Origin of the sequence: Enterobacter sp. RIT418 (assembly GCF_003057745.1) — a bacterium.
Taxonomy (GTDB): Bacteria; Pseudomonadota; Gammaproteobacteria; order Enterobacterales; family Enterobacteriaceae; genus Enterobacter.
The window spans coordinates 57,122-114,792 of the sequence record NZ_QBJD02000013.1 but is presented as its reverse complement, the minus strand read 5'-3'; the positions used below and the strand labels follow the sequence as shown (position 1 = coordinate 114,792).

The 57,671-nt window shown below is 59.8% G+C and carries 39 protein-coding genes (2 of these 39 running past the window's edge); 12 read left to right on the top strand and 27 right to left on the bottom strand.

Features of this window, described 5'->3' with window-relative positions; translation table 11 throughout:
• The 4 genes from yjfF to ytfQ form a co-directional block, all read right to left on the bottom strand.
• Positions 1 to 114, bottom strand: the start of a protein-coding gene (gene yjfF / locus DBY73_RS15950) for a galactofuranose ABC transporter, permease protein YjfF (RefSeq protein WP_112012047.1). The gene continues 867 nt to the left of window position 1, outside the view; only the first 114 of its 981 coding nucleotides appear in the window; its start codon is at positions 112 to 114; its stop codon lies off the left edge, out of view.
• Positions 101 to 1,126, bottom strand: a complete 1,026-nt coding sequence (gene ytfT, locus DBY73_RS15945) for a galactofuranose ABC transporter, ATP-binding protein YtfT (RefSeq protein ID WP_181573249.1) — start codon at positions 1,124 to 1,126, stop codon at positions 101 to 103. The genes yjfF and ytfT overlap by 14 nt, the downstream gene beginning before the upstream one ends.
• A gap of 10 nt (positions 1,127 to 1,136) precedes the next feature.
• Positions 1,137 to 2,639, bottom strand: coding sequence for a galactofuranose ABC transporter, ATP-binding protein YtfR (gene ytfR, locus DBY73_RS15940; RefSeq protein ID WP_112012046.1), 1,503 nt, complete (start codon positions 2,637 to 2,639; stop codon positions 1,137 to 1,139).
• A gap of 131 nt (positions 2,640 to 2,770) precedes the next feature.
• Positions 2,771 to 3,727, bottom strand: a complete 957-nt coding sequence (gene ytfQ / locus DBY73_RS15935) for a galactofuranose ABC transporter substrate-binding protein YtfQ (protein WP_112012045.1) — start codon at positions 3,725 to 3,727, stop codon at positions 2,771 to 2,773.
• Positions 3,728 to 4,036: 309 nt separating this feature from the next.
• Here ytfQ and ppa point away from each other — a divergent pair, with 309 nt between their 5' ends.
• Positions 4,037 to 4,567 (top strand): inorganic diphosphatase, encoded by a 531-nt coding sequence (gene ppa / locus DBY73_RS15930; protein ID WP_112012044.1) that lies wholly within the window; start codon positions 4,037 to 4,039, stop codon positions 4,565 to 4,567.
• Positions 4,568 to 4,696: 129 nt separating this feature from the next.
• Here the strand turns inward: ppa and DBY73_RS15925 are convergent, their stop codons facing one another.
• Genes DBY73_RS15925 through tamA form a run of 3 tightly spaced genes read right to left on the bottom strand, consistent with a single transcriptional unit; the run spans position 4,697 to position 10,550 of the window.
• Positions 4,697 to 5,041: a gamma-glutamylcyclotransferase gene (locus DBY73_RS15925; protein ID WP_112012043.1), complete on the bottom strand. Its 345-nt coding sequence runs from the start codon at positions 5,039 to 5,041 to the stop codon at positions 4,697 to 4,699.
• Between the two features lie 2 nt (positions 5,042 to 5,043).
• The gene (tamB, locus tag DBY73_RS15920; RefSeq protein ID WP_112012042.1) at positions 5,044 to 8,820 is read right to left on the bottom strand and encodes an autotransporter assembly complex protein TamB; all 3,777 of its coding nucleotides are present in this window, start codon (positions 8,818 to 8,820) and stop codon (positions 5,044 to 5,046) included.
• Entirely contained in the window at positions 8,817 to 10,550 is a 1,734-nt protein-coding gene (gene tamA / locus DBY73_RS15915; protein ID WP_112012041.1) for an autotransporter assembly complex protein TamA, read from the bottom strand. Before tamA ends, tamB begins: the two co-directional genes overlap by 4 nt.
• Before the next feature lie 224 nt (positions 10,551 to 10,774).
• Between tamA and msrA the strand changes: the two genes are divergently transcribed.
• Positions 10,775 to 11,416, top strand: a complete 642-nt coding sequence (gene msrA, locus DBY73_RS15910) for a peptide-methionine (S)-S-oxide reductase MsrA (protein ID WP_112012040.1) — start codon at positions 10,775 to 10,777, stop codon at positions 11,414 to 11,416.
• Between the two features lie 24 nt (positions 11,417 to 11,440).
• Here the strand turns inward: msrA and DBY73_RS15905 are convergent, their stop codons facing one another.
• Positions 11,441 to 12,535, bottom strand: coding sequence for an EAL domain-containing protein (locus DBY73_RS15905; RefSeq protein ID WP_181573248.1), 1,095 nt, complete (start codon positions 12,533 to 12,535; stop codon positions 11,441 to 11,443).
• Positions 12,536 to 13,385: 850 nt separating this feature from the next.
• Here DBY73_RS15905 and DBY73_RS15900 point away from each other — a divergent pair.
• The gene (locus DBY73_RS15900) at positions 13,386 to 14,270 is read left to right on the top strand and encodes a MarR family transcriptional regulator (protein WP_112012038.1); all 885 of its coding nucleotides are present in this window, start codon (positions 13,386 to 13,388) and stop codon (positions 14,268 to 14,270) included.
• A 32-nt stretch (positions 14,271 to 14,302) separates the two neighbouring features.
• Here DBY73_RS15900 and DBY73_RS15895 read toward each other — a convergent pair whose 3' ends face one another.
• The 4 genes from DBY73_RS15895 to DBY73_RS15880 form a co-directional block, all read right to left on the bottom strand.
• On the bottom strand, positions 14,303 to 15,478 hold the full coding sequence (locus tag DBY73_RS15895) for an HlyD family type I secretion periplasmic adaptor subunit (RefSeq protein WP_112012037.1): 1,176 nt from the start codon (positions 15,476 to 15,478) through the stop codon (positions 14,303 to 14,305).
• Positions 15,475 to 17,649: a type I secretion system permease/ATPase gene (locus DBY73_RS15890; protein WP_112012036.1), complete on the bottom strand. Its 2,175-nt coding sequence runs from the start codon at positions 17,647 to 17,649 to the stop codon at positions 15,475 to 15,477. Before DBY73_RS15890 ends, DBY73_RS15895 begins: the two co-directional genes overlap by 4 nt.
• A 177-nt stretch (positions 17,650 to 17,826) precedes the next feature.
• Positions 17,827 to 35,877 (bottom strand): Ig-like domain-containing protein, encoded by an 18,051-nt coding sequence (locus DBY73_RS15885; RefSeq protein ID WP_112012035.1) that lies wholly within the window; start codon positions 35,875 to 35,877, stop codon positions 17,827 to 17,829.
• Positions 35,878 to 36,000: 123 nt separating this feature from the next.
• The gene (locus DBY73_RS15880) at positions 36,001 to 37,281 is read right to left on the bottom strand and encodes a TolC family outer membrane protein (protein WP_258458743.1); all 1,281 of its coding nucleotides are present in this window, start codon (positions 37,279 to 37,281) and stop codon (positions 36,001 to 36,003) included.
• Between the two features lie 838 nt (positions 37,282 to 38,119).
• Between DBY73_RS15880 and DBY73_RS15875 the strand changes: the two genes are divergently transcribed.
• Entirely contained in the window at positions 38,120 to 39,457 is a 1,338-nt protein-coding gene (locus tag DBY73_RS15875; protein ID WP_112012033.1) for a hemolysin family protein, read from the top strand.
• A 76-nt stretch (positions 39,458 to 39,533) separates the two neighbouring features.
• On the opposite strand, the gene DBY73_RS15870 is transcribed toward DBY73_RS15875, so the two are convergent.
• Positions 39,534 to 39,740 (bottom strand): DUF1107 domain-containing protein, encoded by a 207-nt coding sequence (locus DBY73_RS15870; protein WP_003856054.1) that lies wholly within the window; start codon positions 39,738 to 39,740, stop codon positions 39,534 to 39,536.
• 323 nt (positions 39,741 to 40,063) lie between these two features.
• Here DBY73_RS15870 and DBY73_RS15865 point away from each other — a divergent pair, with 323 nt between their 5' ends.
• Positions 40,064 to 40,621: a YtfJ family protein gene (locus tag DBY73_RS15865; RefSeq protein ID WP_112012032.1), complete on the top strand. Its 558-nt coding sequence runs from the start codon at positions 40,064 to 40,066 to the stop codon at positions 40,619 to 40,621.
• On the opposite strand, the gene cysQ is transcribed toward DBY73_RS15865, so the two are convergent.
• The gene (cysQ, locus tag DBY73_RS15860) at positions 40,615 to 41,355 is read right to left on the bottom strand and encodes a 3'(2'),5'-bisphosphate nucleotidase CysQ (protein ID WP_112012031.1); all 741 of its coding nucleotides are present in this window, start codon (positions 41,353 to 41,355) and stop codon (positions 40,615 to 40,617) included. The genes DBY73_RS15865 and cysQ overlap by 7 nt on opposite strands.
• 190 nt (positions 41,356 to 41,545) lie before the next feature.
• On the opposite strand from cysQ, the gene DBY73_RS15855 reads away from it, so the two are divergent.
• Positions 41,546 to 43,489 carry a bifunctional 2',3'-cyclic-nucleotide 2'-phosphodiesterase/3'-nucleotidase gene (locus DBY73_RS15855; protein WP_112012030.1) on the top strand — a complete coding sequence of 648 codons (1,944 nt, stop codon included), beginning with the start codon at positions 41,546 to 41,548 and terminating at the stop codon, positions 43,487 to 43,489.
• Between the two features lie 116 nt (positions 43,490 to 43,605).
• Here the strand turns inward: DBY73_RS15855 and DBY73_RS15850 are convergent, their stop codons facing one another.
• Positions 43,606 to 43,992: a helix-turn-helix domain-containing protein gene (locus DBY73_RS15850; RefSeq protein ID WP_112012029.1), complete on the bottom strand. Its 387-nt coding sequence runs from the start codon at positions 43,990 to 43,992 to the stop codon at positions 43,606 to 43,608.
• Positions 43,993 to 44,076: 84 nt separating this feature from the next.
• Between DBY73_RS15850 and DBY73_RS15845 the strand changes: the two genes are divergently transcribed.
• The 3 genes from DBY73_RS15845 to DBY73_RS15835 all read left to right on the top strand — a co-directional run bounded on the left by DBY73_RS15845 (position 44,077) and on the right by DBY73_RS15835 (position 46,872).
• Positions 44,077 to 44,925 carry an SDR family oxidoreductase gene (locus DBY73_RS15845; RefSeq protein ID WP_112012028.1) on the top strand — a complete coding sequence of 283 codons (849 nt, stop codon included), beginning with the start codon at positions 44,077 to 44,079 and terminating at the stop codon, positions 44,923 to 44,925.
• Between the two features lie 81 nt (positions 44,926 to 45,006).
• Positions 45,007 to 45,831, top strand: coding sequence for an AraC family transcriptional regulator (locus DBY73_RS15840; protein ID WP_112012027.1), 825 nt, complete (start codon positions 45,007 to 45,009; stop codon positions 45,829 to 45,831).
• A 75-nt stretch (positions 45,832 to 45,906) separates the two neighbouring features.
• Positions 45,907 to 46,872: a DMT family transporter gene (locus DBY73_RS15835; RefSeq protein ID WP_112012026.1), complete on the top strand. Its 966-nt coding sequence runs from the start codon at positions 45,907 to 45,909 to the stop codon at positions 46,870 to 46,872.
• A 78-nt stretch (positions 46,873 to 46,950) separates the two neighbouring features.
• Here DBY73_RS15835 and DBY73_RS15830 read toward each other — a convergent pair whose 3' ends face one another.
• Positions 46,951 to 48,600, bottom strand: a complete 1,650-nt coding sequence (locus tag DBY73_RS15830; RefSeq protein WP_112012025.1) for a methyl-accepting chemotaxis protein — start codon at positions 48,598 to 48,600, stop codon at positions 46,951 to 46,953.
• A 247-nt stretch (positions 48,601 to 48,847) separates the two neighbouring features.
• On the opposite strand from DBY73_RS15830, the gene ytfE reads away from it, so the two are divergent.
• A complete protein-coding gene (ytfE, locus tag DBY73_RS15825) occupies positions 48,848 to 49,510 on the top strand; it encodes an iron-sulfur cluster repair protein YtfE (RefSeq protein WP_112012024.1) in 663 nt (220 codons plus the stop codon).
• A gap of 97 nt (positions 49,511 to 49,607) precedes the next feature.
• Here ytfE and cycA read toward each other — a convergent pair whose 3' ends face one another.
• The gene (gene cycA / locus DBY73_RS15820) at positions 49,608 to 51,017 is read right to left on the bottom strand and encodes a D-serine/D-alanine/glycine transporter (RefSeq protein WP_112012023.1); all 1,410 of its coding nucleotides are present in this window, start codon (positions 51,015 to 51,017) and stop codon (positions 49,608 to 49,610) included.
• Positions 51,018 to 51,324: 307 nt separating this feature from the next.
• On the bottom strand, positions 51,325 to 51,945 hold the full coding sequence (gene fklB / locus DBY73_RS15815; protein WP_181573247.1) for an FKBP-type peptidyl-prolyl cis-trans isomerase: 621 nt from the start codon (positions 51,943 to 51,945) through the stop codon (positions 51,325 to 51,327).
• Positions 51,946 to 52,178: 233 nt separating this feature from the next.
• Between fklB and DBY73_RS15810 the strand changes: the two genes are divergently transcribed.
• Positions 52,179 to 52,814 (top strand): OapA family protein, encoded by a 636-nt coding sequence (locus DBY73_RS15810; protein WP_112012021.1) that lies wholly within the window; start codon positions 52,179 to 52,181, stop codon positions 52,812 to 52,814.
• Positions 52,815 to 52,850: 36 nt separating this feature from the next.
• Here the strand turns inward: DBY73_RS15810 and DBY73_RS15805 are convergent, their stop codons facing one another.
• The 5 genes from DBY73_RS15805 to rpsF all read right to left on the bottom strand — a co-directional run bounded on the left by DBY73_RS15805 (position 52,851) and on the right by rpsF (position 54,610).
• Positions 52,851 to 53,084 carry a hypothetical protein gene (locus DBY73_RS15805; RefSeq protein WP_112012020.1) on the bottom strand — a complete coding sequence of 78 codons (234 nt, stop codon included), beginning with the start codon at positions 53,082 to 53,084 and terminating at the stop codon, positions 52,851 to 52,853.
• 86 nt (positions 53,085 to 53,170) lie between these two features.
• Complete coding sequence (rplI, locus tag DBY73_RS15800) at positions 53,171 to 53,620, bottom strand: 50S ribosomal protein L9 (RefSeq protein ID WP_112012019.1); 450 nt, start codon at positions 53,618 to 53,620, stop codon at positions 53,171 to 53,173.
• 41 nt (positions 53,621 to 53,661) lie between these two features.
• On the bottom strand, positions 53,662 to 53,889 hold the full coding sequence (gene rpsR / locus DBY73_RS15795) for a 30S ribosomal protein S18 (protein WP_000135199.1): 228 nt from the start codon (positions 53,887 to 53,889) through the stop codon (positions 53,662 to 53,664).
• Positions 53,890 to 53,893: 4 nt separating this feature from the next.
• On the bottom strand, positions 53,894 to 54,208 hold the full coding sequence (gene priB, locus DBY73_RS15790) for a primosomal replication protein N (RefSeq protein ID WP_014068638.1): 315 nt from the start codon (positions 54,206 to 54,208) through the stop codon (positions 53,894 to 53,896).
• A gap of 6 nt (positions 54,209 to 54,214) precedes the next feature.
• On the bottom strand, positions 54,215 to 54,610 hold the full coding sequence (gene rpsF, locus DBY73_RS15785; RefSeq protein ID WP_014068637.1) for a 30S ribosomal protein S6: 396 nt from the start codon (positions 54,608 to 54,610) through the stop codon (positions 54,215 to 54,217).
• 342 nt (positions 54,611 to 54,952) lie between these two features.
• Here rpsF and yjfY point away from each other — a divergent pair, with 342 nt between their 5' ends.
• Positions 54,953 to 55,228, top strand: coding sequence for a DUF1471 family protein YjfY (yjfY, locus tag DBY73_RS15780; protein ID WP_112012018.1), 276 nt, complete (start codon positions 54,953 to 54,955; stop codon positions 55,226 to 55,228).
• A gap of 140 nt (positions 55,229 to 55,368) precedes the next feature.
• On the opposite strand, the gene DBY73_RS15775 is transcribed toward yjfY, so the two are convergent.
• The 4 genes in view from DBY73_RS15775 to ulaC are tightly spaced (at most 13 nt apart) and all read right to left on the bottom strand, a layout consistent with a single transcriptional unit that may run on beyond the window.
• Complete coding sequence (locus DBY73_RS15775; RefSeq protein ID WP_112012017.1) at positions 55,369 to 56,055, bottom strand: L-ribulose-5-phosphate 4-epimerase; 687 nt, start codon at positions 56,053 to 56,055, stop codon at positions 55,369 to 55,371.
• A complete protein-coding gene (locus tag DBY73_RS15770; protein WP_112012016.1) occupies positions 56,042 to 56,908 on the bottom strand; it encodes an L-ribulose-5-phosphate 3-epimerase in 867 nt (288 codons plus the stop codon). The genes DBY73_RS15775 and DBY73_RS15770 overlap by 14 nt, the downstream gene beginning before the upstream one ends.
• A gap of 9 nt (positions 56,909 to 56,917) precedes the next feature.
• The gene (gene ulaD, locus DBY73_RS15765) at positions 56,918 to 57,568 is read right to left on the bottom strand and encodes a 3-keto-L-gulonate-6-phosphate decarboxylase UlaD (protein ID WP_017694667.1); all 651 of its coding nucleotides are present in this window, start codon (positions 57,566 to 57,568) and stop codon (positions 56,918 to 56,920) included.
• A 13-nt stretch (positions 57,569 to 57,581) separates the two neighbouring features.
• Positions 57,582 to 57,671 carry the end of a PTS ascorbate transporter subunit IIA gene (gene ulaC, locus DBY73_RS15760; protein WP_112012015.1) on the bottom strand. The gene runs 378 nt beyond the window's last position, so 90 of the gene's 468 nt are visible here — the last part of the coding sequence; its start codon lies off the right edge, out of view; it ends in the stop codon at positions 57,582 to 57,584.

The following is a 57,671-nucleotide window of genomic DNA, read 5'->3' as shown; positions in this document are numbered from 1 at the left end:
AATGTTGCAGATCACGCGCGTAGAGGCGAAGCCGGGGAAGTGGGTTAAACAGTACAGATAGCCCAGCACAAACACGCCCAGCGTGATGGTTAACGGTAAATTACGTTTTATCATGAGCGCGTATCCCCTTGATGATGCTGACAAAGCGCGGCGATTGCACGATCAGCACGCAGAGCACGACCACCGCTTTTACCACCTGATTAAGCTCCGGCTGGAAGCCGGAGAGCAAGATCCCGGTGTTCATGCCCTGGATAATCAGCGCGCCCACCACCGACAGCAGCAGGTTAAAGCGTCCGCCCATCAGCGAGCCGCCGCCGATCACCACCGCCAGAATAGCGTCCAGCTCAAGCCACAGCCCGGCGTTGTTGGCGTCCGCGCCGCGAATGTCGGCCGCCACAATCACCCCCGCGATGGCGGCGCAGACGCCGCTCAGCACGTAGGTGAGCATGACCATCAGCCGCGTGTTGACCCCGGCGTTTTTCGCCGCCCGAATGTTGATCCCCACCGCTTCGATAAACATGCCCAGCGCCGTTTTGCGGGTGAACAGCCAGAAGACCACCAGCGTGGCCAGGGCAATGATTACCGGCGTAGGGAAGAAGAACAGCCTGCCGCTGCCGATCCACGCCAGGCTCGGCGAGTTGAAGGTGACGATCTGCCCGGAGGTGATCAGCTGCGCGACGCCGCGCCCGGCGACCATTAATATCAGGGTGGCGACGAACGGCTGGATCTTAAGCACCGCCACCAGAATGCCGTTCCATAATCCGGCCAGCACGCCCGTTCCAAGCGCCGCCAGCAGCACCATCGGCAGGCTATGCCCGGCGACGGTCATCGAGGCGGCGGTCGCACCGGCAATCGCCATGATCGCCCCCACGGAGAGGTCGATCCCACCGGTGGCAATCACCAGCGTCATGCCGATCGCCAGCAGCGCGACGGGAGCCGCGCGGTTTAAGATATCGATCGGGCTGCCGAACAGACGCCCGTCCTGAACCACAATCTGGAAAAAGTGCGGCGCAACGAGGCTATCGACAAGCAGCACCAGCAGCAGCGCCGCGAGCTGCGGCGTGCCGGTTGGCCAGCGGAAGCGACGCTTTGCCTCGCCGGTTTGCGAAAGGGATCGGGGCATCACCATTAACTCCTTATGCCGCGATGGCATTCATGATCGCCGGAACCGACAGCTTATCCAGCGGGATCTCTGCCACCTGTTTGCGATCGCGCATGATGATGACGCGATCGGCATAACCCACCAGCTCCTCCAGCTCGGACGAGATCACCAGCAGCGCCAGCCCGTCCGCGCAGAGCGTTTCGATCAGGCGGATAATCTCCGCGTGCGCCCCCACGTCGATGCCGCGCGTCGGCTCGTCGAGGATCAGGAACTGCGGTTTGGTGAGCAGCCAGCGGGAAAGCAGCACCTTCTGCTGATTCCCGCCGGAGAGAAACTCAATCGGCTGCTCCGCGCTCGGCGTGCGAATGCCGAGCTGGCGGATAAAGCGCTCGGCGATGGCGTTTTGCTCGCGTCTGGGGATCGGGCGCAGCCAGCCGCGCTGGGCCTGCAGCGCCAGAATGATATTTTCCCGCACCGAGGCGGCGGCGATAATGCCGTCCGTTTTGCGATCCTCCGGGCAGAAGCCGACGCCCAGGCACGACGCCTGATGCGGCGATCGCAGGGTTTGCGGTTTGCCTTTGATCAGCGCGCTGCCGCTGTCGGCAGGCTTGATCCCGAAGATCACCTCGGCGGTTTCGGTCCGGCCCGATCCCAGCAGGCCCGCCAGGCCGACGATTTCGCCGGGGCGGACCGCCAGATCGAACGGCGCGATCGTTCCTTTTTTGCCGTAGCCGCTGAACGCGGCGACCGGCTTATCGCTCAGCAGCGTGCGGCCCGCGCGCTGGAGCGCGTTGGTTTCCAGCTCGCGGCCGAGCATCATTTTGACCAGCTCGATCTGCGGCAGCTCGCGGGTTTCGCGGCAGCCGACGAAGCAGCCGTTGCGCAGCACCGTAATGCGATCGCTCACCGCGTAGACCTGATCGAGGAAATGGGTGACGAAGATCAGGCTAACGCCCCGATCGCGCAGCCGGCGCATCAGGGTAAAGAGCATTTCCACTTCCTGGGTATCGAGGCTGGCGGTGGGTTCATCGAGGATCAGCACCTTCGCCGAGAGATCGATGGCGCGACAGATAGCGACAATCTGCTGCATCGCCACCGAAAAGCGGTTCAGCGGCTCGCGCACGTCGAGCGAGAAGCCGTAAGATTCCATCAGCGCCGTGGCGCGCGCTTCCATCTCCTTACGCCGCAGCAGGCCGAAGCGCCTTGGCTCGCGTCCGATAAACAGGTTATCCGCCACCGACATATTGGGCAGCAGGTTTACCTCCTGGTACACCGTCCCGATGCCCAGCTGCTGCGCGTGGGCGGTATTTTTTGGCGAAATGGCGTTACCTTCCAGCCAGATGGTGCCGCGATCGGCGTGGTAGACGCCGGTCAGCGCTTTAATTAGCGTCGATTTCCCCGCGCCGTTTTCCCCGAGGAGCGCCATGATCTCGCCGCGCCGCAGGCTGAAATCGACGTTATCCAGCGCCTTTACGCCGGGGAAGAATTTGCTTAAGCCCTCTGTGCGGAGGATTTCCTGGTGTTGTTCAGTGGTCATATTTTCCCCCTCACCCTGACCCTCTCCCCGGAGGGGAGAGGGAACTGTTCGTGCCAGCCTTTAATTTTCTGCCCAACTCGCCTTTCTCCCTCTCCCCTCCGGGGAGAGGGCTGGGGTGAGGGGCGCGGGTTTTAATAGCCCATATTTTTCTTCTTCTCTAACTCTTCTTTCGCCGTGTCAGGCAGGTAGAGCGTGGATTTGGTGACGGTCACTTTTTCCGGCATCGTGCCGTCTTTTTTGAATTTCTCGAGCGCGTCGAAGGCCGGACCGGCCATGTTTGGCGTCAGCTCGACGCTGGCGTTAGCCTCGCCGTCAATCATTGCCTTGTAGATATCAGGCACGCCGTCAATGGAGCCGGTGAGGATATCTTTACCCGGCTTCAGGCCCGCTTCCTTGATGGCCTGAATGGCACCAATCACCATGTCATCGTTGTGGGCGTAAACCATGCAGATGTTCTTGCCGTTGTTTTCCGCCTTGATAAAGCTTTCCATCACCTCTTTACCCTTGCTGCGGGTAAAGTCGCCGGACTGGGAGCGGATAATCTTGATGTTTGGCGCTTTGGCAATCGCCTCCGCAAAGCCTTTTTTACGGTCAATCGCCACGCTCGCGCCGACCGTGCCCTGCAGTTCAACCACGTTGCACGGCTTGCCGTCGACCTGCTTCACCAGCCAGTCGCCGATCAGCTGCCCTTCCAGCACGTTGTTGGCGGTGACGGTGGTCATATAGAGAGATTTGTCTTTTACGTCGATGGAACGATCGAGCAGGAAGACCGGAATTTCAGCGTCTTTCGCTTCCTTCAGCACCGGCTCCCAGCCCGTTGCAACCACGGGCGCAATGAAAATGGCATCCACGCCCTGGGCGATGAATGAACGTACCGCTTTGATTTGGTTCTCTTGTTTTTGCTGACCATCAGCGATTTTCAGCGTAATACCGCGCTTTTCGGCCTCGCTTTTCGCAACGCTGGTCTCTGCCGCGCGCCAGCCGGATTCCGATCCAACCTGCGAAAAACCTACGGTCAGAGGGGCGGCGATCGCCATAGACGACATGGCTGCCGAAACTGCTGTAACAAGAAGTAAGCGCTTCCACATATGAACGTCCTCGTAGGGTGAATTATTGTTGGTTAAAAGGTGTTCTGCGAAATGACTATAGCCGATGATATATGTAACGAATTGCGTTACATCACACTTCGGAAAAGTGAATAAAACGTTAATCACAAGTTTGTAATCGCTTTCATTTCCGCATGAAAAATGTGGCTGCGTTTATGGATTTTCCTGTCATGGAATCGGTCTGAAAAGTGGGCCAGACGAGGAGAGAAGGTGAAAACAGGCGAAGACTTTCAGCGCCAGTTGGCTATAATACCTGCCACTTATTTACCATCCATTTTTAAGGACACCGACATGAGCTTACTCAACGTCCCTGCGGGTAAAGAACTGCCAGAAGACATCTACGTTGTTATCGAAATCCCGGCAAACGCAGATCCTATCAAATACGAAGTGGACAAAGAGAGCGGCGCCCTGTTCGTAGACCGTTTCATGTCTACCGCGATGTTCTATCCGTGCAACTACGGCTACATCAACCACACCCTGTCTCTGGACGGTGACCCGGTTGACGTGCTGGTCCCAACGCCATACCCGCTGGAGCCAGGCTCCGTTATTCGCTGCCGCCCGGTTGGCGTGCTGAAAATGACCGACGAATCCGGTGAAGATGCGAAGCTGGTTGCCGTTCCGCACACCAAGCTGAGCAAAGAATACGATCACATCAAAGATGTGAACGACCTGCCAGAGCTGCTGAAAGCGCAGATCACTCACTTCTTCGAGCACTATAAAGACCTCGAAAAAGGCAAGTGGGTTAAAGTCGACGGCTGGGACAACGCGGAAGCAGCGAAAGCTGAGATCGTGGCGTCTTTCGAGCGCGCGGCGAAGAAGTAATTCTCACTGCTGTTATTAAGCCCCGCGAGTCGGGGCTTTTTTGTGTCTGGAGAGTATTGCCCGGCGCGCTGCGCTTACCCGACAAGAGGCGCAAAAAACAACGCCACCTTTCGGTGGCGTTGTCGTTTATCAGTACTGGTCTCTGTCCAACCAGTTACCGCTTTCTATCAGCTTCAGTCCCTCGACGGGACGCTGATAGACATACATCCAGGCACTCCCATAAGGAGTCTGGATCAACTGACGTGCGTACTCACCGCCCCTGGTGCGCAAGGCATCAAGTTCGGCAAGCGTGGCATTATCAATACGATAAACCTCACCCTGTACCGTTCCGTTTCCGGGAACCGCGCCTGGATAGTGGCCCAGACTGTACAACTGGTAGTTTTCGATATTGTAATTTCCCAGCAGCAGGGCGTTAGTCATCCAGTGACTGTTGCCCTGCCTGGTGCGTAAACTGCCGTAAACAAATATTCGCATTGCTAAAACTCAAACTGATAGAGCAGATCAAGTGCCTGATCTACGCCAGACACTGCTTCCAGATATAGCTTAGGCATCAGGCGATAGCGTAGCGTGAGTGTGGCCAGCGAGTCAAAGATCCCCACGCCGTATTTCACCTGCAGACCCGGCAGTACATAGCCGCTGACCACCACCTGCGACGAGTCACCTACGCCCTGGGTGTCCAGCGCCAGATTGCTTACGCCAAACGTCTCGCCGATTTTACCCACAACCTGACCACTTTGTGCAACCCCCAGGCCAACTAACATTGAGGTCATCGCCGCGCTGTCGCTTTGCCCGCTCTCCAGGCCCTGCCCGCGAAGCAGATAAGAGAGCGCTTCCTGCTGCGACATCGCCGGGTCGGAGAAGATCTCCGCTTTCGGTTCATCCGCCGAGCCGGTCACGCGCACCCCGGCAATCACGTCGTTCTCCGTGGCGTCTGGGTTACGGATCGCCTCGATGTTCAGCAGCGGCTGATCCGGTGGTCCGGAGAACAGCAGCTCGCCTTTACGCACAATCAAATCCTGCCCATAGGCGTGGAAGCGCCCCTGAGGAATATTGATTTGCCCGTTCAGACCAAGCCCCTGTTTATCCTGCGCAACCTTCAGGTCGCCGGTGAGTCTCGCCTTCAGCCCAAACGCATCCAACCGCACGTTGTTCCCCACGTGTACGATAAGATTACTATTGATCGGTATGCCCGCGCTCTTCTCTTCGACAGGTTTCAGATTTTCATTGAGCATAACTTCATCACTGGAGACGCCGACCGCGCTTTCCGGCACGTCGTGAACCACGATTCGCGCCCACGGCACGTCCACGCTGCCGTCCAGCGTGAAGAGGCTCGGCGTCGCTTCAAAGACCACGTCAGGCGATACGTCGAGGCGTACCATCGGCGGCACCGTAATGCGCACCCGGCTCCCCTTCGCCGCGATGCGGGCGCGCCAGTTTTCCAGCTGGCTCCAGTCGGCGTCGCCGCTGAGGTTAATTTCGCCCTGCTGCGTGCGCACCACCCCGGCAAGCGTCGAGCTTCTGCCGTTGAAGTTCATGGCGATCTGGCTCGGCTGCATATCGAACGGCATAAAGTTGCCGTCGATGTCGACGCCGTTAAGCCCCATCTGCCCGAACAGCTGCGGGTTCTGCGCATCCCCCGCCAGGCGCAGGTTAGCGTTCAGCATGCCCGCCGCTTTTTCGCCGCGCGAGAAGATCGGGTTTACCATCGCCAGGTTGAAGTTGCGAATGTTGACGTTGCCGCCCAGATTGCGCCGCCCCTGAGGATCGGTAATCTGCACTTTCCCGTCGAACTGGCCGTTGTTGGTCAGGCGGATCGTCCAGCCGAGCTCGGCGCGGTTGTTGTGCAGATCCGCATTCAGGTTGAGCGTGTCGAACGCCACCGGCAGCGAGGCGTCGTTGACCACCTGCGTCACCTTCACGTTACGCCCGGAGAGCGTCACGCTGCCCTGCGGCAGCCCCTCTTTGGTGGTGTCCCACGCCACGTCTGCCTTGCCGCTGAAGACGCCGCTCGCCTGAGTGGTGTCCGGCATAAACGGTTTCAGCATCGCCAGATCGAAGCGGTTGAGGGTGATCTGCGCGCGCCCTTCCGCACCGGCATCAATAGTCTGCGGCACGCACAGCTCGGCGTTCGGGTTGGTCCAGCAGTGCGGCCCTATGCTGATTTTCTGCTCGGCGTTGCGGTAGTCCAGCGCGATGGACCGCGACAGCGCCAGCGGCCCGACCGGCGTGCTGAAGCGAGTATTATCCAGCGTGCCCTTCCAGCGCTCTTCCTTGCGGTCAAAGCTCCCGGTCAGATGCAGCTGCCCGGAGACCGGCTCGCCCTGCACCCGCAGCTGGAGGTCGTGCTGCTTCTCGTTGCCTTTGGCGTCCAGCGTCACAAGGCCAATATTGACGTCCGGCTGGGAGATACGCTCCACGCGCAGGTTCAGGTTGCCGCCGATCTGGTCGGTGGATTTCACGTCACCTTCCACGCGAACGCGCGCGACGGAGAGCGCCTGCCAGCGCAGGTTATTGGCGGTGATATCGGCCAGCAGCTGCGGCGCATCCACCGTGCCGCGCACCTTGACCAGCCCTTTTGCCGTGCCGCCGAGGCCCGGCAGAGCGTTGTCCAGATTCGGCGCGTCGATGGTGGCGTCCAGATCAAGATCCTTCACCCCCAGCTCGCCTTTAATATCCGCGGTGTTACGCCCCAGCGCCACGTGCAGGCCGGGAATGACCCACTGCAGATAGCTGTTTCCCTTCAGGGAGCCATCGACGTTAACCTTATTCTGCTTCACGTTGCCGGAGAGCTTGATCTCCGGCACGTCCATCTGCCAGGTGCCGCCGTAGAGGCTGCCGCGGGTTTTGATCAGCCCGTCGAGTTTTGACGGCCACTCCGGGACCTCTTTCGCCGTGTTGATGCCCGTCAGCTTCAGCTCGCCGCGCCAGCTGATCGCCTGCTGCCAGTCCAGCAGCGCGGTCAGCTCGGTTTTGCCTTCCAGCGCCGCCACGGTCAGCTTGTCGAGATTGACCTGCTGCTCGTTGCCTTTTGCATCCAGGGTGATGTTTGCAGGCGGCACGCCCTGCCCCTTCACCGCGGTGCGGAAGGAGAGCGTGTAATCGGTCATCTTGCCGCTCAGCTTCAGCTTCAGGTCGTCGGCCTGGAACTGTTTTTCACCGGTAAACGGCCAGTACAGCTGCTTGCTGACAACCTCAAGGTTGATCGGCAGCCCGGCTTCCGCCAGCTGCGCTTGCGCGCGCAGGACCATATCCACCGGGCCGGAGAGATTCACGCCGACATCCAGCTTCTCGCGCAGCGCGCCGCCGACCTTCAGCTTCACCTTCTCGCCCTTCAGCGGGTCGACGTTGAGCGCGCTGTTGAGCGTGATATCCACCGGCCAGCTGTCGCGCAGGAGGGCATGCCCTGACGCGTTAACCGATCCCTGATTGGTGTCGATATCCAGCGCGTCCAGCTTCATATTGCCGTCGATGCTGCTGACTTTGAGGAGCAGGTTGTACACCGTGAGATCGGTATCGCCCGTCAGGCGCAGCTGCTCGCCCTTAAACTCTTCAATATTGAGGTTAAGCGGCAGATGGACGTCGGTCATTTCCGGCAGCACCGGTTTGGAGAAGAGGTCCTTCAGGGTTTCGCCCAGCGGCTTCTCTTCCGGCTGCGGATTCTGGATCTTCGGCTCGACGATCTCCTCCTGCGCCACGTCCGCCACTTTCGGCAGGGCAATCAGCAGCCCCTGCAGCGAGGTAGGCGTCAGGGTGAGGTTTTTCTCCTGCCAGCGCAGGCCGGAGGTGAAATCCATCACCGACACCGTGGTGTCGTCGATCTTGATATTGACGTTATCCAGCGCGACCCGATAAAGCGCAATCGGGTACGGCGTGGAGAGGTTCAGCGGGCCGCTGTCCTCCTCTTCAACCGGCGCAGACTTCGGCATTTTCTTCGAATCTATCGCCACGTTAACATCTTTTAGCGACAGATCGTTAACGCAGAGCTTGCTGTCCCGCAGGCAGCCGAGCTTCACCGCCAGATGAAACTCGCCGGCGTTAACCGCCACGCCAGGCTGCTCATAGCGCAGGTTCTTCACGCGCAGATCGCGCCAGCCGCCCGTCACCTGGCCAATTTCCAGCCCCGGCACCCAGCGGTTCGCGGCGTTAAACAGCAGATGCAGGCCGGTGGTGGTGCCCACCAGGAACGCCACCGTACCGAGCAGCAGCACGATAAAAATCAGCACCCCGAGGCTTATCTTCTTCCATAAACTCATAATTCAGGCCCCAGACCGATGTAAAACTGTAAACCGTGTTCTTCTTTGTCGCCGACCGGAACGGCGAAGTCGAGCTTGATCGGCCCGACCGGGGACTGCCAGCGCACGCCCACGCCCGCGCCGGTTTTGAAATCGCTCTGGCGGATATCGCTCACTGCCTCGCCGCCGTCGACGAACATGGCGCCCCACCATTTGCCGCTGACGTTGTACTGGTACTCCAGCGAGCCGGTCGCCAGCTTGGACGCACCGATTAGCTTGCCGTCGTCGTCTTTAGGCGCGATGGATTTGTATTTGTACCCGCGAATGCTGCGGTCGCCCCCGGCGAAGAAGCGCAGGTCCGGCGGGACTTTGTCGAAATCGCCGGTCTCGATCCAGCCGAGGTTGCCGCGCACCACGAAGCGGTGCTTGTCATACAGCGTGCGGATCCAGACGTTTTGCGCCTGAATCACCGAGAAATCCACATCGGAACCCCACATGGTATTGGAGTAATCAATGGAGTAGCGCTGGGAATCGCCCCAGGTCGGCATCAGGCCGCCGCGCGAGCGGGTCCGGCTGATCATCACGCCCGGGTAAAGCAGCATGGTGGTGTTGGTGACGTTGGCCTGGGTAAAGTGGTCGAGGCTCCAGCGCAGGTTAATGGCGCGCTGCCAGCCGCTGGACAAGTCCCAGTAGCGGGAGACCGCAAGCGTGGTGGAGTCCGCCTCGGTATCGTTGAGATCGGTACGCTTGAAGCCGCCCTGCACCAGGTAATATTGCTCGAGCGGGTTTTTCAGCAGCGGCATTTTGTAGCTGAAATCGAGCTGCTGCTCGGGCGCCGAGATGCTGGCGCTGGTCGTCAGACTGTGGCCGTAAGAGTTCATCCACGGCTTTTTCCACGTCGCCTTAACGCGCGGCCCCACGTCGGTGGAGTAGCCCACGCCGGTTTCAATCGTGTTCTCGGTGCGCGGCGATACCACGCCGTGCAGCGGCAACACCTTGGTCTTGCGGGATTTTTCAAACTCCGGCGCAACGACGACAGAGTTAAACCAGCCGGTCGCCGACAGGCGGCGGTTGAGTTCGGCCAGGTCTTTCGACTGGTAATAATCGCCTTGCTTAAACGGCACCAGGTTTTGCAAATACTCTTCGCGGATTTGCGAGCCTTCGAACGTCACCTCGCCGAAGCGGTAGCGCTCGCCGCTGTCGTAATCGATATCCCAGAACGCCTGATGGCGGTCCAGCGCAACGCCCAGCTGGCTTTTATCAAACTGGCTATCGAAATAGCCCTTGCGCAGCGAGACGCTGGTCAGTGACTTTTTAAAGTGGTCGTAATCGCCGTGGTTAAGCACGGTGCCCACCTTCGGGCGCGTGCTTAACAGGTCGAGAAAATCGCGATCGGTACGCGCGCCGCCGCGCAGGATGACGTTGGTGCCGCCTATTTTGACCGGCTCGCCCGGCGAGACGCGGGCAATCAGCACCTGCCGCCCTTTGGCCGGCGGCGGACGCAGATCGAAGTCAATCGTCGGCTCATAATAGCCCAGCGCTTTTAGCCCCTCGCGGATGGCATCATCAACGCGCGCGCGAAAGCGGCGGTCCGGGGTGACTTCGTCACTCTCAATGGTAGACAGCTGCGCGCGTACGTTTTTTTCCAGCGCCCCGGACAACCCCTCAACCTGCAAACGAACATTCGCCGCACTGGCGACTCCGCTTGTCAGCAAAAGACTGACTAAACATAACTGGCGGATTTTTGGCACGTTTTCTCCTGAATATCCTTGTGTCCACCCCTGGAAGCAAATGAAGTGCCGCTCCGCGGCCTTGACGGCTAATTAGCCCAAAACCCCATTCAAGGGTTGAAAAAGGGTATAACACCCAAATATTTCTTATGATTAAATCTAGACTCATTCAGCGCGTTTATTGTGTTCAATTAAACGCGCCGTGACAACCTTAACCGAAACATCGCTCCCCGGGAGGCCCCACCGTGAGTTTATTCAACAAACAGCATCTTGTTTCTCAGGCCGATGCATTACCGGGACGAAACACCCCTATGCCCGTAGCGACTTTACACGCTGTAAACGGTCATTCAATGACAAATGTTCCTGATGGAATGGAAATCGCATTGTTCGCTATGGGCTGCTTCTGGGGCGTTGAACGCCTGTTCTGGCAATTGCCCGGCGTCTACAGCACCGCGGCGGGCTATACCGGCGGATACACGCCGAACCCAACCTACCGTGAAGTGTGCTCCGGCGATACCGGCCATGCGGAAGCCGTGCGCGTGGTCTATGACCCGAACGTGATTCGCTACGAGCAGCTGCTGCAGGTCTTTTGGGAAAATCATGACCCGGCCCAGGGGATGCGCCAGGGCAACGACAGCGGCACGCAGTATCGCTCCGCAATCTACCCGCTCACGCCCGAGCAGGACAGCGCCGCCCGCGCCAGCCTGGAACGCTTCCAGCAAGCCATGCATGACGCAGGCGACTCGCGCCAGGTGACGACGGAGATCGCCACCGCAAAACCGTTTTACTATGCAGAAGATGATCATCAGCAGTATCTGCATAAAAACCCGTACGGCTATTGCGGCATCGGCGGGATTGGCGTCTGCCTGCCGCCGCAGCTGGCGTAAAACGGCAGGGTCAGGGATGACCCGCTAGCTCACCGCATCAGGCGTAATCGCGTTTAACCGGTATAGCGTATCGTCCAGCCCCGCTTCCTTTACCGGCGGCGAGAAAAGGAAGCCCTGAAAGCGGGGGACCCCCATTTCAGCCAGCGCGGCGAATTTTTCCTGACTATCTACGCCTTCGGCCACGCAGTCGCACCCCGTCATCTGGCTGAAATAGATAAGCGCTTTTATCAGGCTAGAGTCGGTTTCGCTCGCGGCGAAGGTGTCGATCAGATCTTTATCCAGCTTCAGGCCGTCGAAATGTATTTGTCTTACCGGGAACATCACGTGATCCCGTGAGAAGCAATCATCAAGATACAGCTTGCAGCCGGTTTCTTTCACCCTTGCCATGGTATTAACAATATCTTTGTCCTGCGTGATATCGATATTTTCCGCAAATTCAAAAACCAGCCTGTCGGCCCACGCGGGATTATGCAACAGCTCGAGCGCCTTTTTGGCCATCCCCGGCAGCGCATTGCCTGAAGCAAGCACCGCCGGAATATTAACGGCAAAGTAATATGCCCCTTTATATTTATTGACCGCGCGCACCGCGGCGTTGATGACAATAGCCGTCAGCTTCAGCCAAATATAGCGGCTGCGTAAATTGTGCAGAAAATCGCACGGCATCAGCAGCGTATTGTCACGCTGCCAGCGCAGCAAAATTTCAAATCCTACGGCGCGTATCTGGCGATCGACAATCGCCTGATAAACGGGAAAGATTTCATTTTTTTCAATCGCTTTCGCGACGTTCTCATCCGTAAAAATCAGCTCGTGATTGACGGACGTCTGCACCGCGAGCGGTGCGTTCTGCTTGCCCGGCGCGCCGTTGACGCAGTGCATGGCGGGCTGCAGCTTCTGCAGCGCCTTTTGCCTGTGAATATAGATTGTTTTGATCGAGATGCCGTCGCGCAGGGATTGCTGCTTAACGGTTAGCCCGCGGAAGAAATAGATTGCCGCATCAAGCTCTCTCTCGGTTAGCCCCTCAAAAATATATCCTTGATGCAATTCTTCCTGAATGGCCACCGGCTCAAGCAGAACGAAATCATCAGAGGAAATACTCTCTTTCCTGTTTTTACAGGGCATGACGTGAATCTGCTTTAATTTTTTCTTATCAATTACGAGAGAGGCAAACATTCTGTATAACCAGCTTGCTGACCCCTGACCGAAAGCAATAACCTCTACATTTGCTTCGCTATTATTGATAATATCAACGGTCTTTTTTAATGCTTCCAGAACATTTCCCACACCGCTGTGAAAGAAAACAAAGAGTCTGGATGCGGAAGCCGTCTGCGATAATATACACTCATCGTTACTGGCCTCTTCTACATCGTAAGACACTCTTTTGATCGCGATATTCTCTTGTTTTAGTAATCCGGCCAGACCTGCAAAAGCAAAATTGCAGCCAGAAATAACGGATACCGTATTATGCGTTGAAATCCTGTCCATAACTATTTCCTGTCATGCATGCGTACTAAAGCAATAATGTTGAATGTCATCAAACAATATAAATAATACCCATAAAGGGGTATTTCATAGATTTTTTTATAATCGGGATGTCGCGCGCTTACTCCATCCGGCTAACAAAATGGTAGCAAAACAACTACCATTGCACCATATCTCACTAAACAAAAAGCGCTAATACACAACATTTATTCTCTTCTTTATAATAAAAAGAAATATAAAACCACATAATCCGCAGGGCAAAGCCTGTACAAATTTGCGCTTATTTCCCTCTGTGGTTAACGCAATTTTATCTGGCTGTTAAGAGATGCAGGTTAAGACGAGCACAAAGGTGTAACAAAATGCGCAAATGCGGCATAAAGCTTATGTTTCGGTAAAGTCGAGCGTAAGTTTCATTTATTCCGTGTATAATATAATCTAGATTTATAAGTAGAGAAAATACACAAAACACTTCTTTTTAATAAGGCCATTTATGGATATACATGTTTCCATTGATGCACTCCTGCATCGTAGAAACTTTATAAAAAAGAACCTCCGCTTCCATGAAGCGATAAAAGAACACTATGACATCAACGATGCCATCTATAAGAAACAGCCTCTTTTTTATAAAGTCATGCTCCAGGAATCGCGTTTTAATATTGTCCTTTCAATGTGCTGTTTCGTGTTTGGTAACCAGGCGTCATCCGTGTCAGAGATCAAGACGCTGTGCTCACGCTACGGTATTGCCAGCCCTAACAGCGTTATCGCCATCATCACATTATTGAAAACGACGCACCGTATAAAAACCTGGCGCAGCGAAGACGACCGACGAAAAGTGTTAATCGAGCCCACGCAAAAGGGTCTCGATGAACTCAAGCGCTACATGGCCGGCGCGTTTTTACCCGTTAAGCATCTTTTCCCGGACAATAATATTAACGTTGACCTTCTCGATAATGACACCCTGCGGAATAATTTCTTCCGCCGCGCGGCGGAATATCTTTTCCGCGGCGTAACGTTCAAGAAGATATTCCCGGAGGTCGGGTTATTCATCGAAAAGGACGGCGGAAGAATGATTATGCTGTATCTCTATCTCCAGGCGAGACGGCATCTCAATGCGCGCGGGGCCATTATTGAGTATTCAGCAAGCGTGCTGGCAAAAGAATTTTTTGTTTCGCGCATTCACGTTCATCGCATCATTAAATCCGCAGAAGAGGCTGGCTACCTTAAAGATCGCGGTGACGGTACGCTTGACGTTCGCCAGTGCTTTATCGAGCTGGTTGAAAATTACGCGGCGCTCTATTTTGCCTACGTCACCCACTACCTCAATATTCATCCGGTAGAAAGACGACAGCCTCAGCAGGCCGTGCTTCAAAAATAACAATAGCGATCGGGAGACCGATCGCCACTGGCTTATCTTTCGCGCAGCGCTTCTTTCGCTTTGTTAAGCGGTTTCAGCAAATAGTCGAGAATCGTTTTATTACCGGTTTTGATATCCACCGTGGCAATCATCCCCGGGAAAATAGGGAACGTTTTGCCCTGCTTGTTGGTCAGGTGGTTGTCGCTGGTGCGGATATACACGCGGTAATAATAAATATCGCGCTTGACCTCGTCCTGAATCGTATCCGGCGAGATCAGGGTCACTTCGCCGTCCAGCCCGCCGTAGATGGAGTAGTCATAGGCGGTAATTTTCACCAGCGCCCGCTGGCCCGGATGGATAAAGGCGACGTCGCGCGGCGAGATTTTCGCTTCAATGACCATCTGATCGTCCAGCGGCACCAGGGTCATCAGCTTGCCGTTTGGCGGAATGACGCCGCCAACGGTGGTCACGTCGATATCCTTAACGATGCCGCGGACCGGCGCGTTGAAGGTCAGGCGGGTCAGCGAATCTTCGCGCCCCTTCATCACCGAACGCTGCGCCTCAATTTCCGCGTTGGCTTTCGCCAGCTCTTCCCGGGCGCGGACGTAGTACTGGTTTTGCATCTCGGTCATTTTGTTCTCCAGCTCGTTTTTTTGACGCTGAAGACGCAGCACCTCGACGCTGCTGGCGGCTCCCTGCTTCACCAGCGGCTGGGTCAGAGAGAGCTCGCGCTGAACCAGCGCCGCCCCCTGACGAAGCCCGGCCATCCCTTTTTCGAGGCTGTCGCGGCGAGAGTTATACAGCGCCGTTTCCTGTTTCACTAGCTCTACGTCGTCGTCCAGCTCGGCGGGAAATACCAGCGGCGTGTCGTTCACTTCGGCACTCAGCCGTGCCGCCGTGGCCATCGCCGCGTTGAGGCGCGATTCGCTCTCCAGCACGCTGGACTCCGTCTTGGTGCGATCCAGCTGGGCCAGCTGCTGCCCGCGCTCGACGATATCCCCTTCGTGGACCAGCAGCTTGTGGATGATGCCGCCCTCAAGAGACTGGATCACCTGCTCGTGCGAGGAGGGCACCACCTTGCCGCTGCCGGTGGTCACTTCGTCCAGGTGGAACAGGCTCGCCCAGGCGATAAAGACCGCCAGCAGGGCAAACAGGCTCCACGCCACCAGCGTCGAACGCGGCAGCTTAGGCTCCTGAAGGCGGCTGTTGTAGCGGGTTAAGTCGCTCATGCCGTGGCCTCCTGTTTTGGCTTCATGGTCACCGTGCGCTGCGGCGCGGCCTTCATCGGCGCCATGCCGTGGTCGCGAAGAATGACGTCGCGCGGGCCGTCCATCACGATTTTGCCGTTATCCAGCACGATGATGCGGTCCACCAGCTCAAGGATCGGCAGGCGATGGGTTGCCACCACCAGCGTGCGGTTTTTGCCGAGCCAGCCCTTCATCTGCTGGATAAACTGCTTCTCGCTCACCTCGTCGAGCCACGCCGTCGGCTCATCCAGCAGCAGGATGTTAGGCGAGGTCATCAGCGCGCGCGCCAGCAGCAGCGCCTGACGCTGCCCGCCGGACAGCCCGGCGCCGCCTTCGCTGATCGTATAGTTGAGGCCCATCTTCTGCTTGCGCACAAAGTCCAGCGCACCGCTCACCGTCAGCGCCTGGTGGATCTCCTCATCGGTCGCCAGCGGGTTGCCCATCACGATATTGTCGCGCACCGAGCCAAAGAAGAGCCGCGCCTGCTGGCTCAGGAGCTGCATATCGCGGCGCAGATCGGCCGGGTCAAGATGGTTCAGGGCGATATCGTCGAGCAGGATCGATCCCTGCTGCGGCTCCTGCATGCCGGCCAACAGCTGCAGCAGGGTGCTTTTGCCGGAGCCGTTACGCCCCAGCACCGCGATGCGCTCCCCGGCTTTGATATTCAGGCGGGCAATATTGAGCACGTTCAGCTTCTCTTCGTCATCGTAGTAAAACCCGACGTCCTCCAGCGCGTAGCGGCCGTACAGGTGCGATTTATGCACCTTTTTGCCGTGCTGCGGGTCGTCAATCGGGCGCTGCATCAGATCGTCCAGCCCCTTGCGCGCCACCTTCGCCGACTGCCAGCGCGACAGCACGCCGGAGATTTGCGCCAGCGGCGCGATGGTGCGCGAGGCCAGAATCGAGGTTCCCACCAGCGCGCCGGTGGTCATGTCGCCGCTGATGACCAGATAGCAGCCGACCAGCAGCACCACCGCGTAGACGATGGACTGCACTTCCTGGGTCCAGGTCAGCAGCATGCCGGTCAGCCAGCGCTGCTTCATCCCCACGCTTGCCGCCACGTCGTTGGTGTTGTTCCACTGGTTCTGAAAACGCTGCTCCGCGCGCATCAGCTTGATGTCCTCGATGCCCTGCACCGCTTCCACCAGCGTGGCGTTGCGGATGGCGGACTCGCGCATCCCTTCGCTGGAGAGCCGTCCGAGCGGGCGCTGCACCAGCAGGCCGGGGATCAGCAGCAGCGGCACCGCCAGCAGCACTACCAGCACCAGCGGGCCGCCGATCATCCACAGGATAAAGACGAACAGCAGGAAGAACGGCACGTCGGAAATCGCCGCGATGGTGGTGGAGGTGATCAGCTCGCGCACCGACTCCAGCTCGCGGATCTGGGCGATAAACGACCCGGTCGACTTCGAGCGCGCGCCGTTTTTAATGCGTAACGCGTGGGCAAACACGCGCTCGGAGATGCGCAGGTCGGCGCGCTTGCCGATGACGTCGGAGATGTGTACCCGCAGCATGCGCATGATGAACTCAAACAGGATCGCCACCATTACGCCGCCGAACAGCACCCACAGCGTCGCCTCGGACTGCGAGGGCACCACGCGGTCATATACCTGCATGGAGAAAATCATTCCGGAAAGCGCCAGCACGTTGGCGACCAGCGCCACCAGCATGATGTCGCTATAGCGCCGCCAGTCCTTGAGCGCCAGCTGCCAGAACCAGTTTTTCTCGTAAGGTTTGATGTAATCGTCCACGCGCGCGTCCGGCGTGGACTCCAGCGGACGGAGCACCAGCAGCGCCTTCAGGCGCGTGCCCAGCTCTTCGCGCGTAAGCACCGTTTCAAGCCCGCCGTCGCCGCTGAACTGCAGGCTGACGTTGCCGTCGTTATCCATGCGGTTGATCACCGCGATTTGTCCGCCGGTAAATTCGGCCACCAGCGGCAGCCGCCACGGGTCGAGAAGCGTGGAGTCCGCCGGAGCCAGCCGCATGCCCAGCCCAAGCTGGCGCGCCATATCCTCCAGCACCTGCAGGCGCGGGGAGTGGCTTTCGTGATTGATCGTCACCCGGACGTGCTCCGTGGAGAAGTCCAGACGATAGTGCCGTGCGACGATGATCATGGCCTGAAGCCACGGCTCATAGAGCGGATGAGTTTTCATAATGCTACGTCCTGTCCAGCGCGTTATTCACGCGCTGAAATGATATCCTTTTCGAATGGTTAGAAACTGAACAGTTCCTTAACGCAACCGAAAATTTACCATATTGTTTATAGGGTTACTGTAAGTGTTGTAAAGAACGGCAAAGTGCCGCGGAGGTTGCCCTCCGCGGCCTGTGGACTAGACCACCAGCAGCTGATGGTTAGCCAGCAGCGTTGCCAGATCCGTTTGCACCCCGTTCAGCGTGACCACGGTGGTTGGGTCAAAGCTGCTGCCCGTTCCGTCGCGGTCAATCTGAATCTCGGTGTTACTGCCGTTTTGCACCACGCGGATATAGTCGCTGAGATTGCCCGCGCCGCTGTCCAGCGTAGCCACCCCGTTGACGTAGCTGGCCGACCCGTTACCGGTATAGCCGCTGCCCGTCAGCAGATCGCGCAGGTCAATGCGGTCGGTATCCGCGGTCCCTTCCCAGGTGCCGACGGTAAAGCCATTGACCACGTCGCTGCCGTTGCCGCCGGTGGCGTCGGAAGCATCGATCAGCTTGTAGAGCAGCGTGTCGTGGCCGCCGCTGCCGATGTTGAAGATGTCGTTGCCGCCGCGCCCCTCGAACTGGTTATCCCCGCTGTTGCCGGTAATTACGTCGTCGTGGTTTGAGCCTGCCACCCCTTCAATATTCACCAGCGTCGCGGTGTTGAAGCCGGTGTTTTGCGCCGTCGTCAGCCCCAGGTTCACCGTCACGCCCGTTCCGGCGTTAATGTAATCCACTACGTCCATACCGCCGGTGCTGCTCCAGGTGTCGTGCTCCGAGGTCGTCGTCCAGCCGCCGGAGCCGCTGTAGGTATAGGTGCCTGCTTCCGCGACGAAGGTGTCGTTATAGCCGGTCCCGACGATCGTCCCGCTGTGGCCGCCGGTGGCGGCTTCGGCGGTCAGCACGTAGCCTTCCTTACCGTTGCCCGCTTCCAGCCCGTCCCAGGTGACGTTGCTCGCGACGCCGTTGGTCGCGCGCACCAGCACCGCGTGGTAGGTCTCGTTGGCATCCAGGCCGTAGAAGCTGATCAGCGACGAGGAGTCGTTGATGCCCATCCCCGACTGCGCGTTAAGGATCTGGCTGGCCACCAGCTTGCCCGCGGAGTTGTACAGCTGAACGGTGTTGCCAAAGAAGGCGTTGATCCCTTCGCTGTCGACAATCTTCAGGTGCATCGCCGTACCCGGCTTAACGGTGTTGGTGTTGCGCTCCAGGATCACGCTGCCGTTCTGGCGGAAGATCAGCAGATCCTGCGCGCCGTCCCAGTCGTAGTCGAGCCGCGCCGCGCCGGACACCTGCGTGGAGGTGGCGGTGCTGAACTTCGAGGCCGTGAAGGTCGCCGAGCCCGCGATGCCATCGTTGGTGTAGAGCCAGGACTGCCCGCCGTTGGCCAGCTTGATGATGTCCATGTTGCCGTCCATGTTCCAGTCCACCGCCACGCTGACGTTGCCGACGAACTTGTCCGTGGTCGCCGTACCCACCGCGGTGCCCGCCAGCAGGTTGCCGGTGCCGTCGTTCAGCATCAGCACGCCGCCAGTGTTGGTGCCGCTGGAGGTGCGGTACATGCTCATATACAGATCCATGTAGCCGTCGCCGTTGAAGTCGCCCCAGGTCATGCTGACGGCGTTGCTCGCCGCGCCTGAGCCGGTGGCGCTGTACATGGTGTTGATGAAGTTCTGCCCCCAGGTAAACGAGCCGTCCCCCTGGTTGAACATCGTCGACAGCGCGAAGTTGTTGCCGCCGTTGGTGGTGTGCTGGGCAATATCCACCTTACCGTCGTTGTTTAAGTCGACGCCGGAGACTTCAATCAGGCTGTTGTAGTTCCCCACCTTCGAGCCGGACACAAAGGTGCCGTAGGTTCCGGCCTTCGAGCTGCCGACCAGCGTGCCGTTGTTGTTCAGCATAAAGGTGCTGGAGTCCGGGCCGCCCGCATCGCCCACCACAAAGTCCGTGTAGCCGTCACCCTGAATATCAATCGCCACCACCGCGCCGTACCAGACCAGCGCGCCAAAGCCGCTGAGCGCCGTCGAGGTATAGGTGCCGTCGCCGTTGTTAATCAGCTGCTGCATATAGTTGTAGTTGGTGCTTTCGGCCAGGATATCGTTCAGGCCGTCGCGGTTGATATCCGCGTACGTGCCGGAGGTATAGTTCCCCGTCATCGTAAAGTTGCTGCCCACCGTCCACGAGCTGCGGCTGTCGGCATTTGCCGAAGCAATCTGCTGGTTCGCCGTCACCGTCCACAGGCCGTCCGAATCCAGCATATAGCCCGCGGCGTTCGCCGTGGTCGCGCTGGTCGTTGTAAAGCCCACCGTGACCGACTCCTCGTTACCAATCACGATGCTGCCCGTGGTGGTGCCGGTCGTATTGCCGTTGCCCGCGCTGCTCTTCACCTGCGCCGTTACGTCATAGCTCTTCACGGTCAGCGCGTCGCCGTCCGGGATTTGCAGATACCAGGTGTTGTGGTCCGGGTCGACCACCACCGCGCCGCCCGCTTCGGAGGTGTAGGTTTTACCGTTAACGGTAACGACCAGATATTCCCCGTTGGTCAGCGCTGCCGACACGGTGCCGTTCAGAATTGGCGTCGTGTCCGGCGTCGTCAGGGTGGCAATGGTCGCCGTGGTGGTTGGGATGCTGGTATCGACCTTCAGAACAAAATCGTCCGAGTCGGTGTAGTTCCCCGCCACGTCGGTAATACGCAGCACGTAGGTGTGGTTACCGTCGTGCAGGCCGCTGTCCTGGAAGTACCAGCTGGTCGCGCCGTTCATGGTGACCTGGCCCAGCAGGACGCCGTCGCGATAAAGCTGCGCAATCTCACCGGTCGCCAGCCCCTGGTTCAGGGTGCCGCTGATGAGCGGCGTGGTGTCGTCCGTCGAGACGTTTTCACCAAAGACCCCGGTACGCTCGCCGTCGTTATCGGTATAGCTGACGATCGTGCCCTTCGTCACCGGCGGGGTGGTGTCTACCGTCACCACCTGCTGCGCGGTGGAGCCGACGTTGCCCGCCTGGTCGATGATGCGTACCTGATAGGTGTAATCATTGTCGGTCAGCGTGCGGGTATCGGTGTAGGTCCACTGGGTATGGTTCACCGTGACGTCAATCCACGTCGCGCCGCCGTCCAGGCTGATCTGCACCCGCTCGTCGCCCGCCAGCTCGTTACCGAGCGTGCCGCGCACGGTCAGCGAGGTATCGTTAGTAATGAAGTCGCTGCCGGACTGCCCGGTATCGTCGCTGATGGCGTCAATGGTGATGCCGTACTGCGGCGCCCTGGTGTCCACGGTGACCGTCTGCGAGGTGGTAGCCCCGACGTTGCCCGCCTGATCCACCACGCGAACCTGATAGTCGTGCTCCCCGTCGGCAAGCGTGCGCGTGTCGGTGTAGCTCCAGCTCGTGCCGTTCACCTTCGCATAAACCCAGGTCGCGCCGCCGTCGAGGCTAACCTGCACGTACTCGTTGTTGCCCAGCGCCGCGCCGAGCGTGCCGTTCAGCGTGTACGAGGTTTGGCTGGTCAGGAAGTCGTTGTCGTCAAAACCGGTATCAACGGTGATGTTATCCACGGTCACGGTGATCGCCGCGTCCGGCGCAACGGTATCCACCGTCACCTGCTGGTGAGCAGATTCGCCCACGTTGCCGGCCGCATCAATCACGCGCACCCAGTAGTCGTAGGTCTGGTTGCCCAGCGTACGACCATCGACGTAGTACCAGGTCTTGCCGACCACGATGACGTTCTGCCAGGTGCTGCCGCCGTCAAGGCTGATCTGCACGCCTTCGCCGTCGGCCAGCGTCGCGCCGAGGGAGCCGTGCAGCGTCAGCGAGGTGTCGTTGGTCACGAAGTCGCTGTTGCTCAGGCCCGTATCGTCGCTGATGCTGTCGATAGAGACGGTTTTGCTGGCGTCCGGCGCAACGGTATCGATGGTCACCACCTGATTAGCGGTGGCGCTGACGTTGCCCGCGTCGTCGATCACGCGCAGCTGGTAGTTGTAGTCGCCGTCGGCCAGCGTCCGGCCATCGACGTAGGTCCAGGTCAGCCCGCTGACGTTGACGTCAATCCAGGTCGTCCCGCCGTCAATGCTGATCTGCGCGTGATCGCCGCGCCCCAGCGCCGCGCCGAGCGTGCCGTTCAGCGTGATCTGGTTATCGCTGGTGATGAAGTCGCTGCCGGACAGCCCGGTATCCTGCGTGACGGCATCCACGGTGATGGTGGTTGCCGCAGGCGCGGTCAGATCGAGCACCACGTCCTGGCTGTCGGTCGCGCCAACGTTGCCCGCGTTATCAATCACGCGGACCTGATACTGGTACGTACCGTCGGTTAAGGTGCGGCCGTCGGCGTAACGCCAGGTGGTGCCAGTCACCGTCAGGTCAATCCAGGTCGCGCCGCCGTCGAGGCTGATCTGCGCCTTCTCGTTGTTGCCGAGCTGCGCCGTCAGCGAGCCGTTAATCACCACGTTTTTGTCGCCGGTGATGAAATCGCTCGCGCTCAGGCCGGTGTCGTTTTGCAGCGAGTCGATGCTGATGCCCATCGACGGCGGGGTCAAATCGACCGTGACCGTATGGTCCGCGCTCGCGCCGTTGCCGATCGCGTTGCTGACCTGGGCGTTAATCACGTAAGCGCCGCCGTCCGCGAGCGCCGTCACGTCCGCGCTGCCAACGGTATAGCTCCAGCTGCCGTCGCTCTGTACGGTCGTGGTGTAGGTTTTGCCGTTCAGCGTAATGGTCACCGTCTGGCCCGCTGGCGCGCTGGTCGTACCGCTGACGACCAGCGGCGTGCCGTGCTCCGCGGCATTCACGATGTCGTCCTGCGCAAAGGTATTGATAGCAATCGTCGGCACGTCGCCGCTCAGCGTGACGTCGTGCGTCGCGCTGCCCGGGTTGCCTGCCTTATCGGCCACCGATGCGGTAATCGTGTATTTACCGTCGGTCAGCCCCACCAGATCGTGCCCTTCCACGAAGACCGACCACGTGCCGTCCGCGCCAACGGTGGCCTGGTAGCTGTGGCCGTTAAAGGTCACGATCACCGTTTGCCCCTGCTCGGCGGTAGTGGTCCCGCTGACGGTTTGTCCCGCCTGCTGTTCCGCGTTGTTGACGATGTTGTCGTCCGCCACCGTATTGATGGTGACGGTTGGCGCGACGGTATCTACCGTCAGGGTGTGCGAGGCGCTGCCGCCGTTGCCCGCCCTGTCGTTAACCGAGGCGGTTACGGTGAGCGCGCCCTGGCTCAGAGAGGCGAGATCGGCCGCCGGAACGTCCAGCGTCCAGGTGCCGTCGGCCTTCACCAGCGCGGTGTAGGTTTTGCCGCCGAGGGTGACGGTGACCGTCTGCCCGGCCTCCGCGCTGCTCGAACCGTGCACGGTCAGCGGCTGCTGTGCTTCCGCCGCGTTGAGCATATCGTCGCCGGAGATCGCCGCGATGCTGACCACCGGCGGGGTGGCGTCCACGCTGACGCCGTGCGTCGCCGACGCGCTGTTGCCCGCGCTGTCCTGCGCCGACGCGGTGACCTGATAGCTTGAGCCGTCCGCCAGGGCACCCACGTCCGCTGCCGGAACCGTCGTGCTCCAGGAACCGTCGCTCTGCACCGTCGCCGTGTAGGACTTGCCGTTCAGCATCACCGTCACCTTCGTGCCGCTGGCGAACTGGGCGCTGGAACCGCTGATGACCAGCGAGCTGCCCGCTTCGGCGGCGTTAATCACGTCGTCGCCGCTAATGGTGTTAACGGTCAGCGCAACCGCGGCGGTATTGACCATCACGTCGTGGGTCTGGGTGCTGCTGTTGCCCGCGCCGTCGGTGATGGTCGCGCTGATGGTCACTTTACCGTCCGCCAGGGCCGAGATGACGCTGGCCGGAACGCCCACGCTCCAGCTGCCGCTGGCGTCAACGGTGGTGGTGTACTGCTTGCCGCCAATCGTAACGACCAGCTTATCGCCCGCGGATGCGCCGGTGGCGGTGCCGCTCACGATCTGCGCCTGCCCGTGCTCCACGCCGTTGATCACGTCGTCACCCGCCACGGCGTTGAAGCTGATGGTTGGCGGCGTGGTGTCAAGGGTAATGGCCTTACTGGCGCTGCCCGGGTTGCCCGCCGCGTCGCTGACGCTCACCTGCACGGTGTAGCCGCTGTCGGCCAGCGCCGCCAGGTCGTCCGCCGGAACGTCAACGCGCCACGCGCCGCCCTGCCCGACCTGCGCGGTGTACGATTTGCCGCCCAGGGTCACGGTGACCGTCTGGCCCACTTCCGCGGTGGTGGTACCGGCGATCGCTACGCCCGCCGCCGCTTCGTCGCGGTTGATGGTGTTGTCCGCCGCAATAGCGTCAATCGTCACCGTTGGCGCCGTCGCGTCCACGCTGTACTCGCGGCCTGCGGACGCACCGTTGCCGTTGACGTTGGTCACGCTCACCTGCACGCTGGCGTCGCCGTCCTTCAGCCCCGCCAGATCCGCCGACGGCACGGTGGCCGTCCACTTGCCGTCCGCGTCGACCTTCGCGGTGTAGGTCTTGCCGCCGAAGGTAATGGTAACGGTCTGATCCTCTTCCACGTTGGTGGTGAGACCGGACAGCACCAGATCCGCGCCTTTTTCCGCCGCGTTAATCACGTCGTCGGTGGCGATGGCGTTAATGCTGATGGCGACCGCCGCCAGATCCACCGTCACGTCGTGGCTGATGGTGACCGGGTTGCCCGCGGTGCTCTGGCCCGCCACGGTAATCGTCAGGTTGCCCGCCGCCAGCGCGCCCACGTCCGCAGACGGAACCGCCGCGCTCCAGGTGCCGTTCGCCAGCACGGTCGCCGCATAGGTTTTGCCGTTGACGGTCACGGTCAGGGCGGTGCCCGCCGTCAGGCCGTCGCTGCTGCCGGTAACGATCAGGTTCTGCCCGTGCTCGATGCTGTTGATCACGTCGTCGCCCGCAACCACGTCCACGCGCAGGCCCGGCAGGTTGGCGTCGATGGTGATGTCGCGCTCGCCGCTGCCGGTGTTGCCGTGGCCGTTAGTCACGCTCGCGGTCACGGTCAGATCGCCGTTGCCGAGCGCCTTCAGCACGTCAGCCGGAACGTTCACCGTCCAGGTCAGATCGCTCTGCACAACGGCGGTGTAGGTGTTGCCGCCGATCTTCACGGTCACGGTGTTGCCCGCTTCCGCGTGGGCAACCCTGCCGCTGATGCTTTGATCCACCGCCACCTCGGCGGCGTTGATGATGTTATCCGTGGCGATGGCATTGATCGTCACGGTCGGCAGGGCGGTATCCACCTGCAGGTTCGCGGTGCTGCTGATGCCGTTGCCCACGCCGTTAGTCGCCGCCGCGCTCAGGGTGTAGTTCGCCTCGCCCAGCGCCGCCAGATCCGCCGCCGGCACCGTCAGGCTCCAGCTGCCGTCCGCCGCCGTGGTGGCGGTGTAGTGCTTGCCGTTCAGGGTCACGGTGACGGTGGTGCCCGCGCTCAGGTTGGCGCTGGTGCCGCTCACGCTCAGATCCTGGCCTTTTTCCACCGCGTTCAGCACGTTATCGCCGGAAATCGCGTCGACGTTCAGCGACGGCAGGCCGGTCTCCACGGTCACGTCGTGGGTGCCGCTGCCGGTGTTGCCCGCCGCGTCGGTCACGCTGACGCTGACCGTCACCTTGCCGTCGGAGAGCGCGGAAATCACGCTCGCCGGCACGCCGACGCTCCAGTTCCCCGCCGCGTCCAGCACGGTGGTGTAGTCCTTGCCGCCAATGCTCACGGTGACCTTATCACCCGCCGCCGCGCCGGTCGCCGAGCCGCTGATAATCTGCGCCTGGCCGTGCTCGGTGGCGTTGATCACGTCGTCTTCCGCGATGGCGTTGATGGTCACCACCGGAACGGTCACGTCCACCGTGACGTTATGGTTAGCCGAGGCCGGGTTGCCCGCCTTGTCAGAAACGGAGGCGGTAATCGTCGCCGTGCCGTCCGCCAGCGCGCCGACGTCCGCCGCCGGAACATCCAGCGTCCAGCCGCCGTCCGCACCCACCTTCGCGGTATAGGTTTTGCCGTTCAGGCTGACGGTCACCGTCTGGCCCGCTTCGGCCGTGCTGGTGCCGCTGATGGTCAGATCCGCTTTCGCTTCCGCCGCGTTGAGCACGTCGTCTCCGGCAACGGTGTGGATTGTCACAACGGGTGCGGTCGCATCCACGCTGTACTCGCGTCCTGCGGAGGCGCCGTTGCCGTTCACGTTGGTCACGCTCACCTGCACGCTGGCGTCGCCGTCCTTCAGCCCCGCCAGATCCGCCGACGGCACGGTGACCGTCCACCTGTCGTTCGCGTCGACCTTCGCGGTATAAATCTTACCGCCCATGCTCACGGTCACGGTCTGGCCCGCCTCGACGTTAAGCGTCGTGCCGGACAGCACCAGATCCGCGCCTTTTTCCGCGGCGTTGATCGCGTCGTCGGTGGCGATGGCGTCGATGCTGATGGCGACCGTCGCCAGATCCACGGTCACGTCGTGGGTGATGGTGACAGGGTTACCCGCCGCGCTGTCGCCGGAGACGGTGATTTTTACCGTGCCTTCAGCCCACGCGCCCACGTCCGCAGACGGAACCGCCGCGCGCCAGGTGCCGTCCGCGAGGACGGTCGCCGGATAGGTTTTGCCGTTGACGGTCACGGTCAGGGCGGTGCCCGCCGTCAGGCCGTCGCTGCTGCCGGTAACGATCAGGTTCTGACCGTGCTCGATGCTGTTGATCACGTCGTCGCCCGCCACGGTGTCCACGCGCAGGCCCGGCAGGTTGGCGTCGATGGTGATGTCGCGCTCGCCGCTGCCGGTGTTGCCGTGGCCGTTGGTGACCGTCGCAACGATCGACAGGCTGCCGTTGCCCAGCGCCTTAAGATCGTCCGCGGAGACGTCAACCTTCCAGGTCAGATCGCTCTGCACGGTGGTGGTGTAGGTATTGCCGCCGATCTTCACGGTCACGGTGTTGCCCGCTTCCGCGTGGGCAACCCTGCCGCTGACGGTCTGATCCACCGCCACTTCGGCGGCGTTGATCACGTTATCGCCCGCCACGGTGCTGATGGTCACGGTCGGCAGGGCGGTATCCACCTGCAGGTTCGCGGTGCTGCTGATGCCGTTGCCGACGCCGTTGGTCGCCGCCGCGCTCAGGGTGTAGTTCGCCTCGCCCAGCGCCGCCAGATCCGCCGCCGGCACCGTCAGGCTCCAGCTGCCGTCCGCCGCCGTGGTGGCGGTGTAGTGCTTGCCGTTCAGGGTCACGGTGACGGTGGTGCCCGCGCTCAGGTTGGCGCTGGTGCCGCTCACGCTCAGATCCTGACCTTTTTCCACCGCGTTCAGCACGTTATCGCCGGAAATCGCGTCAAAGTTCAGCGACGGCAGGCCGGTCTCCACGGTCACGTCGTGGGTGCCGCTGCCGGTGTTGCCCGCCGCGTCGGTTACGCTGACGCTGACCGTCACCTTGCCGTCGGAGAGTGCGGAAATCACGCTCGCCGGCACGCCGACGCTCCAGTTACCCGCCGCGTCCAGCACGGTGGTGTAGTCCTTGCCGCCAATGCTCACGGTGACCTTATCACCCGCCGCCGCGCCGGTCGCCGAGCCGCTGATAATCTGCGCCTGGCCGTGCTCGGTGGCGTTGATCACGTCGTCTTCCGCGATGGTGTTGATGGTCACCACCGGAACGGTCACGTCCACCGTGACGTTGTGGTTAGCCGAGGCCGGGTTGCCCGCCTTGTCGCTCACGGAGGCGGTGATCGTCGCCGTGCCGTCCGCCAGCGCGCCGACGTCCGCCGCCGGTACGTCCAGCGTCCAGCCGCCGTCCGCGCCCACCTTCGCGGTGTAGGTTTTGCCGTTCAGGGTCACGGTCACCGTCTGGCCCGCTTCGGCCGTGCTGGTGCCGCTGATGGTCAGATCCGCTTTCGCTTCCGCCGCGTTGAGCACGTCGTCTCCGGCAATCGTGCCGATGGTGACGGACGGCGCGGTGGCGTCCACGCTGTATTCACGGCCTGCGGACGCACCGTTGCCGTTCACGTTGCTCACGCTGACCTGCACGCTGGCGTCGCCGTCCTTCAGCCCCGCCAGGTCCGCCGACGGCACGGTGGTGGTCCACTTGCCGTCCGCGTCGACCTTGGCGGTGTAGGTTTTGCCGCCGAAGGTAATGGTGACGGTCTGATTCTCTTCCACCTGCGCGGTGGTGCCGGAGAGGACCAGATCGGTTCCTTTCTCCGCGGCGTTGATCACGTCGTCAGAGGTGATGGCGTCGATGCTGATGGCAACCGCCGCCAGATCCACCGTCACGTCGTGGCTGATGGTGACCGGGTTGCCCGCGGTGCTCTGGCCCGCCACGGTAATCGTCACGCTGCCCGCCGCCAGCGCGCCCACGTCCGCAGACGGAACCGCCGCGCGCCAGGTACCGTCCGCCAGCACGGTCGCCGCATAGGTTTTGCCGTTGACGGTCACGGTCAGGGCGGTGCCCGCCGTCAGGCCGTCGCTGCTGCCGGTAACGATCAGGTTCTGGCCGTGCTCGATGCTGTTGATCACGTCGTCGCCCGCCACCACGTCCACGCGCAGGCCCGGCAGGTTGGCGTCAATGGTAATGTCACGATCCGCCGAGCCGGTGTTGTTCACGCCGTTGGTGACGCTCGCGGTGACGGTCAGATCGCCGTCGCCCAGCGCCTTGAGATCGTCCGCGGAGACGTCCACCTTCCAGGTCAGATCGCTCTGCACGGTGGTGGTATAGGTTTTGCCGCCCACGGTCACCGTTACGGTGTTGCCCGCTTCGGCGTTGATGACCTTGCCGCTGATGGTCTGGCCCGCGCCCACTTCGCCCGCGTTGATCACGTCGTCCGTGGCGATGGCGTTGATGGTCACGCCAGGCAGCACGGACTCCACGGTCACGGTATGCGACGCGCTGCCGCTGTTGCCCACCGCGTCGGTCGCCGTGGCGGTAATCGCGTAGAGCGCTTCGCCCAGGCCGGAAACCTGGTCGGCCGGTACGGTGGTGGTCCACTTGCCGCTGCCGTCCACCGTCGCGCTGTAGGCTTTGCCGTTCAGCATCACCGTGACGACGGCGCCCGACGCAAGGCCGGTCGCCGTGCCGCTAATGACCAGATTCTGCGTCTTCTCAACGCTGTTGATCACGTCGTCGCCGGAGACGGTGTCGATGGTCAGCACCGGGGCGGTCAGGTTCACGTTGATGTCGTGCGTTTCGCTGTCGCTGTTCCCCGCCCTGTCGGTGACGGTGGCGGTGATGGTGTAATCCCCGGCGACCAGCGCGCCAACGTCGGCAGCCGGTACCCCGATGGTCCAGTTGCCCGCCGCGTCCAGCGTCGCGGTGTAGGATTTATTGTTGAGGGTCACGGTCACCACGTCGCCCGCCTGTGCGCCGGTGGCGCTGCCGCTAACGGTCAGCGCCTGGCCGTGCTCAACGCTGTTGATCACGTCATCGTCGGAGACGCGGTTGATGGTGAGCTGCGGCACGGTAGTGTCCACCAGCACGTCGCGCGCGGTGGAGGCCGGGTTGCCCGCCTTGTCCGCCACCGATGCCCCGATGGTGTAGCTGCCGTCCGCCAGCGCGCCGACGTCCGCCGCCGGGACGTCCAGCGTCCAGCTGCCGTCCGCGCCCACGGTCGTGGTCCAGGATTTGCTGCCAAGGGTGACGGTCACCGTCTGGCCCGCTTCGGCATTGCTGGTGCCGTGAATGGTGAGATCGGACTGCGCTTCCTGCGCGTTGACAATATTGTTATCGCTGACGATATCAATCACCACGGACGGCGCGGTGGCGTCCACGCTGTACTCGCGGCCCGCCGAGGCGCTGTTGCCGTTCACGTTGCTCACGCTCACCTGCACGCTGGCGTCGCCGTCCTTCAGACCCGCCAGATCCGCCGACGGCACGGTAGTCGTCCACTTGCCTTCCGCGTCCACCTTCGCGGTGTAGGTTTTCCCGCCGAAGGTGATGGTGACGGTCTGGTTTTCTTCCACGTTGGCGGTGAGGCCCGAAAGCACCAGGTCCGCGCCTTTCTCCGCCGCGTTGATTACGTCGTCGGTTGCGATGGCGTTCACGCTGATGGCCACGTCGGCCAGATCGACGGTCACGCCGTGGCCGATAGAGACCGGATTGCCCGCGCTGCTCTGGCCTTCAACGGTAATGACCAGCTTGCCCGCCGCCAGCGCGCCCACGTCCGCAGCCGGAACCGCCGCGACCCAGGTGCCGTCCGCCAGCACCACGGCCGGGTAGGTTTTGCCGTTGACGGTGACGGTCAGCGCCGTGCCCGCCGTCAGGCCGTCGCTGCTGCCGGTGATAATCAGGTTCTGCCCGTGCTCGATGCTGTTGATCACGTCGTCGCCTGCCACGGTATCCACGCGCAGGCCCGGCAGGTTAGCGTCGATGGTGATATCGCGATCGCCGCTGCCGGCGTTGCCGTGGCCGTTGGTCACGCTCGCGGTGACGGACAGGTCGCCGTTGCCCAGCGCCTTGAGGTCGTCCGCGGAGACGTCAACCTTCCAGGTCAGATCGCTCTGCACGGTGGTGGTGTAGGTGTTGCCGCCAAGGGTGACCGTCACGGTGTTGCCCGCTTCGGCGTTTGCTACCCTGCCGCTGATGGTCTGACCCGCCGCCAGCTCCTGGGCGTTAATTACGTCGTCGGTAGCAATGGCGTTGATGGTGACGACCGGCAGGGCGCTGTCCACCTGCACATGATGCGCGGCGCTGGTGCTGTTGCCCGCCTCGTCGGTCACGGAGGCGCTCACGGTGTAGTTCGCTTCGCCAAGCCCGCCGACGGCGGAGGCCGGAACGGTCACGCTCCAGCTGCCGTCGGCCGCCGTGGTGGCGGAGTAGCTGATGCCGTTCAGGGTTACCGTCACGGTGATGCCCTGCGGCTGGTTGCTGGTGCCGGAAAGCACCAGGTCGGCCCCTTTCTCGAGGGCGTTAATCACGTCATCACCGGCGATGGTGTTGATGGCGAGCGTCGGCGCGGTCAGGGCGACGCCGAGATCGTGCTGTGCGCTGCCGCTGTTGCCCGCCCTGTCCGTCACCGTCGCGGTCAGGGTGTAGTTGGTATTGGCCAGCGCCCCGACGTCCGCGGCCGGAACGCCCACGCTCCAGCTGCCCGCCGCGTCGAGAATGGCGGTGTAGTCTTTACCGTTCAGGTTCACGGTCACCACGTCGCCCGCCTGCGCGCCCGTCACCTTCCCGGAAACGATCAGCGCCTGGCCGTGCTCGGCAAGGTTAATCACGTCGTCCGCGAGGGTGTCGAAGGTGATTTTCGGCACGGTGATGTCCACCAGCACCGAGGCATTGGCGCTGGCCGGGTTGCCCGCCTTGTCGCTCACGGAGGCGGTAATGGCCGCATTGCCGTCGGCGATGCCCGCCATATCCGCCGCCGGAACGTTCAGCGACCAGGTGCCGTCCGCCTGCACCTGCGCGGTGTACTGCTTGCCGTTGAAGGCAACGGTGACGGTTTGTCCCGCCTGCGCGCTGGAGGTGCCGCTCAGGGTCAGATCGGCCCCGGCCTCCGCGGCGTTCAGCATGTTGTCGCCGCTGACGGTATCAATGGTAACCGCTGGCGCGGTCGCGTCCACGCTGTACTCGCGGCCCGCGGATGCGCCGTTGCCGTTCACGTTGCTCACGCTCACCTGCACGCTGGCGTCGCCGTCCTTCAGCCCCGCCAGATCCGCCGACGGCACGGTAGTCGTCCACTTGCCTTCCGCGTCCACCTTCGCGGTGTAGGTTTTCCCGCCGAAGGTCACGCTTACGGTCTGCCCCGCTTCCACGTTCGCCGTGGTGCCGGACAGCACCAGATTCTGGCCTTTTTCCGCCGCGTTGATCGCGTCGTCGGTGGCGATGGCGTCAATGCTAATCGCGACCGGCGCCAGGTCGACGTCGACGATGGTACCGATGTTCACCGGGTTCTGGGCGCTGTCCTGGGCGCTGGCGGTAATCGTCAGCTTGCCGTCGGCCCACTGGCCCACGTCCGCCGCCGGAATTGCCGCCTGCCAGGTGCCGTCCGCCAGCACGGTGGCCGGGTAGCCTTTGCCGTTCACGTTGACGGTGACGATGCTGCCCGCCGCCAGATCGGTGCTGGAACCGGAGATAATCAGGTTCTGGCCGTGCTCGATGATGTTGATCACGTCATCGCCCGCCACGGTGTCGAAGCGCAGGCCCGGCAGCTGGGCGTCAATGGTGATATCCAGCGTGGAGGAACCGGTATTGCCGTGGGCGTTGGTGACGCTCGCCGTCACGGTCAGCTCGCCGTTGCCCAGCGCGGTAAGCTGTGCTTGAGTCAGCGGCAGGCTCCAGGTGAGATCGCTCTGCACCACGGCGGTGTAGGTTTTGCCGCCGAGCGTCACGGTGACCGTATCGCCCGCCGCCGCGTTGCTGACCTTCCCGGTCAGCGCCTGGCCCGCGGCCACTTCCGCCGCGTTGACGATGTTGTCGCCCGCCAGGGTGTTAATGGTCACTACCGGCAGGGAGCTGTCCACCAGCACGTCGTGGCTGGCAGAGGCGGTATTGCCGACGCTGTCCGTGACGCTGGCGGTAACGGTATAGCTCGCTTCGCCCAGCGCGCCCACGGCGGAGGCCGGCACGTTGACGCTCCAGCTGCCGTCAGCCGCCGTGGTGGCGGTGTAGTGGATGCCGTTGAGGGTGAGCGTAATGGTCGTGCCCTGCGGCTGGTTGCTGGTGCCGGAGAGGCGCAGATCGGCCCCTTTTTCGCTGGCGTTAATCACGTCATCCGCGGCCAGCGTGTCGATAGCAATGACTGGCGTAGAGGTGTTCACCACCACGTCCAGCGAGCCGCTGCCGGTGTTGCCCGATTTATCCGTCACGGTGACGCTGACCGGCCAGGTGCCGTCCGCCAGCCCCTGCACGACGGACGCAGGCAGGCCCAGGCTCCAGCGGCCCGCCGCGTCGACCACCGTGGTGTAGTCCACGTTATTGATGGTAATCGTGACGCGATCGCCCGCGTCCGCGCCGGTGACGGAGCCGCTCAGGATCTGCGCCTGCGAATGGGCGATGTGGTTGATGGTGTTGGTGCTGGTGACGAAATCATCGATCGTCACCTGCGGCACGGTGGCGTCCACCAGCCCGATGCGGTCGACGCTGCTGCCGTTGCCCGCCACGTCGCTAACGCTGGCGGTCACCGTTACCTTGCCGTCGGCCAGCGCGCCCACGTCGGCCGCCGGCACGTCCAGCTGCCAGGTTCCGCCGCTTTGCACCGTCGTCGTGTACTGCTTGCCGTTGAGGGTCACGGTGACGGTCTGGCCCACTTCGGCAGTGGTGGTTCCGCTCACCGTGAGCGGCTGCTGCGCTTCGGCGGCGTTAATGATGTTGTCGGACGTCAGGTTGTCGAGGGTGATGGCCGGCGGCTGGGTATCTACCACAACCACGCGCGAGGCGTCGGCGCTGTTGCCGCTAACGTTGGTGACGCTCACGCTAATCTGCGCGCGGCCGTCGCTCAGGCCGTCCATCGCGGCCGCGGGAACGATCAGGCTCCAGCTTCCGTCCTGCTGGACCTGCGCGGTGAAGGTCTGGTCGGCGAATTTCACCACCACGGTCTGGCCCGCCTCCACGCACTGCGTTTTGCCGGAGAGCGTCAGGTCGGCCCCCTTCTCGGCGGCGTTGATCATGTCGTCCGCGCTCACCGTGTCCACGGTCACCGCCACGGCGTTAAGATCCAGCGCGATGTGGTGGTCGGCAGAGGCTTCGTTGCCCCACGTGTCTTTGGCGTAAATTTTTACGTCAACATCGCCCGCCGCCCAGTTCTGCAGATCCGCCGCCGGAACGCCGATCTGCCAGCTGCCGCTGGCCGTAATGACCGCCGGGTAGTCAATGCCGTTGATGGTGACGGTGACCTGCGCGCCTGCGGCCAAATGGCTGCTGGTGCCGGTGACGGTTAAATCCTGCTGCTGTTCGATGGCGTTGATCACGTCATCGCCGGAAATGGTGTTCACCCGCAGGCCCGGCTGGTTGGCGTTGATGTTGATATCGCGCTCGCCGGTGCCGGTGTTGCCGTGGGCGTTAGTGACCGAGGCCGTGAAGGTGAGATCGCCGTCGCCGAACTGGGTCAGGTCCGCGGACGGAACGGTGACGCTCCAGGTCAGATCGCTGCCGACCTTCGCGGTGTAGGTTTTGCCGCCCGCGCTGATGGTGACGGTATCGCCCGCCGCCGCGCCGGTGACGCGCCCGCTCAGGACCTGGTCGACGCTCACTTCGCTGCTGTTGACCAGGTTATCGCCCGCGAAGGTGTTAATAATCACCTGCGGAAGCGCGGTATCGACCAGCAGGTTCGCTTCGGCGGAGCCGGTATTGCCGACGCTGTCGGTGCCGCTGACGCTCACGGTGTACAGCGTGTTCGCCAGGTTAATCACGTCCGTGACCGGCACGTTAACCGACCAGACGCCGTTCGTCACGGTTGCCGGATAGCCCACACCGTTCAGGGTGACGGTAATCGCGCTGCCGTCCGGCAGATTGCTGGTGCCGCTTAAGGCCAGCGGCTGCATCGCCTCCTGGGCGTTCAGCACGTTGTCCTGGCTCAGGGCGTCGATGGTGAATTCCGGCGGGTTGCCGCTCAGGGTCACGCCGTGCGTGGCGCTGCCCGTGTTGCCCGCCGCGTCGGTGACGGTCACGGAGAAGGTGTGTCCACCTTCGCCCAGGGCGCTGATGCCGGATGCCGGAACGCCAACGCTCCAGCTGCCGTCTGCCTGCACGACGCCGGTATAGGTTTTACCGCCGAGCGTCAACGTCACCACGTCGCCCGCCGCCGCGCCGCTGGCGTGGCCGGTAATGATTTGTGCGTGGCCCTGCTCGGTGGCGTTGAGGATGTCGTCGCCCGCCACGCTGTTAATGGTCACCACCGGCGCGGCGGTGTCCACGCTGAACTCCGCGGAGGTGGACGTGCCGTTCCCCGCCTTGTCGCTGACGTTCACCGTCAGGGTGTGATCGCCGTCGGCCAGCGCCTTAACGTCGCTGGCGCTCAGGGTGACGGACCATTTGCCGTCGCTGCCCACGGTGGCGGTGTGATTTTTGCCGTTGAGGGTTACGGTGACGATCTGCCCGGCTTCGGCGTTGGTTTTCCCGGCGATCGTCAGCGGCTGGCCGTGTTCGGCGGCGTTAACAATATTGTCCTGTGCGATGGCGTCGACGGAGATCGTTGGCGCGGCGGTATCGACGGTGAGCGTCTGGCTGCCGGTGACGGTGTTCCCCGCCGCGTCTTTGCCGCTCACGGTGGCGGTCCAGGTGCCGTCGCCCAGCGCGGCCGCGTCGGCGGCCGGCACCTTCACGCTCCACGCGCCGTTTGCGCCCACTTCCGCGGCGTAGGTTTTGCCGTTCAGGGTTACGGTCAGGGCGGTGCCCGCGGCCAGGTTTTTGCTCGCGCCGGACAGGGTAAAGCCCGCCGACTGCTCGCTGGAGTTAATGACGTTATCCCCTGCCGTTGTCGCCAGCGTGACGGTGGCGTCGGCGGTGGAAACGGTCACGGTAATGCTGCCCGCCTGGGTGGTTTTGCTGCCGTCGATCTGCACCACGGACCAGGTGTGCTCGCCGTCGGTCTGGGTCGGCAGTTTTACCGTCCACGCGCCGTTTGAGCCCACCATGGTGCTGGCGATGGTGCTGCCGCTGGCGTCTTTAATCTGGATGGTTGCGCCCGGCTGCCCGGTTCCGCTAAAGGTTGGGGTATTATCGTCGGTGATCTCTTTCGCCGTCAGCACGCCCTGCTTATCACCCGCTTTGTCCGTCACCAGGAAGGTTGGCTTCGCGCTTTCAACTTCCTTCGTGTTGTCGATCACTTCGGTTTTGGTGTCGCCGTCGCCGCCGTGCGCGAGAAGCGCGCCAATCGCGCCGCCGCCGAGCGCCGCACCGGCAAGCCAGCCCCACGGCGCATCGCCGAGCACGCTCTCCTGTGCGAGGAACGGCTCAATACTGCTGATTGGCGTTGCCTGCGCGGTGAGTTCGGTCATCGCCAGGCCGCTGGCTTCGCCCGTATCCGCGAAGGAGATATGCGTCAGTTCCTGCTGGTCGTTAAACACCAGTTCGGAGTGGTTTTTACCCTCAGGATCGTCAAGAATATAGTTATTGCATCGAATAACGCTGCCATCTTTCATATAAATCAGCAGGTCCTTACCCTGGCGCATATAGCGCGCCACGTCCTGGGCAGAACCGTGAATTTCAATAACGCTCGGTGAGGCCACGGATACGGAAAGATTTCCCTCTCCCGTCAGTACCGTTTTTTCAGCCGTTTTACGAATGATGACATCAACAATCTTAACGTGACTCATTTTTTAGACTCCTTGCAGGCGTACGCGTCAGGCAGATATTTCCGACCGACGGATATTGTCGTCCCTGGGAAATAATCCCATACGATACGGTTTTATTTTTTCTGCGGATGACTCCGCGTTCACCTAACTCAAACTAGGTAGTTTTGCTTCAGCGTTTTTTTCAATGCCGGTGATTGGCATTAAATTATCGATAGCGGAAGCGTAATTAATTGCTGCGCTCCAGCCGTCATATTCTGCTGAGATTTTCGACAGCGTTGACTGCCAGACGTCCTGCTCAACGCTGAGTAAATCGTTGATACTTCTTTTGCTCAGGGTGTATTCATTTTTATAAACGTCGCGCGTGCGCAGGGCATTATTCAGCTGCTGTATGCCGGCCTGCATGCGTCCGCGCGCCCCCGCCCAGTCGGCCTGGGCGACGGAGGCTTTCTGCAGCACGTCGAAACGGGCCTGATCGACCTGCGAGGCGGCCATCGCGCGTGCGCCCTGGGCCTGCTGGACGCGGGCTGAAACGGCTCCGCCCTGGTAAATTGGCGCGTTCACGTTGAGCTGGATCTGGTCGTCCCAGTAGGCGCGGTTGGTGGATTCGTAGCGCGTCCTGCCGCCCTGAAGGCTGACGGTCGGCCAGTGCTGGGCGCGGGCCTGTGAAACGCCGTGCTGTGCCGCCGTTTCCATGGTTTGCGCGGCAAGCACCGCCGGGATCAGCGAATAATCAATGCTGTCCAGCGCGCCTTCCTCCACCTCCAGCGAGGCGGGCAGCGGGGCAAGCGTTTTGGCGTTGATTCCCGTCAGCACGCTCAGGCGCGCGCGGGCGCTGTTCAGCGCGGCTTTGTACTGCTCAACCGTTGCCCGCATGCCCGCGATGCGCGTTTCTGTCTGCAGCTCGTCGGACGTAGAGCTGAGCCCGGCCTGAGAGCGAAGCGTCGCCAGCCGCTGCACGTTCTGCAGCGCAACGATGTTCTCCTGCGCCGCCTGGGTCAGCGCGGTATAGCGCAGCACTTCGACGTAGCTCAGCGCGGTCTTCTCCGCCACGTCAGACAGCGTGCCCATCAGCTGATAGCGGTAGCTATCGCGCTGGGCGGAAGCCTGGTCGATGGCGCTGTTGGTTTTACCAAAGTCGTACACCAGCTGGGTCAAGCTTAATCCATAGGCCGCAGAGTTTTTCAGCGAGCCGCTGGAGTCGGTCGTCTGGCTATGTCCCGTACTGCCCGTCAGGGAGATTTGCGGCATCCAGCCGCTGCGCGCTTCGTCGATGCGCGCCTGCCCGATACCCAGCTGTGCAGCCTGTTGGTTAATAGAGGGGTCGCGATCGAAAGCAAATAAAATGCTCTCCTTCAGCGAGGTTTTCTCTACCGTTGCCGCACCGGGTAATCCATTACTGGAAATGGCCCCTGAGGTTAAGCCCATAAATAAAATACAGGCTGTAGCCATCTGAAATATTAATAACGACCGCAATGGTTACCCTCCTTATTTATCCGGGCCTGATTTCGCGATACCTGAATTTAGGGTGTAGATAGTCGTCCCATTAAAAAAACAGGAATTAGATTAGTTAAACTTAAGATTTGTCTGAAGCATAACAAAACGCTTCAGTGAGAACTATACCCACAATGTTAACGAGGTGTTAACAATAAGACAATTCCTGTGGTTTCTAGACAAATGGAAGAAATGGCGACTTTTTTGCGCGATGTTAAGCGCATTGTTATTTAAGAAAATATTGTAATATGCGGGATGTACATTTTTGCGTTAATTTCATTAGTTATATAACACAAAGATTTTCAAAGAAGTGTCAATTTTACGGCTTCGCACGCCTTTTATTACCCTCATGCCTTACGATGCCGATAAAAATATCGGGAATTGTCCTATTTTCAGCGATGACAGAATATTAATCTACAAAATTCATGCATTATAACGACAAGCTCCATAAGTTAATAAAATATCAGATTATTAACATTTAAAGTCTCTGGCGTTAAGATTAATCTATTGAATGTTAATTTTCGGCAGACCGTCATCGGAATGCGTCGCGCGCACCGCCGTAGCTGGCAGCTTGCATCTTTCAGCAATCGCCACGCCGCAGCTGGGCAAATCGGGCGTGTCGGCTAAAACGTGACCTCTGGCAGATTTACATGTCTTTACGCTATACTACCGCTGAAATAATCGGCTCAACGCTACGAACCGGTGTTCAATGTGTTTTCACACAACTAAGATCAACTTCCCTTCCGAGGATCTGACAGAAGTCAGATAAACTATGTTAAACAGTATTTTAGTAATACTTTGCCTTATTGCCGTCAGCGCATTTTTCTCGATATCGGAGATCTCGCTGGCCGCCTCTCGTAAAATCAAACTCAAGTTGCTTGCCGATGAAGGCAACGTCAATGCCTCCCGCATTCTGAAGATGCAGGAGAACCCCGGCATGTTCTTTACCGTGGTGCAGATTGGCCTGAACGCGGTCGCCATCCTCGGCGGTATCGTCGGCGATGCGGCGTTTTCGCCGGTGTTTCACGGCCTCTTCTCACGCTACTTTTCGCCTGAACTTTCCGAGCAGCTGAGCTTTATCCTCTCCTTCTCGCTGGTGACGGGCCTGTTCATCCTCTTCGCTGACCTGACCCCGAAACGCATCGGTATGATTGCGCCAGAAGCCGTGGCTTTGCGCATCATCAACCCGATGCGCTTCTGCCTGTTCCTGTTCCGCCCGCTGGTGTGGTTCTTCAACGGCCTGGCTAACAGCATTTTCCGCCTGTTTAAAATTCCGATGGTGCGAAAAGACGACATTACCTCTGATGATATTTATGCGGTGTTCGAAGCGGGCGCCCTGGCGGGCGTGCTGCGCAAGCAGGAGCACGAGCTGATTGAGAACGTGTTTGAGCTGGAGTCCCGTACCGTACCGTCGTCCATGACCGGGCGCGAAAACGTGATTTGGTTCGATCTGCACGAAGACGAGCAGAGCCTGAAGCAGAAGGTGGCCGAGCATCCACACTCTAAGTTCCTGGTCTGTAATGAAGATATTGACCACATCATCGGCTACGTGGATTCAAAGGACCTGCTGAACCGCGTGCTGGCGAACCAGAGCCTGGCGCTGAACAGCGGCGTGCAGATCCGCAATACGCTGATTGTGCCGGATACGCTGACGCTTTCGGAAGCGCTGGAAAGCTTTAAAACCGCCGGGGAAGACTTCGCGGTGATCATGAACGAGTACGCGCTGGTGGTGGGCATTATCACCCTGAACGACGTCATGACCACCCTGATGGGCGACCTGGTCGGCCAGGGGCTGGAAGAGCAGATTGTTCAGCGTGACGATAACTCATGGCTGATTGACGGCGGTACGCCGATCGAGGACGTGATGCGCGTGCTGGATATCGACGAGTTCCCGCAGTCCGGCAATTACGAGACCATCGGCGGCTTTATGATGTTTATGCTGCGTAAAATCCCGAAACGCACCGACTCGGTGAAGTTCTCCGGCTATAAGTTCGAAGTGGTGGATATTGATAACTACCGCATTGACCAGCTGCTGGTGACGCGCATCGATAACAAGCCGACCGTGCTGGTGCCACGGATGCCTGACGCGGAAGAGAAAGTGTCGGCGTAAGGTGCCTGCCCCACAAACATCAACGGCTCCCATCGGGGAGCCGTTTTTTTTTACAACTTACTGCATAGCACGTTGGTTAAGCCATCTCAGTTTGCAGACGCATAACCTGACGGTTGACTTCGGACATCACAGACAGGTGCTGTTTGTCCTTCACTTTTGGGATAAGGATTTTGCCCTTATCGAACTCAAAAGCGCCAACATCCTTGATATACAACCGTCCTCGGAACAGGATCTTCACGTACTTCGCCACCTGAAGCGGGTTGTAGCGTTGGAAAATTTTCATTCTTGTCTCTCCTGCGAATCATACGCTCTTGCGGTGCCACAATCGGCCCGACTGTCCTGAGCGCAAATTTAATGCCCATTGACTATAGACCAGAAAACCATTGATACCCAGTATGCATAAGTTTATTTACCGTTTGATTACAATTAATCAGAATAATCTTTGCAAACAGTGAGCCGGGGCAGTATAAGCCGTCGTTTTTTCATGGATATGTGCGTTCACCCGCAAACTGGCATTGGGATTGCGGGAAAACCACATTGATCGCACTTATGATTAAAAGTGCATGACCAAGTGGTCGGATCACCTGCTAACAATAAGGAAACACCATGACCCTACGTAACATCCTGGCAGCCGCACTCCTGCTTCTGCCCCTGTGGGCTTGCGCGCACACTATTGAGAAAGGACAACGCGTGCCCCCTGTCGGTATTGCAGACCGGGGAGAATTGATTCTCGACAATGATAAGTTTAGCTACAAACCGTGGAATAGCGCGCAGCTCGCGGGGAAAGTGAGAGTTGTACAACATATTGCCGGGCGTACATCTGCAAAAGAGAAAAACGCCACGCTGGTGGAGGCGATCAAGTCCGCGAAATTCCCGCACGATCGCTACCAGACCACCACGATTGTGAATACCGATGACGCCATTCCCGGCTCCGGCATGTTTGTTCGCTCAAGCCTTGAGAGCAATAAAAAGCTCTACCCGTGGTCGCAGTTTATCGTCGACAGCAACGGCGTGACGCGCAAGGCCTGGCAGCTGGAAGAGGAAAGCTCGGCGATTGTGGTGCTTGATAAAGAGGGCCGCGTCCAGTGGGTAAAAGACGGCGCATTGACGCAGGACGAGGTGCAGCAGGTGGTTGCCCTGCTGCACAAGCTGCTGGCTCAGTAAAGAGACACGCGGAAGCCGGGGTTGAGGAATGACTCGCGCGGGGTGTAGTCCAGCGGCTTGCCCTGCCAGTCATGGACGTGCGCACCGGCTGCCGCAGCCACCGCGTGCCCTGCCGCCGTATCCCAAACGTTGGTGGGCCCAAAGCGCGGATAGAGCTGCGCCTGCCCTTCCGCCACCAGGCAGAACTTGAGCGAGGAACCGATCGAGGTTGTCTGGTGCTCACCCAGCTGCTGCAGGTACTCCTCCAGCTCGCTGTCGCTGTGGGAGCGGCTGATCACCACCAGCGGCGGACGCGCGTCGCGCACCTGAATCTGCTTGCGCACGCCGCACTCTTCCTTCCAGGCTTTGCCGTCCGCGGCGCTGTACATAACCTTCATCGCCGGGGCGTAGACCACGCCGAGCACCGCTTTTCCTTTTTCAATCAGCGCGATGTTCACGGTGAACTCGCCGTTGCGCTTGATGAACTCTTTAGTACCGTCCAGCGGGTCGACCAGCCAGTAGCGCTGCCAGTGCTGGCGCTCGTCCCAGCCCTGCGGCGCTTCTTCTGAAAGCACGGGGATGTCCGGCGTGAGCGCCTGCAGGCCCCTCAGGATCACGCCGTGCGCCGCGATATCCGCCGCCGTCACCGGCGAGTCATCCGCCTTGCTGACCACGTCCATCGGCTTCGCGCCGTCGTACACCTGCATAATGGCATCACCCGCATCCCGTGCGAGCTGACAAATTTTATCTAGCATTCTCCACCTCTTCGTTAACGCAGTGGGTATAACTCGTTGTTTTATTTATATCGTATTGTGAACAATTCCGCTATCTGTGAAGCAATTCCGGTTTACACGCTTCTTTTTCTGGCAGGATTCACACTTCTGTAAGTAACTCAATGTAGATACATATTCTTTTGTGGCCTGGATCGGAAAAAGGACTCCTCAGATGATTAAGTTTAGCGCAACGCTCCTGGCAACGCTGGTTGCGGCCAGCGTTCAGGCGGCGACGGTCGATCTCCGCATACTGGAAACGACCGATCTGCACAGCAACATGATGGACTTCGATTACTACAAAGATACCCCTACTGAAAAATTCGGACTGGTGCGCACCGCAAGTTTGATCAACGCCGCGCGCGGTGAGGTGAAAAACAGCGTGCTGGTCGACAACGGGGATTTAATTCAGGGCAGCCCGCTCGGCGACTATATGGCGGCGAAGGGGCTGAAAAAAGGCGAGATCCATCCCGTCTACAAGGCGATGAATACCCTGGACTATACCGTGGGCAACCTCGGCAACCACGAGTTTAACTACGGCCTGAAATATCTGCACGACGCGCTGGCCGGTGCGAAATTCCCGTACGTTAACGCCAATATCATCGACGTTAAGACCCAAAAGCCGCTTTTTACCCCGTACCTGATTAAAGAGACCGAGGTCGTGGATAAGGACGGTAAAAAACAGACGCTGAAAATCGGCTACATCGGCTTCGTGCCGCCGCAGATCATGACGTGGGATAAGGCAAATCTGGACGGGAAAGTGACCGTTAATGACATCACCGAAACCGCACGCAAATACGTGCCGGAGATGCGCGAAAAAGGCGCCGATCTGGTTGTCGTTGTCGCTCACTCTGGCCTGTCAGCCGATCCGTATCAGGCGATGGCGGAAAACTCGGTGTATTACCTCAGCGAAGTGCCGGGCGTGGATGCGATCCTGTTTGGCCACGCCCACGCGGTGTTCCCGGGCAAGGATTTCGCCAGCATTAAGGGCGCGGATATCGAAAAGGGGACGCTGAACGGCGTGCCGTCCGTGATGCCAGGCATGTGGGGCGATCATCTTGGCGTGGTGGATTTGGTGTTGAACAACGACAGCGGCAGCTGGAAGGTCACCCAGTCTACAGCCGAAGCGCGGCCAATCTACGACGCGGCGGCGAAAAAATCGCTGGCGGCTGAAGATAAAAAGCTGGCCGAGGTGCTGAAGCACGACCACGACGCCACGCGCGCGTTCGTCAGCAAGCCGATCGGCAAATCCGCCGACAACATGTACAGCTTCCTCGCGCTTGTCCAGGATGACCCGACCGTGCAGGTGGTCAACATGGCGCAGAAGGCCTACGCCGAGCACTTCATTCAGGGCGATCCGGACCTGGCAACGCTGCCGGTGCTTTCCGCCGCCGCGCCGTTCAAGGTGGGCGGTCGCAAGAACGATCCGGCCAGCTACGTTGAGGTTGAAAAAGGCCAGCTCACCTTCCGCAACGCCGCGGATCTGTACCTCTATCCGAACACGCTGGTGGTAGTAAAAGCGACGGGTAAAGAGGTGAAGGAGTGGCTCGAGTGCTCCGCCGGGCAGTTTAACCAGATCGATCCGAAGAGCAGTAAACCGCAGTCGCTGATCAACTGGGACGGGTTCCGCACCTACAACTTCGACGTGATCGACGGCGTGAAGTATCAGATCGACGTGACGCAGCCCGCAAAATACGACGGCGAGTGCCAGACGGTAAATCCGCAGGCGGAGCGCGTCAAAAACCTGACCTTTAACGATAAGCCGATCGATCCGAACGCCACGTTCCTGGTCGTCACCAACAATTACCGCGCCTACGGCGGCAAGTTTGCCGGAACCGGCGACGGCCACATCGCCTTTGCCTCACCGGACGAGAACCGCTCGGTGCTGGCGGCGTGGATTAGCGCGGAGTCAAAAAAGGCGGGCGAAATCCATCCGGCAGTGGATAACAACTGGCGTCTCGCGCCAATTCACAGCGATACGCCGCTGGATATCCGCTTTGAAACGTCACCGTCCGATAAGGCCGCCGCGTTCATTAAGGATAAGGCGCAGTATCCGATGAAAAAGGTGGCGACGGATGATATTGGGTTTGCCATTTATCAGGTGGATTTGAGCAGGTAGCAGCCCTATGCTCCCCCTCACCGCAGCCCTCTCCCTCAAGGGAGAGGGCGTGTTCTGTGACTGGCTGAAATGTGTGGGGAGCCCTCGGCCCACGGGGAGTGGGTTAAGGTAAGGCATCACGCCGCGCGATCGTCCCGATTCTCCATCACCTTTGGCGTATTCACCTCAATCCAGTCCGCCAGCGCGGCGACTTTCTCGCTGACCTCAACGCCCATCGGCGTCAGGCTATATTCCACGTGCGGCGGCACGACCGGATACGACACGCGATCGACAAACCCGTCCTGCTCCAGCGCCTGTAAAGACTGGGACAGCATCTTCTCGCTGACGCCACCCATCCTGCGGCGCAAATCGCTGAAGCGGTGCGTACCTTCGCGCAGCGCCACCAGGATAAGCACGCCCCAGCGGCTGGTGACGTGCTTGAGCACCTCGCGCGAGGGGCACTGCTCGGCAAACAGGTTGCCGTCGCGCATTTGTTCGCTGAGCGTGGGATTCGTTGTTTTCATACTTACCTTTTTGTGCGTACTTACTTTAAGTTAGCTATGGTGATAGTGTGCCACAACACCAGACAAACACGAAGGAGATTTACCATGATCGCGATTACCGGCGCTACCGGCCAGCTGGGCCAGCACGTTATTGAAGAGCTGTTGAAAACCGTTCCGGCAGGCCAGATTGTGGCCATCGTGCGTAACCCGGCGAAAGCCGACGCGCTGAGCCAGCGGGGAATTATCGTTCGTCAGGCGGACTACGCCGACCAGGCCGCATTCACCGCCGCGCTGGGCGGCGTGGATAAGCTGCTGCTGGTCTCCTCCAGCGAAGTGGGCCAGCGCGCCGCGCAGCATCAGAACGTGATTAACGCCGCCAAAGCGGCTGGCGTGACGTTTATTGCCTACACCAGCCTGCTGCACGCGGATACATCCCCGCTGGGTCTGCACGTTGAGCACGTCGAAACCGAGAAGGCGCTGGCGGAATCGGGCATTCCTTATGCCCTGCTGCGCAACGGCTGGTATACCGAAAACTACCTGGCGAGCGCGCCACCGGCCCTGGAACACGGCGTTTTTATCGGTGCCGCAGGCGAAGGCAAGATTGCCTCCGCGACCCGTGCGGACTACGCCGCAGCGGCCGCGAAGGTGATTTCCGAGGATGGCCACGCGGGCAAGGTCTATGAGCTGGCGGGCGATAACGCGTGGACGCTGAGCGAGCTGGCGGCCGAGCTGAGCAAACAGAGCGGCAAGCCGGTGGCGTACCAGAACCTGAGCGAGGCCGATTTTGCCGCCGCGCTGAAGGGCGTTGGGCTGCCTGCCGGGCTGGCGGAGATGCTGGCGGATTCCGACACCGGCGCATCCAAAGGCGGCCTGTTCGACGACAGCCGCACCCTGAGCGCGCTGATCGGCCGCCCAACCACGCCGCTTTCGGAGAGCATTAAAGCCATCCTGTAAATGTTACAAACTGGTTATTTTTTGTGGCATCCCCTCGGGTCATCTCTGATAATGGAGAGATGACCTATGAGGAGGCTCACCGTGCAAGGCGTACCGGACCAGTTCATTGATGAGAGAGACAGCGCGCGCTTTCGCCACCTGGCGCAGGTGCCGGGCATCGAACTGTATCACGCGCATATCTCCGGCTATGCCTTTGAGCCTCACACCCACGAAGCGTTCGGCATCGGCACGATTGAAACCGGCGCCGAGCGCTTTCGCTATCGCGGCACGCAGCACCTTGCGCCGGAAAAATCCGTTGTCACCATGAACCCGGATGAGATCCATACCGGGGAGTCTGCGACCGACGACGGCTGGCGCTATCGGATGGTTTACATCGAACCCGACCTGCTGGAGGAGGTGACCGGCCTCCGCCACTGGTGGTTTAGCGACGTCACGCGGTACGATCCCCTGCGCTCCGTCCAGATTGGCCGGCTGATTTACGGCCTGTGGCATACGGACGATCCGCTTGCGCAGAAGGGGCTGCTGCTGGATCTGATCGAGACGTTTCAGCCGCTGGCCCGCCACGCGCCCGTTATTCGGGAAGGAGTGCATCGCTTCGAGCGCGTGCGGGAATACCTGCACGATAACTATATGCATTCCCTGACGCTGGACGAGCTGGCGAGCGTGGTGTCGCTTAGCCCGTACCACTTCCAGCGCCAGTTTAAGGCCCATTTCCACGTGACGCCGCACCAGATGCTGATGGCCATCCGCCTTTGGCGCGCCAAGGCGTTCCTCACCCGCGGCATGCCCGCCGCCGACGTCGCCGCCGCAGCCGGGCTGACCGATCAGTCGCATCTGACCCGCGCGTTTACCCGCCGCTACGGCATTACGCCCGTGCGCTACCAGAAGCAGGTCGTTCAGCGCTAATGCGCAACCTCATACAATACGGATGCGGTTTTCCTGCCTAGACTGCATGCCGGGTTAAGTGATTGGGAAAGAAAGATGATTAGCGGCGTGTTGTATGCCCTGCTTGCAGGTCTGATGTGGGGGCTGATATTTGTCGGCCCTCTGATCGTGCCGGAATACCCGGCGGTATTGCAGTCCATGGGGCGCTATCTGGCGCTGGGGCTGATTGCCCTTCCTCTCGCCTGGCTTGGCCGCGCGAGGCTGCGCCAGCTGAGCCGCAAGGACTGGCTCACCGCGCTGGCGCTAACCATGATGGGCAACCTCATCTACTACTTCTGCCTGGCGAGCGCCATTCAGCGCACGGGCGCGCCGGTATCTACCATGATTATCGGCACGCTGCCGGTGGTGATCCCCGTCTTTGCCAACCTGCTGTATAGCCAGCGGGACGGCAAGCTGGCGTGGGTAAAGATGGTGCCAGCGCTGGCGTGCATTGCCGTCGGGCTGGCGTGCGTGAATATTGCCGAGCTGAGCCACGGCCTGGCCGATTTTAGCCCGTGGCGCTACGTCTCCGGCATTCTGCTGGCCTGTGTGTCCGTGGTGTGCTGGGCGTGGTATGCCCTGCGCAACGCCCGCTGGCTGCGCGAGAACCCGGACAAACACCCGATGATGTGGGCCACGGCACAGGCGCTGGTGACGCTTCCCGTCTCGCTGGTAGGCTACGCGGGCGCCTGCCTGTGGCTGGGGAGCCAGCAGCCAGAGTTTGCTTTGCCGCTGGGGCCGCGCCCGTGGGTGTTCGTCGGGCTGATGATCGTCATCGCCGTGCTGTGCTCCTGGGTCGGCGCGCTGTGCTGGAACATTGCCAGCCAGAAGCTGCCGACGGTGATCCTCGGGCCGCTGATCGTCTTCGAAACGCTGGCCGGGCTGCTGTATACGTTCCTGATGCGCCAGAGCGTGCCGCCGCTGCTGACGGCCTGCGGGATCGCGCTGCTGGTGGTGGGCGTGGTGATAGCGGTGAGGGCAAAGCCGGAAAAACCAACGGTGGTTCCGGCGTCGGATGTGTGAGCATTGCCCGGCGGCGCTTCGCTTGCAGGGCCTATAAAACCGTAGGCCGGGTAAGCGTCAGCGCCACCCGGCATGTTGTTAAAACGTTTCCCAGTTCGCTTCAGGCGCCGCTGCTACCGGCTGCGCTTTTGGGGCATAGGTTTTCACCGGTGCGGCTTTTACCGCCTGGCTGCGGGTAATTTTAAACACCGCGACGGCCTCGTTCAGGCGCGCCGCCTGATCTTCCAGCGCGGCTGCCGCCGCGGCAGATTCTTCCACCAGCGAGGCGTTTTGCTGCGTCACGCGATCCATCTCGGCAACCGCCTGACCCACCTGATCGATACCGCGGCTCTGCTCGTCGGAGGCCGACGCAATTTCGCCCATGATGTCGGTGACGCGGGTGACTGCATTCACAATCTCCGCCATGGTTGACCCGGCTTCATTCACCAGCTGGGATCCCGCGCTGACGCGTTCGCCGGAATCATCGATCAGCGCCTTGATCTCTTTCGCCGCCTGCGCGCTGCGCTGGGCGAGGGTACGCACTTCGCCCGCCACGACCGCAAAGCCGCGCCCCTGCTCGCCCGCCCGCGCCGCTTCCACCGCCGCGTTCAGCGCCAGAATGTTGGTCTGGAAGGCAATGCCGTCGATCACGTTGGTGATCTGGGCAATTTTGCTGGAGCTGGTGGCGATCTCATCCATCGTGCGCACCACGCCTTCGACCACGCTGCCGCCCTTCTTCGCCGTGGATGACGCGTCAAGCGCCAGACGAGAGGCCTGACGGGCGTTGTCGGCGTTTTGCTTCACCGTCGCGGTCAGCTGTTCCATGCTGGCAGCCGTCTCTTCCAGAGACGCCGCCTGCTGCTCGGTGCGGGAGGAGAGATCGTTGCTGCCCGCCGAAATCTCGCCGGCCCCGGTGTAAATGGTATCTGCGCCTTCACGCACCGCGCCGACCGTGTTCGCCAGCGACGTTTGCATCTCCTGCACGTTGCGCGCAAGGATGGCCATCTCATTTTTTCCCTCCGCCTGAATCGGCTGGGTTAAATCGCCTGCGGCAATCGCGCGGATATGGCTGATGACGTCCTGCAGCGGCAGCAGCAGCACCCGACGCATCGCGATCCAGCTGGTAATAATGACGGCAATGACCAGGATCATGACCGCGGAAAGCGTCCACATAATGCGCTTGTAGTCGCTCTCATTATCCTTAATGCCGGCGTTTGTGAGCTTTGCCTGCGCCTCGCGCCATTCCCCGTAGACGCGCTGCATCGCCACCTGCTTTTGTTCGGCATTCTGCTTGAACATATCTTCCAGGTTGCCCTGCGCCAGCAGGGTGTTCATTTGTGCCAGCGTCGAGGAGTAGTTGCGGTATTCCGCCTCCAGGCGATCCGCGAGGCTCTCGTCCATGCCCGGCGTTTCCGGCAGCGCGTAGTATTTGTCGTAATGCGCCTGCGCGTCGGCCAGCAGGTTTTTCGCGGTGGTGACCAGCTCGTTCAGCTGTCCGCCGTTAATTTGGTTCGCCATGCTGCTTTGCAGGCGCAGCATGCCGCGGTTCAGGGTCACGCGCGCCTGGTTCAGGCTGATCCACGCGTCGGTAAATTCAGCAACGTTCTGGCTGGAAAGCTGGGACACCGTGAAATTGTGCTTATCGTTATTGAGCGCATTAATAAAAATGCCGGCGGAGATCAGCTGCATGACGCCGAGGACGAGCAGCACCGAGATCAGAAGGGTTATCACTTTTATACGTTTAAACATGCTTGGCCTTGTATGTGCAGGATATATTGTCAGACCTGTATCTATCGGCAGGCGAAGCGGGTTGTTTACGGCCTCTGCGCCTTTAAAAACTTTCGAAAGGAAATTCCCGCGTTCATTCAGCAGGTTAATGAATAAGATTTTTTTGTGATCGGCATAACATTTTCACCCTTGCCTCTAAAGGGTTATAGCCTCGGCTTAAAGATGCATTTAATATGCATCTTATATTCTTGATAACGAGGTAACTGCTATGGCCTTCCGCGACCAACCCCTGGGCGAGCTGGCGCTCTCCATCCCCCGCGCTTCCGCGCTGTTCCGTAAATACGACATGGACTACTGCTGCGGCGGTAAGCAGACGCTGGCGCGCGCCGCCTCGCGCAAGGAGCTGGACGTTGAGGTTATTGAAGCCGAGCTGGCAAAGCTGGCCGAACAGCCGATAGAGAAAGACTGGCGTGCCGCACCGCTTGCGGAAATCATCGATCACATCATTGTGCGTTACCACGACCGCCACCGCGAGCAGCTGCCGGAGCTGATTATGCAGGCAACCAAAGTGGAGCGCGTTCACGCCGATAAACCTTCCGTTCCGCGCGGCCTGGCGAAATACCTGACCATGCTGCACGAAGAGCTTTCCAGCCACATGATGAAAGAGGAGCAGATCCTGTTCCCGATGATTAAGCAGGGCATGGGCAGCCAGGCGATGGGGCCCATCAGCGTGATGGAGAGCGAACATGATGACGCGGGCGAGCTGCTGGAAGTGATTAAACACACCACCAACAACGTGACGCCGCCGCCGGAAGCGTGCACCACGTGGAAAGCGATGTATAACGGCATTAACGAAACGATCGACGACCTGATGGAACACATCAGCCTTGAGAATAACGTGCTGTTCCCGCGCGCCCTGTCCGGGGAATAAAAAAAGGCCGCTACAGCCTGATGCCCTCACACCGGCCCTCTCCCACGGGTAGGGGGTGCAAAAACTGAAAACGGCAACCGAAGTTGCCGTTTTGCTTTTACCTTATGCCCGCCATACGTTTCTTACCGATAAACAGCCAGCCCAGCCCCAGCGCGATGAACCACAGCGGCGTAACAATCAGCGCCTGACGGGTATCGTCTTCCAGCGTGAGCAACACCAGCACGAAAACGAAGAACGCCATGCACACCCAGCACATCAGCTTGCCCAGCGGCATCTTGTAGATCGACTTCTCATGCAGCTGTGGACGCTTTTTGCGGTACACGAGGTATGAGCACAGGATAATGGTCCAGACGAACATGAACAGGATCGCGGAGACCGTGGTGATCATGGTGAACGCCCCAATCACGCTCGGGTTCACGTAGAGCATCACCACGCCGCCCAGAAGGCAGATGCAGGAGAAGGTCAGCCCTTTCGCCGGTACCGCGCGCTTAGAGAGCTTAGCGAACGCGCTCGGCGCCACGCCCTCCTGCGCCAGGCCGAACAGCATGCGGCTGGTGGAGAACACGCCGCTGTTCGCGGAGGAAGCCGCTGAGGTCAGCACCACGAAGTTAATCAGGCTCGCCGCAGCAGGCAGCCCGACCAGCACGAACAGTTCAACGAACGGGCTCTTGGTCGGCACGACCGAGCTCCACGGCGTTACGGACATAATCACGATCAGCGCGAAGACGTAGAACATGATGATGCGAATCGGAATCGAGTTGATGGCGCGCGGCAGGGATTTCTCCGGATCTTTGGTTTCCGCTGCCGTGGTGCCCACCAGCTCAATGCCGACAAACGCGAACACCGCAATCTGGAAGCCCGCAAAGAAGCCGCTAATGCCTTTAGGGAACCAGCCGCCGTCGTCCCACAGATGGGTAAACGAGGCCTGAACGCCCGTTGGCGACTGGAAGTGCGTCAGCACCATCACCAGGCCGACGACGATAAGCCCCACAATGGCGACAATCTTGATCATCGCGAACCAGAACTCCATTTCGCCGAACATTTTCACGGTGGCGAGGTTAAGGCTCAGCAGCAGAACGATGACCGCCAGCGAGGCCACCCAGTCCGACAGGCCGGGGAACCAGAACTGCGCATAGGCCGTTATCGCAACGACGTCCGCCATCCCGGTGACCACCCAGCAGAACCAGTAGGTCCAGCCCGTAAAATAGCCCGCCCACGGGCCAAGCAGATCGGACGCGAAGTCGCTGAAGGATTTGTATTCGAGATTCGAGAGCAGCAGCTCGCCCATTGCCCGCATCACGAAAAAGAGCATAAAGCCGATGATCATATACACGAAAATGATCGACGGCCCGGCAAGGCTGATGGTTTTGCCCGATCCCATAAACAGCCCAGTGCCAATGGCACCGCCGATGGCGATAAGCTGAATATGACGGTTTGTGAGATTTCGCCGTAGCGACTGTTCAGACTCCGCCTCTTCTGCGGCGGCGACTTTGACCTGATCTACCATGTGATTTTCCTGTTTGTGCCTGTCTGTGTTGTTAAGGCTCTTCTGGCCTTTAATTGCGTCAAGAAGTGACGGTCCCGGTTAAGGACTCATCGATAGTAGGTAAGAATCGGCGGGATGAATACTATGATTTGAATATAATGTTAATTATATGTTTAAAGTGAGTGTCATATCACTCATACAACGCGAAACAGCTCACAAAAATACACGCAACGTGTACATTTGCAAGATAAAATGTTGATTCCGGCGTAACTATAGGTTTTCTCGCTATTTTCCCCTCCCGCGCGGGGAGAGGAAAAACGTATGTCGATTACAGGATTTCCAGCAGCTCGACTTCAAACACCAGGGTGCTGAACGGCGGGATGGATGCGCCCGCGCCGCGCTCGCCGTAGGCCAGGTTATGAGGAATGGTCAGTTCCCATTTAGAGCCTACCGGCATCAGGGTCAGCGCTTCGATCCAGCCTGCGATCACGCCGTTGACCGGGAACTCAGCCGGTTCGCCGCGCTGTACGGAGCTGTCAAAGACGGTGCCGTCAATCAGCTTACCGGTGTAATGCACGCGAACGTGGTCGGTGCGCGCCGGGATAGCGCCATCGCCCTGCTTAATCACGCGGAACTGCAGGCCGGATTCGGTGCTGCTCACGCCTTCACGCTCGCGGTTCTCTTCCAGGTACTTCACGCCGTCGGCCGCCATCTCTTCGAAGCGCGCGCGACGTACCGCGTCAGCACGTTCGTGGATTTCGCGCAGCGCACGATGAACAACGTCAACCGGAACGGCCGGATGGTTACCTTCCAGCGCGTCCGCAATACCCGCCACCAGCGCTTCTGGTAGCAGACCTTCCAGGCCGGATTCGCTCAGCTGCTGGCCTACCTGCAAGCCGATACCGTAGCTTGCCTGCGCTTCGATAGTGTCAAAAGTCGGGGTGGTCATGGGTTTTCCTTCCATCACATTTAAAGTAGCGGGCAGCATAGCAGCCATGCCTTTATGGGTAAAACTTTGTCTTAAGTTAAGGTGACAAATTGCGGTGAAACAGAAACAATAGGCGGGATCAGGATTAATCCCGAACTGATGTCACGGATGTCGGGTTTGCTACGCCGTTCAGGCAGTTAGCCAACTATACTTCGAAACACAGGATAAAAAAGACGCGGAGCAGGAGGAGAGCCATGCCCGGGCGATTTGAACTGAAACCTACCCTGGCGAAAATCTGGCATGCGCCGGACAATTTTCGCATCATGGACCCGCTGCCTCCATTGCACCGCAAAGGGATTATCATTGGCGCGCTGCTGGTGATCCTCGGCTTCCTGCTTCCTTCCGGCGGCGATGACGTCGAGACGGCACCGGTAACCCGCAACGCGGAGCTGAATATCCAGTCGCAATCACAGCCGCAGCCTGACGCGCAGCCGATGCAGACGCAGCTGGTGACGCCCTCTAACGACCCTGGACAGGTAGCCCCGGTGGAGCCGGAACCGGTTCAGGAAGAGCAGCCACAGGAGCAGGCCGCGACGACAGCTGAACCGCAGGCTACGGGCATTGAGCAGCAGTGGCGTTCCTATCGCGTAGAGCCGGGCAAAACCCTTGCCCAGCTGTTCCGCGATCATAACCTTCCCCCAACAGATGTTTATGCTATGGCGCAGGTTGAGGGAGCAGGAAAGCCGCTCAGCAATCTGCAAAACGGCCAGATGGTGCAAATTCGCCAGAACGCCAGCGGCGTGGTCACGGGCCTCACCATCGACACGGGAAATGGGCAGCAGGTGCTCTTTACCCGTCAGAACGACGGCAGTTTTATTCGGGTACGATAATGTTCCAGCCGGGTAGGCGAAACCACCGCCCGGCCGTTATCCGTTTGCCCTGTTCACCCACCAAATCCCCGAGCAGACCAGCACGTAGTCGAGCGCCTTGTTATAGCTCAGCCTGTCGTTGTGGTTAAAGTAGTGCGCCAGCGGCACGATGAAGAAGGTAGCGGGATGGCGGGCAAAGACGGGTGCAGGCAGAGCGGTATCCCTGGCAAATCTCAAAATAAAATGACGCTTCACTTTATTAACAGAGATGGACTCAGGAATAACGGCCATACAAGATGCAAAGATTGACTTTCTGCTGTGCAAAAAAGCAAAACGCCGGCACAAGGCCGGCGCTTTGACGCGAGCAGAGTAAAAAATTACTCAGCTACAACGTTAACAACCAGTTTAGCGAACACTTCGCTGTGAACCTGGAAGTCAACTTCGTGCTCACCAGTGGTACGCAGAACGCCGTTCGGCATGCGAACTTCGCTCTTAGCCACTTTAACGCCAGCTGCAGAAACTGCATCAGCGATATCGCGGGTACCGATGGAACCGAACAGTTTACCTTCGTCGCCAGATTTAGACGCGATAGTAACGGTGCCCAGTGCGTTGATTGCTTCAGCGCGAGCGTTAGCAGCCGCCAGAACGTCAGCCAGTTTGGCTTCCAGTTCAGCACGACGTGCTTCGAAAAACTCTACGTTTTTCTTAGTAGCTGGAACAGCTTTACCCTGTGGAACCAGGAAGTTACGTGCGTAACCCGCTTTAACGTTAACCTGATCACCCAGGCTGCCCAGGTTTGCTACTTTATCAAGCAGAATAACTTGCATTACCTTATCCTCTTAAAGTCGTATTAATGGACCGTGCCCGATTACTGATGACGATCAGTGTACGGCAGCAGGGACAGGTAGCGAGCGCGTTTGATAGCGCGAGCCAGCTGACGCTGGTATTTTGCACGAGTACCGGTGATACGGCTTGGGACAATCTTACCGCTTTCGGTGATGTAGTTTTTCAGCGTTGCGATATCTTTATAGTCGATCTCTTGAACGCCTTCCGCGGTGAAACGGCAGAACTTGCGACGACGGAAATAACGTGCCATATGGCTAGTCTCCAGAATCTATCAAATCAATCTGCTCGGCATGCAGAACCATTTTGCTCAGACCGTTCTTTGCCTTGTGGCAAGAGATGAACCCCTGAACGATTACTGCGCTACCGACCGTTATACTGTGAGTAATGGCCTGGTTTTCGTGTCCGCTAATAATAACGGGCATTTGGCACCACGCCTGCCGGTGAAAGCCGGCTTCCTCTTGCACAGAACGATGCTCAAGCACGAACTGGCAATGCGGAATTCCTGATGGGCTGACCTTTCGAAGGGGGGTCCTGCACACGGTACCGGACAACACCAGACGGTTGGTCATCAGAAATTACTCTTCAGAATCCCCAGCATCAGAATCATCTGCGGTTTCGTTTGCGAAATCATCGCGACGCTCACGGCGCTCGTCTTTCGCTTTAACCATCGGAGATGCTTCGGTCACTGCGTTTTTGGTACGCATAACCATGCTGCGGATAACGGCATCGTTGAAGCGGAAGGTAGTTTCCAGCTCATCGATCACTTCCTGCGGCGCTTCAACGTTCATCAGAACGTAGTGTGCTTTGTGCAGTTTGTTGATCGGGTAAGCCAGCTGACGGCGGCCCCAGTCTTCCAGACGGTGGATCGTACCTTCTGCACCAGTGATGGCAGCAGAGTAGCGCTCGATCATGCCCGGAACCTGTTCGCTCTGGTCAGGATGGACCATAAAAACGATTTCGTAATGACGCATCGAATTGCTCCTTACGGATTATTCAGCCTCCTGTCTGGGTCAGCCGAGGCCCGGGGAGGCAAGGAACGTGTTAAAGGTCGGCCGAAAAATTGACGCGTCATAATACTTGCGCGCCCCGGGAAACTCAAGCTGATTGCACAAATAATTCGCACTAAGCGCAAAGCGGGTCTAAGTGGGTGATTTAAAATTAATCACATCCGGAAGCGTTGTTTTTTTGAACAACAGCATCAGAAATGGTCAGCATTCCCCGTCAGAGAAGCGGTTACACTTTAATCAAAGCCCATCCGATACAAAAGGAGAGCAAATCACCGTCACATAGCACGCAGTCGTGGAGCGTATATCATGAAAAAAATCGCAATTGCCGTGATGGCTGCACTGTTGCTCAGCGCAAACGCGATAGCAGCCATCAGGCTAGACGGCCGTCAGGCCAGGAACATGGATGATGTGCAAAGCTTAGGCGTAATCTACATCAATCATAATTTCGCCACTGAAAGCGAAGCAGATCGGGCGCTTAATCAAGAGACCGATGCCCGGGGCGCAACCTATTATCACGTCATCTTAATGCGTGAACCCGGCAGCAACGGCAATATGCACGCCAGTGCAGATATTTACCAATAACGTTTTACGCTAGCACCAGGAAAGCCAACGAAGAAAAGAGCCATAATTAAATTCGCCCCCTGCCCGGGGGCTTTTTTTTTGCATGAATGGCCCTGAAATACCCACCGGTTACAACTTTTTTGGTAATCCAGAGCACTTATTCACTTCTGCCCGTAATAGGCGTTCGGACCATGCTTGCGCATGAAATGCTTGTTCATCAGGTAATCATCGATGCCCTGAAGCTGCGGGTTAATGCCGCGAGCGATCCACGCCATTCGCGCCACCTCTTCCAGCACGACCGCGTTATGCACCGCATCGTGCGCATCTTTCCCCCAGGCGAACGGACCGTGCTGATACACCACGATTCCCGGCGTATGCAGCGGCTCGTGCTCACCCAGCGTTTCAACGATGACCTTGCCGGTGTTGAGCTCGTATTCGCCCTCCACTTCGGCCTGCGTTAACGCGCGCGTGCAGGGGATGTCGCCAAAGAAGTAGTCCGCATGCGTAGTCCCCAGCGCCGGAACCGCCAGCCCGGCCTGTGCCCAGGCGGTGGCGTGCGTGGAGTGCGTATGTACCACCCCGCCCAGAGAGGGATAGCGCCGATACAGCGCCAGATGGGTAGCGGTATCCGAAGAAGGACGCCACTGTCCCTCTACGACGTTACCCTCAAGGTCCACGACAACCATATCGTCGACCTTCATGGTCTCATACGCCACTCCGCTGGGCTTGATGACGATCACGCCGCGTTCACGGTCAATCGCGCTGACGTTGCCCCAGGTGAAGGTCACCAGGCCATAGCGCGGCAGATCCATATTGGCTTCAAAGACCTGCTGCTTAAGCGTCTGCATGTTCTTCCTCCAGCAATCCTGCCCGCGCCATGCGCTCGCGCACCCAATCGCGCGCCTTCGCCACTTCCGCTGCCGGGTCGTCCGACGTTTCGCTCCACATCTCAATCAGATATGGCCCGCAATAGCCTGTCTGCTTGAGCGTCTGGAAGCACCGTTCGAAATCCACCACCCCGGTGCCGAACGGAACGTTTTTGAACACGCCTGGACGGGTATCTTTGACGTGAACCGCCACGATATGCCCAATGCCCGCCTGCAGCTCCATCTGAACGTCGTTATCCCATGCCGACAGGTTGCCGATGTCGGGATAAAGCTGGAACCACGGGTTATTCAGGTAGTGCGCATAGCCCAGCGCCTTACTGATGGAGTTCATTAACGGATAGTCCATGATTTCCATCGCCAGCGTCACCTGCGCACGGCTTGCCATATCGACGCTCTCTTTCAGGCCATCACGGAAGCGACGGCGCGTTTCGTCATTCGCTTCCTGATAGTAAACGTCGTACCCCGCAAGCTGGATCACGCGAATGCCCACGTCCTGCGCGAAGCGAATGGCTTTGCGCATGATCTCCAGCCCCTGAGCGCGCACGGCATCATCTTCACTCCCCAGCGGGAAGCGACGGTGGGCGCTGAGGCACATGGACGGCACGCGCACGCCGGTTTCCGCCACCGCGCTCACCAGCGCCAGACGCTGCTCCCGGCTCCAGTCGAGGCGAGACAGGCGCTCATCGGTTTCATCTACCGACATTTCGACAAAATCGAAACCCAGCTGTTTCGCCAGCTGCAACCGCTCCAGCCAGCACTCCCCCGCGGGGAGTGCCTTTTCATAGATGCCTAGCGGGACCTGTTTTGACAACATAGCCGCTCCTTAACCCCAAAGCTGAGCGATAGAGCGTTTAAACTGACGCGCCGCTTCCACCGGAGACGCGGCGTCGCGAATGCTGCGGCCAGCGATAAAGACGTGAATTGGAATGCCCTGGAACAGCGGCAGATCTTCCAGCGCCAGTCCACCGGTGACGGTGACCTTGAAGCCCATATCCGCCAGACGCTTAATCGCGCTGATGTCCGCTTCGCCCCACGCCACGCCCGCGGCCTGCGCGTCGCGGCTGCGGTGGTAAACCACCTGCTGGATGCCCGCCTCGCGCCACTCCTGGGCCTGCTCCCAGGTCCAGAAGCCGGTCAGCTCAATCTGCACGTCGCCGTTGAACTCTTTTGCCACGTCCAGCGCGCCTTTGGCGGTGTTGATATCCGCGCAGCAAATCACGGTGACCCAGTCGGCGTTGGCTTCAAAACACATGCGGGAGAGAATTTTGCCCGCGTCAGCGATCTTGGCATCCGCCAGCACGATTTTGTGCGGATAAAGCGCCTTCAGGTCGCGAACGGCGCGAACGCCTTCGCCCACGCACAGAATGGTACCCACTTCGATGATGTCCACCTCTTCCGCAATCAGGCGGGTGGTTTCGTAAGCGTGGGACAGAGTCTGGTTATCCAGCGCGACCTGCAACATTGGTAATGACATTTTCAATTCCTTCTTAAACAGCCGCCGCAGTGGCGTGATCGATTAAATCCAGGACTTCCTGCTCGGTGCGGCAGGCGCGTAAACGGTCAAAGTTGGCCTCGTC

Coding starts and splice junctions, on each gene's coding strand:
- DBY73_RS15845 (WP_112012028.1), top strand. CDS start 44,077: ATGATCGCGATTACCGGCGCTACCGGCCAGCTGGGCCAGCACGTTATT.
- DBY73_RS15830 (WP_112012025.1), bottom strand. CDS start 48,600: ATGTTTAAACGTATAAAAGTGATAACCCTTCTGATCTCGGTGCTGCTC.
- ytfE (WP_112012024.1), top strand. CDS start 48,848: ATGGCCTTCCGCGACCAACCCCTGGGCGAGCTGGCGCTCTCCATCCCC.
- DBY73_RS15895 (WP_112012037.1), bottom strand. CDS start 15,478: ATGAGCGACTTAACCCGCTACAACAGCCGCCTTCAGGAGCCTAAGCTG.
- DBY73_RS15900 (WP_112012038.1), top strand. CDS start 13,386: ATGGATATACATGTTTCCATTGATGCACTCCTGCATCGTAGAAACTTT.
- DBY73_RS15850 (WP_112012029.1), bottom strand. CDS start 43,992: ATGAAAACAACGAATCCCACGCTCAGCGAACAAATGCGCGACGGCAAC.
- rplI (WP_112012019.1), bottom strand. CDS start 53,620: ATGCAAGTTATTCTGCTTGATAAAGTAGCAAACCTGGGCAGCCTGGGT.
- DBY73_RS15880 (WP_258458743.1), bottom strand. CDS start 37,281: ATGGGCTTAACCTCAGGGGCCATTTCCAGTAATGGATTACCCGGTGCG.
- ppa (WP_112012044.1), top strand. CDS start 4,037: ATGAGCTTACTCAACGTCCCTGCGGGTAAAGAACTGCCAGAAGACATC.
- yjfY (WP_112012018.1), top strand. CDS start 54,953: ATGAAAAAAATCGCAATTGCCGTGATGGCTGCACTGTTGCTCAGCGCA.
- ytfR (WP_112012046.1), bottom strand. CDS start 2,639: ATGACCACTGAACAACACCAGGAAATCCTCCGCACAGAGGGCTTAAGC.
- cycA (WP_112012023.1), bottom strand. CDS start 51,017: ATGGTAGATCAGGTCAAAGTCGCCGCCGCAGAAGAGGCGGAGTCTGAA.
- tamB (WP_112012042.1), bottom strand. CDS start 8,820: ATGAGTTTATGGAAGAAGATAAGCCTCGGGGTGCTGATTTTTATCGTG.
- ytfQ (WP_112012045.1), bottom strand. CDS start 3,727: ATGTGGAAGCGCTTACTTCTTGTTACAGCAGTTTCGGCAGCCATGTCG.
- DBY73_RS15875 (WP_112012033.1), top strand. CDS start 38,120: ATGTTAAACAGTATTTTAGTAATACTTTGCCTTATTGCCGTCAGCGCA.
- priB (WP_014068638.1), bottom strand. CDS start 54,208: ATGACCAACCGTCTGGTGTTGTCCGGTACCGTGTGCAGGACCCCCCTT.
- DBY73_RS15865 (WP_112012032.1), top strand. CDS start 40,064: ATGACCCTACGTAACATCCTGGCAGCCGCACTCCTGCTTCTGCCCCTG.
- DBY73_RS15810 (WP_112012021.1), top strand. CDS start 52,179: ATGCCCGGGCGATTTGAACTGAAACCTACCCTGGCGAAAATCTGGCAT.
- rpsR (WP_000135199.1), bottom strand. CDS start 53,889: ATGGCACGTTATTTCCGTCGTCGCAAGTTCTGCCGTTTCACCGCGGAA.
- cysQ (WP_112012031.1), bottom strand. CDS start 41,355: ATGCTAGATAAAATTTGTCAGCTCGCACGGGATGCGGGTGATGCCATT.
- DBY73_RS15805 (WP_112012020.1), bottom strand. CDS start 53,084: ATGGCCGTTATTCCTGAGTCCATCTCTGTTAATAAAGTGAAGCGTCAT.
- DBY73_RS15905 (WP_181573248.1), bottom strand. CDS start 12,535: ATGCCCTGTAAAAACAGGAAAGAGAGTATTTCCTCTGATGATTTCGTT.
- DBY73_RS15925 (WP_112012043.1), bottom strand. CDS start 5,041: ATGCGAATATTTGTTTACGGCAGTTTACGCACCAGGCAGGGCAACAGT.
- rpsF (WP_014068637.1), bottom strand. CDS start 54,610: ATGCGTCATTACGAAATCGTTTTTATGGTCCATCCTGACCAGAGCGAA.
- DBY73_RS15775 (WP_112012017.1), bottom strand. CDS start 56,055: ATGCAGACGCTTAAGCAGCAGGTCTTTGAAGCCAATATGGATCTGCCG.
- DBY73_RS15890 (WP_112012036.1), bottom strand. CDS start 17,649: ATGAAAACTCATCCGCTCTATGAGCCGTGGCTTCAGGCCATGATCATC.
- DBY73_RS15855 (WP_112012030.1), top strand. CDS start 41,546: ATGATTAAGTTTAGCGCAACGCTCCTGGCAACGCTGGTTGCGGCCAGC.
- fklB (WP_181573247.1), bottom strand. CDS start 51,945: ATGACCACCCCGACTTTTGACACTATCGAAGCGCAGGCAAGCTACGGT.
- DBY73_RS15770 (WP_112012016.1), bottom strand. CDS start 56,908: ATGTTGTCAAAACAGGTCCCGCTAGGCATCTATGAAAAGGCACTCCCC.
- DBY73_RS15870 (WP_003856054.1), bottom strand. CDS start 39,740: ATGAAAATTTTCCAACGCTACAACCCGCTTCAGGTGGCGAAGTACGTG.
- DBY73_RS15885 (WP_112012035.1), bottom strand. CDS start 35,877: ATGAGTCACGTTAAGATTGTTGATGTCATCATTCGTAAAACGGCTGAA.
- DBY73_RS15835 (WP_112012026.1), top strand. CDS start 45,907: ATGATTAGCGGCGTGTTGTATGCCCTGCTTGCAGGTCTGATGTGGGGG.
- ulaD (WP_017694667.1), bottom strand. CDS start 57,568: ATGTCATTACCAATGTTGCAGGTCGCGCTGGATAACCAGACTCTGTCC.